Source organism: Streptomyces sp. NPDC004732, from assembly GCF_040609235.1.
In the GTDB taxonomy this organism is placed as follows: domain Bacteria; phylum Actinomycetota; class Actinomycetes; order Streptomycetales; family Streptomycetaceae; genus Streptomyces.
Genome location: NZ_JBEXJR010000007.1, coordinates 514,492 through 569,315 on the forward strand (window position 1 = coordinate 514,492; position 54,824 = coordinate 569,315).

Consider the following 54,824-nt stretch of genomic DNA (forward strand, 5'->3'; position numbering starts at 1 on the left):
GGAAGACGACCTTTCGCCCGAACAGGTCACCGAACTTGCCGACGAGGACCGTGGCGACGGTCTCCGCGAGCAGATACGACGTGACGACCCACGACATGTGCTCGGCCCCGCCCAGATCCGACACGATCGTCGGCAGCGCGGTGCCGACGATGGTCTGGTCGAGGGCGGCGAGCAGCATGCCCAGCATGATCGTCACGAAGACGACGTTCCGTCGCCGCCGGTCGAGAACGGGCGGCGCCTGGGCCTCGGCGGGAGCGGGCACGGCCGCGGCCGACTGATCGGTGGTGGTCACACGGCCACCCTCACACCGGGGCGGGGGGTGTGCATGTGGGGTGAGGCCGGTTCGGTGACGGCGGGGGTGGGCAGTGCCTCCATTTCCACCCCGGGGCGCCTCCTCCTACCCGCTCGCCCCACCCCGCAGCCGCGGCGCGTGAGTGGCCGCGTCCACCGCGATCCCCTCCCGCTCGAGGACCTCGGCCAACGCCTCCGCCCACGTCACCAGTTCGCCGACCCCCATCCCGTACGGCCGCTCCTGCCTGGCCCGCGCGCTCCAGTCGGCAACGGCCCCGGCCCCGCGCAACAGCAGCCGCGCCCCGCCCGTGGTGTTGCCGCGGGCCGAATGCGTGAGCCCGACGGCAAGCTGCGCGAGCCCCTTCCACAGGCCGCGCTCCTCCTCGGGCCCCGACTTCCACGCGTCCTCGAAGACCTCGTGCGCGTGGAAGGGCTGCCCGGCGTCGAGCAGCGCCTGCGCCTCGCGCACGGACTCCTCGGGCGTACGCACGACACCCTCCGGCTGCCGCGGCACCCCGTCGGAGCCGTAGGGCAACGGCCGCCCGAGCCCGTCACGGGGCCGCTGGTTGCGGGCCCGTCCTTCCTCGTCACGATCGCGCTCGCGGCCACTGTCGTCCGGTCCAGGTGCAGAGCTCATACGGCGATTGTCGCGCGTCCCTGACGGCGGTCACCGCAGGACGGAGCACCCTTCGGTGTGGGGTAGAGTTCTACCTGTGATCACGCGGAACACACACCGCAACGAACACACCGGGACGTGGCGCAGCTTGGTAGCGCACTTGACTGGGGGTCAAGGGGTCGCAGGTTCAAATCCTGTCGTCCCGACGGAAACGTCGCAGGTAGGGGCCATCTTCGGATGGCCCCTATTTCGTGTTTGGGAGCGATTCTGGGAGCGGGAAGCTGCTCCCTGTGCTCCCAGGGAGCATTTCCGCTGACTGGTCTGGTGTATGAGGCAAGGGGCCCCGCCATTCGCCCCGTTGTCCGAATACTCGTCAAGGGCTGTGCTCCCACTCGACCCCTTGATGGCTTTCACCGACCCTATGTCTGTGTGAACTCCATGTCTTGGTGCACACATCATCCAGAGGTTGAACGCTGGGGTCGGATGTCCTGGTGCCGCGTGGTGCGGGCCGACCGTGTCGGGATCCGTGCAGCTCCAGCCAGTGGTCAGTGGTTCGCCTTCGCGGCCCTCCACGATGCCCGGCGTCGCAAAGCGGAGGGCACGTCCGCGAGCCAGTCGCGGGCGGAGGCTTCGGGGGACCTGGCACGCCGGGTGTCTCAGTCGGGACTGAGCGATCAAGTCGCTCAGCGTGCCATCGTGAGTGCGGCATCGATCATCCCGCTATCGAACGGATCCCCGCACAGGACCCAATTGTCGTGGTTGGTGTCGCGGCGTACCCGATCACGCCCGTCGACGTGGGGCGGGCTCTTCCATTCCTGATCGACGAGGTCGCAGGCTCGGGCGGTGGGGGGGGGAAGCGGGCAGGCGTCAGGCGGTGCGCGACATTCGCCCCCCAGACACGGCAGATTGCATTTTCCGACGAGTTCATCATCCGAGGGCTCATCCCCGTCGCGGCCGACCAGCGCGGCAGCAGACCACCCGCTTTAGACCGCGAGGCGTACAAGCAGTGCAACACCGTCGAACGGTGCATCAACTGCTCGAAGCAATGGCGCTGCCTGGCCACGCGATACGACAAGACCGCAATCATCTACCTCGCGTAAATCCACCTCGCCGGTGTCGCCCTTGACTTCGACGACGACATCGCTCTCTGAGCAGTGCAGACCACCTGTTCACGTCGGCGGCCGGGAATCGGCCTAGTCGCACCGCTGACGCGCGTTTACCGTGCGCCTATGGATGAGCTGCGCACACGCAAGTACGAGCGGTGGTTCCGTGCCGCAGACGTCGACGGCGACAGCGCGCCAACGCGGCAGGACGTCGTCACGATGAGCGAACGCTACGTCCAGGCCAGGGGCATCGCCCCAGACACTCCTCAGGCACGGCAGATGTACGAGATCATGCACGGGTTCTCGGAGTCCGTGATCGCCCCCGCCGACGCCGACAAGGACGACAGGGTGACCTTTCTTCGACCTCGCCGACGTCGACGGTGCGATCAGCCGCACCGAGTTCACACACATCTTCGGAAGCACCGGACGGGCCACCGACGACGAGTGCGCCGAGGTGTTCAACGCGCCCGACCTCGACGCTTCCGGATCCCTCTCGCGGGCCGAATATCACCAAGCCGTTTCCGAGTTCTTATACGGAGATGATCCCGGCGCGCCAGCCAACCACATCTTCGGCCGTCTCACATAAGGGAATTAAGCCGACTCCGTCACCTACATCGAAACCTGAGGCTCCGATGAAACCCAGGGAGCGGGAGCGTCGGCTCCAGGTTTCAAGTTCGGGCCGACCACCTTCAGCGCCCAGCATGTAGTCGCTATGCATCGGCCGGATACATCCACTACATGTGCCCGACCAGCAGAAACGCGGGAGGCAGGTCTGCGCCACGTATGCCGGCAGGACATGAGAGCCCTGACCAACCACCCCGTTCAAGGAGGCCACCATGGCGCAGAACAGCACCGAGCAGAAGTTCACCTTCCTGTTCACCTGGTTCGACCGCACTGGCGACGGCTACCTCACCCGCGACGACTTCCAGCAGATCGGCGAGGTGTTCGCCGCGGTGGCGCCGGACGAGAGCAACAAGCGCGCGCTGCGCGAGGCCTTCATGCTCTGGTGGGACGTCCTGGGCGAGGCCGGCGCCCCGGATGCTCAGGCCCGCATCGGGCGCCAACAGTTCATCACCGCCATGCGCTCCCACATCGCAGCCGATGCCAAGACCGTCGAACGTCTGGTGACGCCCATCATCGACGCCCTCATGCGCGCCCTGGACACGGACAAGAGCGGCATGCTCACCGCTGATGAGTACGTCCGCATGTACGAGGCCCTCGGTATCGACCCAGCCACCTCCAGCGCGGCCTTCCAGCGCCTCGACCGCAACGGCAGCGGCACCATCACCCACGACGAATTCCGCACCGCCATCGAAGAGTTCTACCTCAGCACCGACACCGAGGCACCCGGCAACTGGCTGCTCGGCTCGCCCCTACCGCGCAGCTGAGCGGTCCCGCTGAGCACCCCATCTTCGTGCCGCTGCGCCGCAGAGGGCACGGTGGGGCGGTAATGTCTCAGCGCACGCGCTGGCTTGTCAGAGGCGTCGGCGTGGTCGGCGCTCTCGCCTGGTCGGCCGCTGCCGGACTGACGCCCGACCAGGAAGCCATCCGGCAGACGCTCACCGGGTCGGCCCGGTTCGCGGAAGAGCTCTCCTCAACCCTCCTGGCCGCCCTGGGACTGCCCGGCGCAATCTAGCCTTCGCCAGCCAGGACCAGGAGGCACGTGAGGGGATTACGTGAACAGCCTTGACCAGCCGCAGTACGGCGCCCCATCCCGGAGCACTCGGGGGTGGGGCGCCGCCGGGTCTCACGCCGGTCCAAGTACCCGGCCTGAACTGCCGCTTCCATCGCGCTGTGCGGGTCGTCATCCGTCCGCCGGAACTCTTCCAACTTGCTGAACCCCACCACCACACTGGCGTACGCGGACCCGCGCTCCCGGCACGTCAGTACCTGATCAATGAATGCCTTAGCCGTATCCCGGACCCTCGGAGGGCCCTCAATAGATACGACGTCGTATTCCCAGCGCGCCTGGACCAACGCTTCCAGGTATGCCGCCGTAGCGGCGTCCAAGTCAGGCCCTGGCTGCATCACGTACCGGTGCAGCGCATCGACTAGGGCCCTCCCCGCAAGGGCGAACTCGGCGTAGACCGCGCGGGTCTGCTCTTGGGCCGCTGCCAGGGCGGCCTTTCCGCCGGCACGGGCGCCGAGGTCGCCGAGGGGAGCTGCCAGCAGGGCCCCGATCAGGGCCCGAGCGGAGCCGCGTACACGCAGATCGGCAGGCGGCGGCTCTGCCCGGCGAATGAGGGCCCCAGCGGCACCGTACTTCCGCATACGGCGTCGTACGGCCGTCAACGGCGCTTCGAACTCCGAGCCAGAATCCTGCACTTGACTGGGGGCAAGGGGTCGCAGGTTCAAATCCTGTCGTCCCGACTCGAAAGAGTCGTTGATCGAGGGGCCGTTTCAGAGCAATCTGAAACGGCCCCTCGATCGTTTCTGAGGACTACTCCGGTGAGCTGTCCCCTGAGCGGAGGTTCTCTCTCGAGGAGCACGACCTGACAGCCCTTCTGGCGAAAGGACCTCATGTCAGCCGTCGTAGTTGTCGGAGCGGGAATCGTCGGGGCCTCTGTGGCCTATCACTTGGCGCGTCGGGGTGTCTCGGTCACCTTGCTGGAGCAGGGGCCGGGGCCGGCCGTCGGGGTTACCGGGGACTCCTTTGCCTGGGTCAGTGGGGCGGGAGGGGAACGGCCCGGGGGAGCGGAAGACCTGCGTGCGTATGTGCTGGCGGACTGGCGGCGTCTGGAGGTCGAGCTGCCGCACGTCGCCGTCCGCCGGACCGGCTCGCTGAACTGGGGCGGCGGGCCGGAGCAGAAGGTGCAGCCTGCGCCCGGACAGTTCCGCGTCGGACGCAGTGACATCGCCGCCCTGGAACCCGCCCTGCGTAACCCTCCCGACCAGGCCATCCACATCCCCACCGACCTGGGTGTCGACGCAGCGGCAATGACCGGCGCACTCGTGGCCGCGGCCAGGGCCCACGGAGCCACCGTGCGGTATGGAACGGACGTCACCTCGTTGCAGATGTCCGGTGAACGGGTCGGGGGAGTGCTGTCCTCGACCGGGTTCCACGCCGCCCCAACTGTCGTGCTCACTGCGGGAACCGGCGTCCCCAAGCTCTGTGAGCCGTTGCCGGTCGACCTTCCCGTTGTTGCCTCTCCGGCCACCCTCGTGCGGGTCTCGGCACCTCCAGGACTGGTCAGAACCATCGTGGCCCGCCCTGATCTGGAGGTCCGGGAGGCGCGTGACGGCGAGTTGCTGCTGCCTCTGTCGCACGGTGCAGGCCGGGCCGCACCCGGTGAACAGGCCGCGTACGACGCGCTCCTGCGCCTGCGGGCGACCTTCCGTGGAAGTGATCAGTGCCGTCTGCTGGGCCATCGCACCGCCAGGCGCCCCATCCCCGTACACGGACCTCTTATCGGATACGCGACACAGGATCGATCCGTCTACGTCGCGGTGATGCACTCCGCCGTCGCGCTGGCGCCCACCGTCGGCAGGCTCGTGGCGGATGAACTCGTGACCGGCAGGCCGACGCCCGAACTTCGTCGTTGTCGGCCGCGTACCCACTGACCCCACGACCACAGGTCTTTACAGCGGTGACGGTGACTGCGACCGGGAATCGACCTGGCCGCATCGCAGATGCGGACTTACCTTGCGCCTATGAATGAGCTGCGCAAACGCAAGTACGAGCGATGGTTCCGCGCCGCGGACGTCGACGGCGACGGTGCGATAACGCGGCAGGACGTCGTCCTCATGAGCGAGCGCTACCTCCAGGCCAGGGGCATTCCCTCCGACTCCCCTCAGGGCATGCGCATGCAGGAGACCATGCGTGAGTTCTGGGAGTCCGTGATCGCCCCCGTCGACGCCGACAAGGACGACAGGGTGACCTCGGCGGAGCTGACGGAGGCGTTCGCTGCCACGTTTGTCCATCGGGCTCGGTACGCCGAGGAGCTCGCGCCGGTCGCCGACCGCTTCTTCGACCTCGCCGACGCCGACGGTGACGACGCGATCAGCCTCACCGAGTTCACGCACATCTTCGGAAGCACGGGACGGGCCGCCGACGAAGAGTGCGCCGAGGTGTTCAACGCGCTCGACCTGGACGCCTCAGGTGCTCTGTCGCGGACCGAGTATCACAAGGCCGCGTCCGAGTTCTTCTACGGAGACGATCCCGACTCTCCGGCCAACCACATCTTCGGCCGACTCGCATAAGACTGCTGCGGGGCTGCCGTGGGCCCTCAGGCTGCGGTGTTGAGGAGGTTGGTGCCTGCGGGCGTGGTGGTGTGCAGAGCGGTGTTGTGGTGCCGGGTGGTGTGCGAGAGACCGGCCGTGCGGAGAACGGTCGCGTGCTGGCTGGCGCTGGCCGGTGAGATGCCTGCGTGGCGGGCGAGTTCGGTGGTGGTGCAGCCAGGGTGCCGGGCGATGGTCCACAGCACCACGGCGCGGGTGTGGCCGAGGAGCGCGGTCAGGGAGTCGGGGACGGTGCTGAGGGCTCGTGCCGTGTCGGTGGACGGCAGGAAGAGGTCCGTGTCCCGCAGGGCGACGGGGTAGGTCAGCCACGGCTGGGGCTCGGCCGATTCGTCCAGCGCCGGGTACACCGCCCCGAAGACCGTGGGGATCAGGAGCAGGCCGCGGCCCGCGAGGTGGATGCCGCCCGTCATGCCGGAGGCCATGGTGAGTTCAAGGACGGGCGATCTCCACCGGATGTAGCGGGGGTTGAGGCCGGACAGGAGGGTGTCCAGGCCGCCGTGAGTGGCCTGGCGGGTGCGCAGTGCCTGGTCCGCGCGGCTGAGCGCATCGATGTGCTGCTGGTACGGGGCGATGACGTGCTTGTGGGCGTGCGCGACGGTGTCGGCCAGTTCCATGAGCAGCCGCCGGTCGCTGCCGAGCGACTGGGCCCAGGGCGGCAGGGGACGCTGGCCGCCGCGCCCGGTCCAGGTCTCCATGTCCTTGCGGACCCGGGTGGCGGGCGTGGACCGTACCCGCTCCTTCGCCTCCTCGATGCGCAGCGACTGCCTGCGCCAGGCCAAAACATGTCGACCCTCGATCACCTGCTGAGCCGCGGACGTCCGGCTTCTCTTCACCTGTCGGCGTACGGGGATTTCGCGGGGAGTGCCACGGTGATGCGGAGCCCGCCGTCGGGTCGCGGGGTGAGGGTGAGTGTGCCGTCGTGTGCCCGGGTGATGGTCTTGACGATGGCCAGGCCCAGCCCGACGCCCGCATGGTCGGTGTGGAGGCGCTCGGTGCCGCGCTGGAAGGGTTCGGTGAGGGTCGAGACCAGTTCAGGGGTCAGCCTTTCGCCCGTGTTCTCGACGGTCAGCACCACGGCATTGGGGTGGTTGTTGGTGCTCACCCACACGGTGCCCCGATCCGGCAGGTTGTGGACGATCGCGTTGTGCACGAGGTTCATGGTCAGTTGCAGGAGCAGCGGTTGTGAGCCGGTGGTCAGGGCGATGTCGCCGATGGTCTCGATGGTGGTGCCGTGCTTCTCCGCGAGCGGGAGCAGCGTTTCGGTGGCTTCCTCCGCGAGGAGGGACAGGTCGACGCGCTCGCGGGTGAAGGACCGCTGGTCGGCACGGCTGAGCAGGAGCAGCGCCTCGGTGAGGTCGATCGCCCGGGTGTTGACCGCGGTGAGGCGGTCGATGACTTCGCCGCTGTCGTGGTTCGGATCGGTGCGGGCGACGTCGAGCAGCGTCTTAGAGATCGCGAGCGGGGTGCGCAGTTCGTGTGAGGCGTTGGCCGCGAACCTCCGTTGCTCCGCGACGTGCGCTTCGAGCTGCGCCAGCATCGCGTCGAAGGTGTCGGCGAGTTCGCGGAATTCGTCCTGGCGGCCCGGGAGCCGGATGCGGTGCGAGAGGGATCCGGCCGCGGCCGTGCGGGTGGCGTGGGTGATGCGGTCCAGCGGGGCGAGCATGCGGCCCGCGAGGAGCCAACCCCCCAGGAGGCCGAACACCAGGAGGAACGCCATGACCACGGCCGCCATCGGGGCGAAACCCTGCACGAAGTCGGTGCCCGGAGACACTCTCCACGCACCCTCCTCGTTGGTCTGCAACCACCCCTCACGCAGCAGGAACACCCCCACGGCGGCGAGCAGCAGGCCACCGGCGACCATGAGGAACCCGGCGTAGCTCAGGGTGAGCTTGAGGCGGACGCTCAGCCCGTTCTCCCTGGGCACGGACCGCTCCGTCGGCATGGAGTGCTCCTCAGGCACGGTCCGCCGCCTCGTCCCCGGTCCGCGGCTGCGCCTCGATGCGGTAGCCGACGCCCGGCACGGTGGCGATGATCCACGGCTCGCCGAGCCGCTTGCGCAGGGCCGAGACGGTGATGCGTACGGCGTTGGTGAACGGGTCGGCGTTCTCGTCCCACGCGCGCTCCAGCAGCTCCTCGGCGCTGACGACACCGCCCTCCGCGGCGACGAGCACTTCGAGCACGGCGAACTGCTTCCTGGTCAGGGCGACGAAGCGGCCCTCCCGGTAGACCTCCCTGCGGAACGGGTCGAGGCGCAGACCGGCGATCTCGAGGACGGGGGGCCTGCTGTGGGCCCGCCTGCGGTTGAGTGCTCGGAGCCTGAGCGCCAGTTCCCGCAGCTCGAAGGGCTTCGTCAGGTAGTCGTCGGCTCCGAGCTCGAACCCGGAGGCCTTGTCGTCGAGACGGTCGGCGGCGGTGAGCATGAGGATCGGCATGCCGCTGCCTGAGGCGACGATGCGTTTGGCCACCTCGTCACCGGACGGCCCCGGAATGTCGCGGTCCAGGACGGCGATGTCGTACGTGTTGAAGCTGAGCAGCTCCAGCGCGGTGCCGCCGTCGCCCGCGATGTCGGCCGCGATCGCTTCCAGCCGCAGGCCGTCGCGGATGGCTTCTGCGAGATAGGGCTCGTCCTCGACGATCAAGACACGCATGTTCTTCAGAATACGAGCCGACACATATCGTCGACATATCGAAAACCGCATACGTGTCGGCAACATCCTGTTGCTTTGACTGGCGGTATGACTCGAACCCCAGCATCAGCACGAACGACCCCCCACCGGGTTCGCTGGCTGGTCATCGGCGGTCTGACGGCCGTCATAGCAATGATCACGGCGGGAGTCCTCGCCTTTCAGACGGCCAAGTCCTCGACCAGATCGTCCTTGTCCAGGCCTTCTCCGCCGATCATGCCGTCTCCGTCCCACTCGTCTTCCCCGGGCAAGGCCGACGGCGTCGTCCCCGACGGCGTGACGGTCTTCGACGACTCGATTCCGGCCGTGGCCAGACTCGATCCGGAGCTGCGCAAGGCCCTGCGCCGGGCAGCGACCGCCGCCGCGGCCGACGGAGTCGAATTCCACGTCAACAGCGGCTGGCGTTCCCCGAAATACCAGAGTCGGCTTCTCGCCGATGCGGTCTCCGAATACGGATCCGAGCGCGAGGCCGCCCGCTGGGTGGCCACCGCTTCGACATCTCCCCATGTGTCCGGCGACGCGGTCGACATCGGGGGCTCCGACGCGACGGCGTGGCTGTCCGGGCACGGGGCCGAGTACGGCCTGTGCCAGATCTACCGGAACGAACCATGGCACTACGAATTGAGCACCGATGCGACCGACGACCGAGGCTGCCCCCGCATGTACGCCGACCCCACACAGGACCCCAGGATGCAGCAGTGAGCGAGGACAGGCGATGACGCAGCTGGACACGGCGGAGATCGAGCGGAGCAGCCCCCCAGCTCCTGCGGCCGCGCCAGGACGGGCCGGGCGCGCCCGGCTGCAGCGGGCGATCCACGCCCTCTCCGGGCCGGGGCCGTGGAAGCGCGGCAAGGTGACCGCCGCGCTGGCGCTCCTGCTGGGGCTGCTCATGCTGTTGCACGCACAGATCACCGACCGCGGTGGCCTCGGCAGCCTGATGGAGACCTTCCTTCCGTGGTTCGGCCTGTTCGTCCCCGTGCTGCTCGCCGTCGCGCTGTGGCGTCGCTCCGCCACCGCGGTGGCCGCGCTGCTGCTGCCGGTCACGGTGTGGCTGAGCCTCTTCGGCGGGCTGCTCGTCGACAAGGCCCAGTCGGACGGTGACCTCACCGTGGCGAGCCACAACGTCGCCGCAGAGAACGCCGACCCTGTCGGTACCGCCCGCGACCTGGTGGACTCCGGTGCCGATGTGCTGGCGCTGGAGGAGATCTCGCAGCAGGCCATGGGGACGTACGAGAAGGAGCTGGCGAAGGCCTATCCGCACCACACGGTGCAGGGCACGGTCGGGCTGTGGAGCAAGCTGCCGCTGTCCGGCATCCGGCCGGTCGACACCGAGCAGGACGTCGGGCCGATGGGGGACGCCAAGCCGGCCGCGGAGAAGCTGGTCGGCAACCGTGCGCTGCGCGCCACGGTGACCACGGACCAGGGACCCCTCGCCGTGTACGTGGCCCACCTGGGGTCCGTACGGGTCACCCCGGAGGGGGGCTTCGGGACGGCCACGCGGGACCGGAACGCCCGGGCGCTCGGCGCGGCCCTCGCCGCCGAGCGGAACGAGCGGGTGGTGCTGCTCGGCGATCTGAACGGCGCCCTGGACGACCGCGCGCTCGACGGCATCACCTCGCAGCTGCGCTCGGCCCAGGACGAGGCCGGGAACGGCTTCGGCTTCACCTGGCCCGCGACGTTCCCGGTGGCGCGGATCGACCAGATCCTGGTCCGCGGCGTCGAACCGACGAGCGCGTGGCAGCTGCCGGAGACCGGCAGCGACCACCTGCCGGTGGCGGCCGGAATCAGCTGGTGAACACCAGTACACGGCGTCCACATATCGTCGGCGTATCGAAAACCGCATACGTGCCGACAACACCGCCCCGCCTTGACTGGCGGCATGTCCTACAGCGAACCAGCACGAGCAGCGGGCGTGCGCCCGACCGTCGAACCGATCAGCGCCGCGGAGCACTTGGCGTTCGTGCGGACCCAACGCTCGGTCAGCTTCCTGCAGACCCCGGCATGGGCCCACGTCAAGACCGAGTGGCGCAGCGAGTCGCTCGGCTGGTTCGACGGACGGCGCCTGGTCGGCGCCGGGCTCGTCCTGCACCGCCCGGTGCCGCGGTTCGACCGTTTCACGCTGGCCTACCTCGCCGAGGGCCCGGTCATCGACTGGACCGGCGATCTCGGCGCGTGGCTCGACCCGCTGGCGTCGTATCTCAAGTCGCGCGGCGCGTTCGCGATCCGGCTCGGGCCGTCGGTGTGCACGAACACCTGGAGCGCCGCGCAGGTCAAGGAGGGCATCGCCGACCCGGGCATCGAGCGGCTCACCGACCTGCCCAGCCAGTGGGACAACCCGGTCGGTGTCCATGTGACGGGGCGGCTCAGGGGCGGCGGCTGGCTGCCGCAGAGTCCGCAGGACGGCTTCGGGGTCGGTCACCCGCAGTTCAAATACGAGGTCCCGCTGGCGGGCAGGACCGAGGACGACCTGCTCAGGGGCATGAACCAGCTCTGGCGCCGCAACATCAAGAAGGCGGCCAAGGAGGGGGTCGAAGTCACGGTCGGCGAGGACCTGAAGGCGTTTCACGACCTCTACGTCCACACCGCCGGGCGTGACCGCTTCACACCCCGGCCGCTGCGCTACTTCGAGACCATGTTCGCGGCGCTGCGCGCGGAGGACCCCGAGCGGATCAAGCTCTATCTGGCCCACCACCAGGGCGACTTGGTCGCCGCCACCATCCTGGTCCGCGTCGGCGCCCATGCGGTGTACGCCTACGGTGCCTCCGCCACCGAGAAGCGTGAGGTGCGCGGCTCCAACGCCTGCCAGTGGGCGATGATCCGCGATTCCCTGGCGGCCGGTTGCGACGTCTACGACCTGCGCGGCATCACCCCGACCCTCGACGCCGACGACGCGCACGTGGGACTGATCCGGTTCAAGGTCGGCGCCGGGGGACAGGCCGTGCGGTACGTCGGCGAGTGGGACCTGCCGCTGCGGCCGATGGTCTACCGGGCCTTCGAGCTCTACATGCGGCGGCGCGGGCGCTGAGCTCCAAGGTGCCTTATCAGGCTGGTAGTTGGGCTGACTGCGGCTCGGTCGGCTACGTGAGCGCGGCGGCGACCTCGTCGAGACGTGCCCCGCGAGAGGCCTTGACGAGCACCACATCGTCGGCGGCGAGGCGGCCGCGCAGCCAGTCGACGGCCGCGTCGTTGTCGGCAAGTACCACCGCTCCCTCGCCCGCGCCGTCGGCGATCGGCCGGGCGGCCTCGCCGACTACGGCCACCACATCGGCCCGGGCGGCGGCATACGCCCCGACGGCACGGTGTTCGGCCGCACTGGCCTCGCCCAGTTCGAGCATCTCGCCGAGGACGGCGATCCGGCGCCCGCACTCGATCGCCGCGAGCGCGTCCAGGGCGGCGCGGGCGGAGTCGGGCCCGGCGTTGTAGGAGTCGTTGAGCAGCATCGCGCCACTGGTGAGGTCGCGCAGTTCCATGCGCCACTCCGACAGCGAGGCCGTGGCCAGCGCCGCCGCGGCGATGTCGAGGGGCACCCCCGCCGCAAGACCCGCGGCCGCGGCGGCCGACGCGTTGAGAGCCTGGTGGGCGCCGACGAGCGGTAGCGCGCAGGGAGTTGAGGCGTGGGTGGTCCGCAGTGTGCAGGTCGGGCGGCCGAGCCGGTCGAGGGTCAGGCCGAGCACCCGTACGTCGGCGTGTGCCGCCCGGCCGAAGGTGAGCACCGGACCGTCGGTGAGCGAGCGCATCGCGGCCACCCGGGGATCGTCGCCGTTGAGGACGGCGGTGCCACCGGGGGCCAGCCCTTGCACCAACTCCCCTTTGGTCGTGGCGATGGCGGCGCGCGACCCGAACTCGCCGAGGTGGGCCCGGCCGACGTTGAGGACGACGCCGATGTCGGGCGCGACCAGGCCGGTGAGCTGGGCGATGTCGCCGATGTGGCGGGCTCCCATTTCGAGGACCAGGAACCGGGTGGCCGCGTCGGCACGCAACATGGTGAGCGGCACGCCGAGCTCGTTGTTGAGCGAGCCGATGGTGGCGGTCGTCGGTGCGGCGCTCGAAACCACGGCGGCCAGCAGGTCCTTGGTGCCGGTCTTGCCCTGGGAGCCGGTCAGCCCGATGACGGTCAGCCCGTCGCGCAGCCGGGCGACGACGTGGGAGGCGAGCGCCTGCAGGCTGCTCCGGGGGTCCCTGACGACGACGGTGGGCAGCGGTGTGGGCCGGGTGCCGAGCACGGCCACCGCACCGGCACGGCTGGCCTGACCTGCATAGTCATGGCCGTCGTGGTGCTCGCCTGTGAAGGCGACGAAGAGGCCGCCCGGCACGGCCTGGCGTCCGTCGAGCACGGCCGGAGCGGTCACGGTCACGGTCGGCGCGGTCACTGAGCTGTCGCCCTCGACCTTGCCGCCGACGATTGCGGCGATCTCGCCGAGGCTGAGGGGGATCATGTTGTCTGCCTGGAGGTCATTGCCTCAGTCAAAGCGCCGCGGTGTATCGCCAACATATGGAAAACCACATACGTTCCGGCAACACCGTGGCGCCTTGACTGGAGGCATGACCTACAGTGATCCGTCCCGAATCACCATCTACGGGTGCGGCCCGGATGAAGCGGTCTTGTTCCGAGAGCTGGCGCCTTGCTTCGGCGTGACGCCGGTCATCACGGACGCGCCGGTATCCGAAGCCAATATTGCACTGGCCGCCGGAAACCGATGCATCAGCGTCGGCCACAAGACTCGCATCGCAAATGCCACTCTGCTTGCGCTCGGGCAAGCCGGTGTCACGTACATCTCCACGCGAAGCATCGGGTACAACCACATCGATGTGGAATACGCAGGTGACGTAGGCATTTCGGTCGGGAACGTCACCTATTCGCCGGACAGCGTGGCCGACTACACGCTGATGATGATGCTGATGGCGGTGCGGGATGCGAAATCCGTCCTCCGGCGCGCGGACCTCCACGACTACAGGCCGAGTGAAGCGCGCGGGAAAGAGCTGCGCGATCTCACGGTAGGGGTGATCGGGACAGGTCGCATCGGTGCAGCGGTCATCGGCAGACTGCGGGGCTTCGGCTGTCGCGTCCTCGCCCATGACAATCACCCCAAGGCCGTCGCTGAATACGTTCCGCTCGATGAACTGTTGCGGCAGAGCGACATGGTCACGCTCCACGCACCGCTCTCTGTGGATACGCACCATCTGCTGAATCGGGAGCGTTTGGAGCAGATGAAGCGTGGCGCGTACATCATCAATACCGGACGTGGTGCGCTGATTGATACAGAGGCGCTGGTGTCTGCCTTGGTGAGCGGCGCGTTGGGCGGTGCCGCATTGGACGTCCTCGAGGGGGAGGAGGGCGTCTTCTACGCCGACCGTCGCACCAGGCCCATTGAAAGCAAGGCGCTGTTGCGGCTGCAGGAGCTGCCGAATGTGGTCATCAGTCCGCACATCGCCTACTACACGGATCACGCATTGAGCGACACCGTCGAGAACTCCATCATCAACTGCTTGACATTCGAAAGTGGGGGCCAGCATGGATAAGCTGAAGGTCGGGATCGTGTTCGGGGGGCGTTCGGAAGAGCACCCGATATCCGTCAAGTCTGCGCAGGAGGTCGCAAGGAACCTCGATGCGGAGAAGTACGAACCGTTCTACATCGGTATCACGAGGGACGGCGCCTGGAACCTCTGTGACGGCCCGGACGCGGAGTGGGAGAGCGGGAACTGCCGTCCGGCTGTGCTGTCTCCGGACAGCAGCGTGCACGGACTCCTTGTCCAGGACTCGGACCAGGGACGATTCGAGACGATCCCGCTGGACGTCGTGCTGCCCGTCCTGCACGGCAAGCTCGGCGAGGACGGCGCGATGCAGGGCTTGCTGGAGCTCTCCGGCATTCCCTACGCGGGCTGCGATGTGCAGAGTTCCGCGCTGTGCATGGACAAGTCCCTTGCGTACGTCGTCGCCGGAAGTGCGGGCATTGCCACGCCGAAATTCTGGACCCTCACGGCGGGCGAGAGCATCGACCCCGGCCGGCTCACCTATCCGGTCTTCGTGAAACCGGCCCGCTCGGGGTCGTCCTTCGGCGTCACCAAGGTGTCCGGGGAAGCGGAACTGCCGGGCGCGGTGGAGAACGCAAGGCGGTACGACGCGAAGGTGCTGATCGAAGAGACTGTCGTCGGCAGCGAGATAGGCTGCGCCGTCCTCGGGAACGAACTGGACCTGATGGTGGGCGAAGTGGACCGGATCGCCCTCTCGCACGGGTTCTTCCGCATCCATCAGGAGGACCAGCCCGAAACCGGTTCCGACAACTCGACGGCCATCGTTCCCGCCGACATTCCGGCGGAGTCGCGCACTCTCATCCAGGAGACCGCCAAGGCCGTGTACCGCGCCTTGGGGTGCAGGGGGCTCGCGCGCGTGGACCTGTTCCTCAAACAGGACGGCACGGTAGTCCTCAACGAGGTCAACACGTTTCCCGGCATGACGTCGTACAGCCGTTACCCGAGGATGATGGCCGCCGCAGGGGTTCCGCTCGGTGAAGTGATAGACCGGGTGGTGTCGTTGGCGCTGACGGGGAAAATCCGGTGAAGGAGGACTTCGTCTTCGTCGACGAGCTGGCGTCCGGAATACGCTGGGACGCCAAGTACGCCACCTGGGACAACTTCACCGGAAAGCCGGTGGACGGGTATCTGGCCAACCGGATCGTCGGCACGAGGGCTCTGTGCACGGCCCTGGAACTGGCCCGGGAGAAGGCCGAATCCATGGGCTTCGGCCTGCTGCTCTGGGACGGCTACCGTCCGCAGCGCGCCGTCGACTGCTTCCTGCGCTGGTCGGAACAGCCGGAAGACGGCCTGACGAAGGCGCGGCACTATCCGAACATCGGCAGAACCGACATGTTCGAGATGGGATTCGTGGCCGTCAAGTCGGGCCACAGCCGGGGCAGCACGGTCGACCTGACGCTCTTTGAACTGGCCACGGGTGAGCTCGCTCCCATGGGCGGCGACCACGACCTGATGGATTCCATTTCGCATCATGGGGCGAAAGGGATCACGCAGGACGAGGCGAGGAACCGTCGGCACCTTCGGTCCGTCATGGAGACGTGCGGCTTCCGTGCATACGATTCCGAGTGGTGGCACTACACCCTCCGGAACGAGCCCTACCCGGACGCCTACTTCGACTTCCCCGTCGTGTGACTGGAGCGTAGGCAGCGGGTCTCCGCGGTGTGGCCGGAATTCAATCTTGACCGCGACCGGCCGAAGTCTATGGTCTGGACTAATCGGCAGCCGTGAACCTCCGGCCCCACCGCCCCACTGCTCCACCCGCGAAACCCGCGCAACCCGCTCCACGAGAGCACTTCACGCCGCGCACCCCCATGAAGCCCTGCCCGTGAAGGAGTACGCATGGACAAGAAGCGGAAGACAGCCGCAGCGATAGGGGCCGGGCTTGCGCCCATCCTCGCCCTCACGCTGCCGGTCGGCTCGGCCAGCGCGCACGGGTACGTCAACGCGCCCGCCAGCCGCCAGGCACAGTGCGCCGCACGCACCGTGCCCTGCGGCGACATCAAGTACGAACCGCAGAGCGTCGAGGGCCCCAAGGGGCTGCGCAGCTGCAGCGGCGGCAACTCCCGGTTCGCGGAACTGGACAACGACAGCAAGGGCTGGAAGGTCAGCGACGTCAGCAGGACGCAGACCTTCACCTGGACGTTCACCGCCCGGCACCGCACCGCGAACTACGAGTACTTCGTCGACGGCACCAAGGTGGCCACCGTCGACGGCCACAACCAGCAGCCCCCGGCGACCGTCTCGCACCAGGTCGACCTCGGCAACTCCACCGGCAGGCACAAGATCCTCGCGGTGTGGAACATCGGTGACACGTCCAACGCCTTCTACGCGTGCATCGACGTCAACATCCGCTGAGGAGACCGTAGTTTCAGAGTTTTAGACCGTGCTGAGCGGATGGGCCGCCGTGGCCGAGCGCGGCGGCCATGCGCGGGGCGCCAGGATGCCCAGGACGTAGGCGCGGGCGACGAGGGCCGGTCGGGTCGCCGCGCCCAGGACGTGCCGCAGACGGCTGAGGTGGTAGTCGACCGTCTGCCGGGACAGCTTCAGCGAAGTGGCGATGTCGCCGTTGCTGCTGCCCTCCGCCAACAGCGAGAGGATGCGGATCTGCGCGGCGGTCAGCGACGGATGGGCCTCATGGGCGAGGCTCTGGTGCGTGACGACGGCCCAGACGTGCCTGGCCCGTGAGGCGGAGTGCCCGATCGTCGTCAGGTGGAGCTGCGCGCGGCGCTGCAGCCCCTGTGCGTCCACGAGCACCGCGGATGTCTCCACCCGTCTCGTGCGGCGGGATATCAGGCCCTTCCAGCGGCGGTGCAGCCGGTCGAGGTCGGGCTCGGGCGCGAGCAGCGTGTGTGCGCGGCGGCCCACCAGGTCGTGCGGGCTGAGCTGGAACAGTTCGGCTGCCGCCGCGCTCGCCTCGATGACCCGCCCGTTCGCGGAGAGCAGCGCGCAGGGCAGGCCGCTGTGGTCACGCAGGGCCTGCAGGTTCTCCTCGGCCTCCTGCCACTGGACCGTGGCGCGCAGATGATCCGTGACGTCCACGTAGATCCCTGCGACGCAGGTGCGCGCGCTCTCCTGTACGGGGAAGCGGTGGCCCACCGCCCGGCCCGCGCTGCCGTCGTGGCGCCGGTAGCCGAGGGTGTGGCGCACCGGTGTGCCCCGGCTGAGTATCTCCTGGTCCAGGGCGCGGAACTGGTCGGCCTCGGCGGGTGCGTCGAGGTCCTCGATGTACTTGCCGACGATGCCTTCCGGGACCGTGCCGTAGAGGTGCGCGTAGGCGTGGTTGGCCCACAGGTAGCGTCCGGCGCTGTCCCGTATGAAGGCGGCGGCCGGAGCGAGGTCGACGAGGTCCGCGAAGGCCGCGTATCTGCCCTGGGTCGGGCCCTCTTCAGGGTGCTGGCTCTGGTCCACAGCGGTCTCCGTCCGTATACGACTGGCTGACGCGCAGTCACATTGCTCTGGATATCCCGTACACGCCTCGCACACGCCCCGTTCTCGGCCGAAGTGCCACAGACGGGGATCGGGCAGACTCAGGCATTTGCCTGAGTCGCGGGTGTCCACGGAGGCGCCGCGGACGTCCGGCGCCTGGTCCCCTTGAGTAAGCGGGTGAACACGCCCCGCTACGTGGACCGGAGGATTCCCCCGGGCTCGACACGGAGCAACCACGCGTCACGCACGCACCAACCGCGCATCCCGAACGCATACGGCGATCCGTATCAACGCGACGAATGGAGACGAACTTCAGTGAGCAAGGTGCTGTTAGTGCATGCCAAGGGTGGTCCGCCGCTCGGTCACGTCCTGTCCCGGACGGCCGCGAGGGCGGAAGTGCACCTGCTGGCGCTCAGCGCTCTGCCTCCCGCCGTGGCGGACCCCGCCCGGAGACTCTGCGCCTCGGTCGTCACACCCGACGACGTGACCGACGCCCCTGACGGCACGACCGGCGCGGTGTCTGACGACGCGCACCCCTCCGACCTGGTGTCCCTGATCGTCTCGCGGGCCGAGGCCGTCGGCGCCGACGCGGTGCTCACCTTCTCCGAGTACGCGGTCGTGGCCGTCGCCGAGGCGTGCCAGGCGCTCGGCCTCGCTGGCGCCGGTGACGCCGCCGCGCTCGCCCGCGACAAGCGGCTGATGCGGCGCACCTGGCTCCGGCACGGCCTGCCGCAGCCCGAGTTCCGCCCCGTCGCCACCGAGGCGGACCTGCACGCGGCGGCCCGCGAACTGCCGGGACCGCTGCTCCTCAAGGCGGCCTGGAGCGCCGGGTCCACCGCGCACCAGATCATCCGCTCCCCGCACGAGGCGTCGGCCGCCTGGGCCCGCTCCCGCGACGTGATGGCCGAATCGGCCCAGCTCGGATACGCGGAACTGCACGTGGCCGAAGCCGACGCGGACTTCGTGGTCGAGCAGATAGTCACCGGCACCGTCGCGGACTGGTTCGACGAGCCCGGCTGGGGCGACTACGTGAGCGTCGAGGGCGTCGTCGCGGACGGCACCTTCCACCCGGTCTGCCTCAGCGGCCGGATGCCCACGGTCGAGCCGTTCACCGAACGCGCGAGCATCACCCCCGCCCTCCTGGCCCAGGACGCCCAGGACCGCATCGTGGACCTGGCGCGTCGCGCGGTCGACGCCCTCGGCCTGCGCGACTGCGGGACCCACACCGAGATCAAGCTCGGTGCCGACGGCAGCATGTGGCTGATCGAGACGGCCGCCCGGTTCGGCGGAGCGATGACCGTGCCGCAGATCGAGGAGGTCTTCGGGCTCGACCTCGTCGGGATGCTCGTCGACCAGCTCATCGGACGCCCGGTCGAGTGGCCCGAGCAGGCCCTCACTCCCGAGCGGGCGCGCGGCGCGGCGGGCTCCCTCGTCGTCCTCGCGGTGGACGGCGACGGCGAGGCCTGGCACGACCGCAAGGTCTGGGACTTTCCCTCCGTGTCGGCGGACATCCCCCTCAGCCGGGGCAGCGAGCTCTCGGTGGTCGCGGAGAGTTCCCTCGCCGACGGCAGTGTCGTGCCGGTGTACGACCCGGCCGCGGGCGCCAACACCATGGCGGCCCTGTGCCTGCTCTCCGCCGCCACCCCGCGGACCGTGCTCCGCGACTTCGAGGCCCTGGTGGACGCCCTGCCCCAGGTGCTGCCCGCCGCCCGGCCCGAGGAGGTCCCGGCATGACCGCCCCCCTGCTCACCGGCCCCGCCGAACCGGCCACCGACCGCACGGTCATCGGCGAGAACCTCTCCCTGCCGCTCTTCCGCACCCTCTCCGGCGTCCTTGCGGGACACCCGTACCTCAAAGTCGTCGTCGACCGTGCCGAGAACACCTGGCACCTGCTCGACACCGCCGCACACCCCTTCCACGTCAACTACATCGCCACCCGCATCCTCGGCATGGACCTCACCGCGCTCGACGCGGACCTCGACGCGTTCAACGCCTCCGTCTACATGGATCCCGGGCGCCGCTTCCTGCTCGGCGTGCTCTCCCTGCACACCGACGAGGACGCCGAAGGCCGCGAACGCACCTTCCTCGTCCTGGAGACGACCGAAGCCGACACCATGCACGGCGAACTGCTCTCCTTCTTCTACGAGTTCGTGCGCGCCCGCGTCGACGGCAGGCTCCCGCTGCTGCTCAAGCCCGCCAACCACGGGCAGGAGGAGGAGCTCGCGGCGATCAACGAGCTGAGCGTGCCGCGCATCCTCAGCCACGAGCTCTTCGGCTCCCGGGCCCGCACACCGCTCAACCCCGGCGAGGCCACCGGCCGACTGCGGTTCTTCCGCACGCACGACGAGTACGCGGCGGCGGAGACCGGACTCGGCTGGGCGGACATCGTGGCCATGCCGTGCCTGCCGGACGACGTGCCCCGGGTGGCCGGATTCCTCAACACGGCGCCCATCACCCCGCTTTCCCACACCAACGTCCTCGCCTCGGGCTGGGGCATACCCAACGCGATCGTGCGCGACCTGGAACAGCTCGTCGAGAAGGACGGCCTGGACGGCGCGTGGGTCCGCTACCGGGTCCGCGAGGACGAGATATCCCTCGAACGCCTCGACCACGAACCGGCCCTGCGCGCCCCGGCCTGGCACCAGCAGCGCATACGGCTCGAACCGCCGCTGCTCGAAGAGGCCCCCGTGCTGGCCCTGCACCGGCTGCGCGGCACCGACCGCGACCGCTACGGCACCAAGGCGGCCCACCTCGGTGAGCTGCACCACGTGCTCGACAGTCGCACGGCCGACCTGACCGCGTTCTACGGACGGCCCCGCCCGCCGCGCGAGCACCTCTACGGGCACCTCGCGGCCCGCCTCGGCCTGAGCGCGTCCCACGCGGGAGCGCCCACCGAGAGCGAACTGCGCGCCAAGGCAGCCGAGTTCGTGGCCGACGCGGTGAGCGCCCCGAACGGCGTCGCGCTGCCCTTCGCGCTCCAGCAGCGCTTTCTGGCCTCGTCCACCGTTCTGCAACAGGGCATCGGCAAGCTCAAGATGGCACTCGAACTCGACGCCACCGACGTCCTGGACTCGCTCTGCCTGCAGCTCCAGCACCTGATCCGGCAGACACCCGTCCCCGAGTCGGTCATCCGCCAGCTCAGCCAGGCGTTTCCCGCCCCCGCCGGTTCGCGCGGGCGCCTGGTGGTGCGCTCCTCGTCCAACGCCGAGGACCTGCCGGGGTTCTCCGCGGCGGGTGTCTACGACTCCGTCACCACCGTCCACGGCACCGGCGAACTCCTGGACGCCGTACGCCAGGTGTGGGCCTCGCTGCTCTCGCCCCGCAGCGTGCGCCTGCGCCACCAGGTCGGCATCTCACTCGACGACACCTACATGGGCGTCATCATCCAGGAGTACGTGCCCGCCTCCCTCGGCGGCGTCCTGGTCACCTGCAACCCGACCCGCCGCGAGGACTTCCGCAACGTCTACCTCAACTGTTCCCCCGGCTCCCCGGAGCAGGTCGTCGACGGTTCGGTCCTGCCGCAGCAGTACCTGTACAACACCGTGGAAGGCGGCGGCCGCACCGTCGCCCTCGGCTCCTGGGGCGACGGTCTTTCCGCCGCGACCCGCGCGAGGCTCGCCGACCTGTCCCTGACCGGGCGGCTCCTGCAGTCCCACTTCAGCGCGAGCGACGTGGACCGGCCGCTGGACATCGAGTGGCTGATGACCGACCGGGGCGACTTCCGGCTGGTCCAGATCCGCCCGTACGCGCTGTGAGGGCCGCCTCCAGCAAGGCGGGCACCACCGGCCTCACGGACACCGCCCGCCGCATCATCCACCTCAACTACGGCTTCCAGCTGCTGTTCAACCTGCTGTGGTGGATGCCGGTGTTCTACGCCTATCAGAAGGCGGCCGGGCTCTCCGACGGGCAGATCTTCGGCATCCAGAGCATCTACTACGTGGCCTTCTGCCTGTTCGAGATCCCGACCGGGCTGATCGCCGACCGCATCGGCACCCGCAACTGCCTGCGGGCCGGAGCGGTGGTCATGACGGCGGCGAACCTGGCTCCGGTGGTCAGCGCCTCGTACACCGGCTTCCTCGTCCACTTCCTGGCCATCGCCGCGGGCCGTTCGCTCACCTCGGGAGCGGCCAGCGCCTATCTGTACGACGGTCTGCGCGCGGAGAAGTGCGGCGAGCACTATCTGAAGGCGGAGGGCACCGCACGGGCGCTCGGCCTGGTGGCGAAGGTCGTGTGCTGGCCGCTGGTCGGGCCTCTGATGGCAGTGGCGCACCCGACGCCGTACGTGCTCAGCGCCGCGAGCGCGGCGGGCTCCCTCGTGTGCGCCGTCGCACTGCCCCGCCTCGCCGGGGCGGACGGCGGATCGGAGAAGACGGACGCCGGGCGCGGGGGCGGCGCGTTCCTGCGGGACGCGGGCACCGCGCTGCGCTGTGTCGCCTCCTCACGGTGGCTGGCCCTGGTGATGGTGCAGGGCGTGGCGATCTTCACGCTCTCCCGGATCTGCCAGGTCAACCTCTTCCAGCCGATCCTGCTCGACCACGGCATCGCGGAGGCCTCGCACGGCGGTGTGATGGCGGCGATGACGGTGGCGGAGGCGGTGGCCTCGGCCCGCCCGCAGTGGCTGAGCCGCCGCCTGCCACCGGTCGCCTGGGTCTCGATCCTCAGCCTCGCGCTCGCGGGCACCCTGGCGGCCATGACGTTCGGCGGGCCGTGGGCCGTCGTCGTGCTGCTCTGCCTGTTCGCCGCCGCGACCGGCTTCGCGTACCCCATCCAGCGCAAGCTGGTGAACGACGCGGTGCCCGCGGACGCACCGCGCGCCACGCTGCTCTCGGTCGAGAGCATCGTGGACCGCGCGGTGTGTGCCCTGGCCGCGATCGCCGCGGGCGCCTATCTGGCCGCCGGGCGCCTGGACGCCCTGCTGTGGCACAGCGCGCTCGCGACCGCGGTGCTGATCGGGGTCTTCCAACTGCTGCTGCGCAGCGGGATGGTCAGGCGGGAGAGCGCAGGCCCAGGAGTTCCACCAGCCCCACCGGGAGGAACGCCGGTCGGTGCGGACGGCCGACCTGGTACGGCACGAAGCCGAGTGCGGAAGCAGCTCTGACCTCCTCGGCCGTCTCCGCCTGATAGACGACCCGGCAGTGGCCCGAACCCGCCTTCGCCCGCTGCCAGAGGGCGGGGGCCGGTTTGCGCTCCGCCTCGGTGCGCGGGGTGAGGACGCGGTCGCCGAAGTCCTGCCACGCGAAGGGTGCCGACCCCTGCCATGTGGAGTCGACCTCCTGCCGCAGCCTGGCGGCGCGCTCGGCGTCGGTCGCGCCCCAGGAGGACGGCACGTTGGTGATCAGGCCGACCGGGATGCCGCGTGCGCGCAGGGCACGCAGATAGGCGGCGGCGCCGGGCTGATAGCTGGTGCTGCCGTCGTCGGCGGTGTGCACGAGGGTCTCGCCCAGGTCGAAGTAGACGATGGGGCAGGCCCGTTCACGCGCGGCGGCCGCCGTACTCGTGGTTTCGCCCGCGTCCTTCGGCGCCGCCGCGTTCGCCGTGGGGCCCAGCGCGGTCGACACCAGGGCCGCGCTCAGCGCGAGGATCGCCCACGCGGAGCCCTTGGAGACGTATCTGTTCATGCGTCGTCGCCCTTTCCTTGCACACACTGGTCCACCGCGCACTACCCCGGCACACCACGTGTCACTCCCGTCTCGCCCGGGAGCGTTCGGGAATGCTGAGGGCCGTGGACGATCACAGTGACGCATCCGATCAGCCGGGAGTCATCGGCATCGCACTCGCCGCCGTCCTGACGGCGATACTCGCGCAGGGCTCCTGGCAGTGGTTCGCCACGTACGTGGGGGCGACGCTGCTCGCGGTGATCTTCTGCTTCTACCGTCTGCCGCGGTACGCGCCGGGCCTGCGGGCTGCGTACGCGCGGAACCTGGCGGCGTACTCACTGGTCGGCGGCCTGTGTCTGTCGATCGCGCTGGCTCCCATGCTGCAGCGCTGGGCCTGGCTCTTCCCGATGCCGGGGACGCGGGACAGGTGCGGGGCGCTCGGCGCCTACGAGCGGATCCGGACGGAGGCGGCGCTCGCGGACCTGGCAGGTCGCGACGGTGCCGCCCTGGCCGACGCGCAGGCGGTCCAGAGCCATGCAGCCGTCGCCGACTGCCTGTCTGCCACGACGACCCTGTGGCTGCCCGTCTACGCGGCCGGGGCGGCCGTGCTGGTGGGCTTCGCGGCGTGGTGCGTCGACCGTGCGCGGGGTTCGCGGACTGCACGGGCTTCGGCGTGAGGAAGCCGGGGCCGGGCACGCGAGGTGCCCGGCCCCGGCTCTCGGTCCGGATCAGGCGCCGGTGGGCCTGAGGCGGACGGGCAGGGTCTGGTGGCCGTTGCTGAGCAGGGAGCCGAGCGGCCTCAACTCCGAGACGGGTACGGCGAGTTCGAGCTGCGGGAAGCGGTCGAAGAGCAGGCTCAGGGCCGTGCTGACCTCCAGCCGGGCGAGCGGGGCGCCGAGGCAGAAGTGGACCCCGTGGCCGAAGGCGAGGTGCTCCTTGACCGTGCGGGTGATGTCGAAGTCGTCCGCGCTCTCACCGTGCCAGTCCGGGTGACGGTTGGCGGCCGCGTAGGACGCGAGGATCGCCTCTCCCTTGGGGATGATCTGACCGTCGGGCAGGGAGATGTCGTTCACCGCGTACCGCAGCGGCAGGTGCCTGACCGCCGGTTCGAAGCGCAGGGTCTCCTCGACGGCGTCGCTCCAGTCGACCTCGCCCGACCGGAGCAGCGCGAGCTGGTCGGGGTGGGAGAGCAGCTGGGTGATGCCCTGGTCGATGACGTTGACCGTGGTGTCGTACCCGGCGCTGATCATCAGCAGCAGGGTGTCGCGCAGCTCGTCCTCCGTCATCCCGCCCTCCTCGTCCTCGTCGCGCGAGGTGATGAGCAGGGAGGTCATGTCGTCGCCGGGCTCGGCGCGTTTGGACTTGATGAGCCGATGCAGGGCCTCGTACAGCGCCTTGGTGTTCGCCTCGGACTGCTCGGCGGTCAGGGTGGTGTCGAAGACGCCGTCGACGACCCGGCGGAACGCGTCCTGCTGCTCGGCCGGTACACCCATGAGCCGGCTGATGACCGCGATGGGCAGCGGGTACGCGAGGTGCTCCCGCAGGTCGACGGTCTCGCCGGGCGGGAGGGCGTCGAGGCGGTCCAGGATGCCGGTGACGACCGTGTCTATGCTCTCCTTCAGCGCGGTGATGCGGCGGGCGCTGAAGGCAGGGGCGACCATGCGCCGCAGACGCCGGTGATCGGCCCCGTAGGCGGTGAACATGTTCTCCACCGCGACCCACAGGGCCAGCGGCCACCGTTGGATCGTGTCAGTGAACTCCGGCCAATGGGCACGGGCGTCCTTGGAGACGTCCGGGCTGGTCAGCAGCTCCTTGAGCAGCTTGGGGTCGGAGACGGACCAGGCGGTCACGCCCAGGATGTCGACCCGGACCGCCTGGCCGTGCTCCCGCAACTGGCGGTGCTCGTCGTGTGCGCGGGCCCCGGTGGGGTCGAGGATGATCGGCTGCGTGGACAGGGCCATGGTGTGTCCCTTCAGACTGATGCGGAGGCGGGGAACAGGACGGGCAGTGCGGCCAGCGCCCGGTGGAAGGGTCCGGGGCGCCGGACCAGCTCCTCGGGGGCGGTGGCGAGGTCCATCTCGGGCAGCGCGTCGAGCAGATGGGTGATGGCCGTCTCGGCGATGAGATAGGCGTGCGGGCGCGCCGGGCAGGCGTGCGGCCCGGTGCTCCAGGACAGGTGGGCGCGGTTGCTCGCGGTGCGCTGGTCCCCGAGGGCGGGATCGTTGTTGCAGGCCGCCATCGAGATGACGACCGGCTGGTGCGCGGGCAGCAGGAACCCGTCGACGTCGACGGGGTGCGGCGGATAGCTGATGCAGTAGTTCGCCAGCGGCGGGTCGGTGTAGAGCACCGTGTCGAGCGCCTCGCGCACGGAGGAGCCTCCCGCGTGCAGGTCCCCGGAGAACTGGTCGTCCGTGAGGACCTTGAGGACGGTGTTGGCGATCAGGTTGGTGAGGGGCTCGATCCCGGCGCCGTAGAGCGTCACGAGCTGGTGGGCCATCTCGATGTCGTCGAGGGCCGCGTCGTGCGCGAGGAGCCGGGAGGTGATGTCGTTGCCGGGCTGCCGGTGGCGCAGGTCCACCAGGTCGGCGACCGCCTGGGACAGGATCTGGTTTCCGCTGGCGGCGTCCACCCCCTCGAAGATCTTGGCCATGCCGTCGGCGATGCGGCGGCCCATCTCGTCGGGGCAGCCGAGCAGGGCGCTCAGGACGCGGAAGGCGATGGGCCAGGCGTACTGGGTCAGCAGATCCGCGCCCTCGGCCTCGCGGAACTCGGCGATCGTCGCGTCGGCGACCTGCTCGACCAGCGTGCGCAGCTCGTGCTGGTCGATGCCGTTGATCGCGGAGCTGTTCGCCGAGCGGTAGCGGGTGTGCGCGGGACCCGACGAGCGCAGCGCGTTGGGGCGGTGCTCCATCATCGGGCGGACCGGGCAGGAGGCGGGGACGGACTGCTCCCACACCCGCGGGTCGGCCGGAAACCGCAGGGGATCGTTGAGGATGCGCCGGGCCTGCGCGTAGCCGATGACGAGGGTCGCGGGCACCCCGGGGACGAGGTCCACCGGGACGAACGGCCCGAACTCGTCCCGCATCCGTGCGTACGCGGTGTGCGGATCGGCCGCGAACTCGGCCTCGTGCAGGGCGATCCGGCGCTCGGGCGCCGTTTCGATCGTGGTCGGGCTGGTCACGGGCGGGGCTCCAAAACAGGTGCGTGCAACTCGGTCAGGTACTCGCAGAGGGTGATCAGGGCCAGCACGCTGGAGGTGCCGTCCCGCGCGTCACACGTCGTCAGCGGCGTGCGCGGGTCCAGGTCGAGGGCCTGACGGATCTCGTCCAGGTCGTAGTGCGGCGCCCCGTCGAACAGGTTGATCGCCACGGCGTACGGCGTGCCCTGCTCCTCGTGGAGGGCGAGGATCTCGAAGGAGGCCTCCAGATTGCGGGTGTCGACCAGGACCAGCGCGCCGAGTGCCCCCTCGGTCAGCCCCGCCCACATGGGGCGGAAACGGCCCTGGCCGGGCGTGCCGAACAGGTACAGCACGAGGGCGTCGCTGAGGTGCAGGCGCCCGAAGTCCATGCCGACCGTCGTGGTCGTCTTCCGCGGGGTGCGCTCCAGATCGTCCACCCCGGCACTGGCCTGAGTGATCCGTTCCTCCATGCGCAACGGCGGGATCTGGGAGGCGCTGCCCACGAACGTCGTCTTGCCGACGGCGAAGCTCCCGGAGATCACGATCTTCGCGGACCGGGTCACGCCGGGTGGCACATAGATGAGGCCGTCAGACGATGGCGCGGAGACCACGCAGTACCTCCTGGAGCAGATCGGTTTGTGGTTGGTCTTCCACCGCGGCGACGGGGCGGGTCAACAGGCCCTCGTCGATGAGGGAGGAGACGAGGATGCGTACCGTGGAAGGAGGGAACTCCAGGGCGGCCGCGATGTCCGCGACCGCCAGGCCCCCGCCCTGGGAGTGGGTGAACAGGCCCATCACCCGCCGGGCGTCCGCGCCCAGGCCTTCCTTGGAGCCGCTCGCGGCGAGCACCACGGTCTCCAGGCGCACATCCGGATCGGCGTGAATGCGCCCGTCGGTACGGACGTAGGGCCTGACCAGGTCCGGGTCCCGCCGCGGCCCGCTCACCTCGTCGGCAGGCCGAGCTCGGAAGGCTGCCGCGGCGCGACCTTCATCTCATGGCCCACCCGCTGGGCCAGCTCCAGCATGTGATGGGTGATCAGGCCGATGTCGGCATCGGGGCCGCTGGTCTGCACCGACAGCATGGTGTTGCCGCCCGCCTGGGTGATCAGCCCCACGTGGTTGGTGAGCTCGATCAGCGCCTGCCGGGTGCCCCCGCCGCCGGTCTCCTCGTCATAGGCCAGCGCGGCGGCGCGGACGGCCGCGGTGATCGCCGCGAACTTCTCCGCCTCGTCCTGTCCGATCCCGGCCGTCCGGGAGTGCAGCAGACCGTCGGAGCTCATCAGCACCGCGTGCTGGACGCCGTCGATGGACCCCAGCGCGCGGTCCAGCAGCCAGCCAAGTTCGTTGCCGGTGGTCACGGTCATGCTCCTTCTTGCGTGGTGGACGGGTCTTCGGTGCGCGCGCTGCGCGTGCCCTTCGCCCAGGCCGCGGCGATGGAGGGACGCCCCGGCGCGGGCGCTCCGGCCTCGGACGACGCCGGGCGCGGGCTCGCGGCAGCGGTCGTCCGCCGCCGGACGGCCAGCCCACTGGCGGTGGTGCGCCTGGGGGGCTCGGCGACGGGCGCGGGCGCGGGCGTGGGAGCGGGAGCAGGCGCGGGAGCAGGAGCGGAAACCGGCCTGGGCACGGGCGCGGGTGGGGCAGACGTGGTCAGCAGGCTCTTGGGGATGAACATGTACACGCGTGTGCCACCGAAGGGGTTCGGCGCCTCCAGGTCGATCCGGAACCCGTAGTCACCGGCGAGGGCAGCCGCCGCCCGCAAACCGGTCTGCGGATGCGCGCCGAGCTGATTGATGTCGTCGCGGCGGACACCCGTGAGGATCTCCCTGGCCCACGTCAACTGCTCCTCGTTCATGCGCAGACCGGCGTCGTCGACGATGACCGAGACCCCGTGGTGCCCCTCCTGGAAGGCGACGTGCACCCGGGCGGAGGACGGGGAGTAGCGCACCGCGTTGTCCAGGAGCACCGCCAGCGCATGGACGATGGGCCCGACCGCCCGGCTGGTCACCGTGACGCCCAGCTCCTGGTGCTCGACCCGCTCGTACTCCTCGATGCTGCCCATCGCGGCCCGCACCACATCGGTCATCGGGGTGGCGGGCCAGCGGCGCGACAGCTTGCCGCCGGAGAGGACCACGTAGTTCTGGGCGACGAGCAGCATCTGCTGCGTGGGGTGATCGATGCCGACCAACGTCTCGTACGCCTCATCACCCTCGTGTCGCCGCACGCCCTGGCTCACCCGCTGGCTGAGCTTCGAGGCCATGCCCACCATCGCCGAGGAGACGGCACGCACCGCGGCCCGGCTGGAGTCCTCGGCGCTCTGGCGCGCGCGGGAGGCCTCGCCCTGCGCACCCTCGCGCGCCTCGGCGATCTGGGCGCTCGTGCTGGTCTGCGCGTCGTACTGGACCTTGCGCACCGTGTGCGCCGCGGAATCGGCAAGCTCCGTCAGCCGCTGCGCCACTGAGGTGTTCACCAGGGCCTCGGGCAGTTCGATGTCCACGCCGTGGCCCGTGCCCAGCCGCTCCGCCTCGGTTCCCAGCCTGGGGATCACGCCTCCGGCGAGCTGCGCGAGCACGTGCTCGGTGGCGTGCTGCCGTCTGGCGATCTCCTCGGCCTGTCCGCGAAGGCGGCCGTTCTCGGCACGCTCGCCTCGGAACTGGTCCCAGAACCGCCAGGCCGCGCCGCCGGCGGCCAAGGCCAGAACCGAGGGCACCACGGTGGTGGCCTGTATGAGGTCTGTCATCACGTCCTCAAGGTGTCAAAGGGGGTGAGGCGGCCGTGTGCCGCCGATTGGACGGGGTGACTGCGGCCGGAGCGGGACGGGCCGTGGCCGACATCACGTCCGGGCCGATCACGGATGTCCTTGGGCTGTCGGGGGCGGCCAGGACCTGGGGAGGGCCGGGGCCGGAGGGTCGCCGGGTGGGGTGGAGCCGGCGCCAACTACGAGAGGAGCCGCATGGGTTGGCGTGCGCCTCTGGGAGCCGACCGGGCAGGCGGCGGGACGGGGGAGCCGAGCCGGTGGCCGAATCGAGACTTCGTCGGGGGTCCGACCTGTCTCACCGTACTCATCGATACGTCCTGGCTTCCCTAGGCTGCAGTGGGCTCTCTACGGCATCAGTTTTCAGCCAAATGGCTGTTAGAAACAGCCAGTTGGCTTCCGCTTGGCAACCGTATCTTGTCGTGTCCATCGCTCGGGGTCCAGATGACCTTGCGGACCCGCGGAGGCATTCGGGGTGGCTGGTCGGGGGCCCGTGATCCATCAGCGTCTAGGCTTCGAGACATGGAGCAGCGCGAGATCATGCAAAGAGTCGTCGGCATCCTGACCGAGGCGCTTGAGATGCGCCGACAGGCACGCGAGAACCCGGACGGCGAGATCGACAACAGCGGCGCGGTGGGCGCGATGCTCGAGGAGATGCTGCCGCCCATCGAGATCCCCGCGGACGCCACGCCGATCGAGGTCGCCGCGGTGGTGGGCCAGGAGCTGGGCCCCGTCATCGAACAGATCACGTCCGCCTTCGCCCTCTCCTTCGCGCAGCTCGCCGAAGTCCATGACGAGGGGCGTACGGACGTGACCTCCGCGGATGTGCTGCGTTCCATCGCGCTGCACTTCGAGAACGAGGAGCACGAGGACGGGGAGTAGGGGACGGGCAGTAGGGGGCGTGGGCGGTCGGCGCCTCTGACGCGTAAGGTGCTGTATCTGTAAGCACCTGTTACGTGTGGAGGTCGCGTGGATACCGGGATTGTGCGGGCGTGGGTCGACGGCTGGGTCATCTCGCGCGGGGCCGCGCCCCCGGTGGAGGAGCCCTGGGGGTTCACGGTCGATGTCGGCCTGCCCCAGCAAGTGACCCGGCACGTCCTGCCCGACGCCGACGAGGCGCTCGTCCGCAGGGTCCTGGAGAAGGCCACGGCTCCCGGCACCTGGCTCAAGCTGTTCACGCCCGCGGAGACCGTCGCCCCCTGGCTCACCCCCGGCTGGACCTTCGACGACCCCCACTTCCTGATGTCGACGACCCTGCGCCCGGCCACGGCGGACGTCCCCGTCGGCTACCAAGTGCGCACGTGGAGCCGGGGCGACGTCGCCCGCGTCCTCGTCCTGGCCGCCGACGGCGGCTTTGCCGCCCGCGGCCAGGCCGCAGGACCCACGCGCTCCGGCGCCGTCGTCTTCGACCAGATAGAGACGTCCCCCGCGCACCGTCGCCGGGGCCTGGGGCGCGCGGTCATGCACACCTTGGCGAACGAGGCGATCAGGGCGGGTGCCAGGACCGGGGTGCTCGGCGCGACGGTCGAGGGGCGCGGCCTGTACGAATCGCTCGGCTGGACCACGGAGGCACCGCTCACCAGCATCTGCCGCACGTCGTCCGGCGCCGAAACCGCTTGAGATGCGGCCGTACGTTGGGCAAGGTCTCCGCCCATGGAGTTCTTCTGCTACCACCGCGACCGGCCCAACTCCCTCTCCTTGCGCGAGAAGCTGGGGGAGGAGCACTGGTCGTACATGGACGGGTATGCCGAGGAGTTGATCGCCCGCGGCCCGACCTTCGCCGACGACGGTGAGACGCCCACCGGCAGCGTGCACATCGTCGACCTGCCGGACCCTGCCGCCGCCCGCGCGTTCGCCTTCGACGAGCCCAACTACCAGGCCGGTGCCTTTCGTGACGTGCTGCTGCGCCGGTGGCGCAACATGCTGGGGCGCACCATGTGGGAGTTCCCCGGCGGCAGGACCGGCGGCAACCGGTACCTGGTGATCGGCCTCGCCCCGGAGCCGTCCGCCGAACTCGCCGTGCCGCCCGACCAGGACGAGTTGGTCGCGTACGGGCCGCTGCTGTCCGACGACGGCGCCACCTGGCTGGGTACGGCGGTGCTGCTCCGGGCCCCGGACCCGGACACGGCACGCGCCGTCCTGTCCCCGGGCCGGTACGCCGACATCGAGGTCCACGACTGGGAGTTCGGCGGACGACGCTGATCCTGCGTCGGTTGGGGGGAGGGGGGCTCAACGCCCGTCGAACAGGGGCCGCAGCGCCGTCACCAGCCTCTCGTACTCGTCCGGCGTGTTGTAGATCTGCCCGCACACGCGGATGCCGCCGCCGCCCGGCCAGGGCCAGATCAGGACACGGAAGCCCAGGCGGGCGGCGATCTCCTCGCGCAGGGCCGCCGCCTCGGCCGGGGTGCGGGCCAGGCCGGACGGCAGCCGCAGCGCCCGCATGGCCAGCCGCTCGTCCGCGGGGAGCGGGGACAACCCCGGCAGCCCGGAGAGCAGTTCGGCGCCATAGGCCGCGAGGGCGCTGTTGTGGGCGCGGACGCGGTCGGGTCCGAGCGAGGCGATGAGGTCGAGGCCCTCGGGCGCGGCGAGCAGGCCCGTGTAGTCGGCGGTGGCCCGGTACTCGACGGCACGGGGGAAGCCGCGGTCGTCCTCCCAGGAGGGCACGGGCGCGGGCACCCGGCTCCGGTGTGCGGCGGCCACCGTGAGCAGGGCGCTGCCCGGCGGGGCGTACCCCCACTTGTGCAGATTGCCGAACCAGAAGTCGGGGGCCCCTGCGAGTGGGTCGGCGAGCATGCCGGGGGCGTGGGCGCCGTCCACCACGGTGGTCACCCCGCGCTCGGCGAGGTCGGCGAGGAGCGCGGGCGTGGCGATGGGCCGGGCGGTGGGCGAGCTGATCTGGTCGAGGAGCGCGACGCGGGTACGCGGGGTGAGCCCGGCGAGCACGGCTTTGCGCACCGCCTCCTCGTCGGGGAGCGTCGGGTCGAGGGGGACGGTGACGACGCGGGCCCGGCGGGCCGCGGCCGCGACGACCGTGCCGTAGCCGTGATCGGTGACCAGCACCTCGTCGTCGGGCGCAAGCCGCAGCGCGTCGAGCGCGAGCCCCGCGGCCTCGGTGGCGTTGGTGACGAGGGCCGCCCCCTCGGGATCGGTGCCGAGCCGGTCCGCGATCCGCCCACGGGCCTCGGCGAGCCGGTCGGGTACGCCGAGGAAGAAGGCGTCCGGATCCGCGGCGGCCTCCTCGGCCAGACACCGGTGGACCCGGGCGACGGGAACCGGGACGGCCCCGAAGGACCCGTGATTGAGATGGGCCACCTCGGCGCTGAGCCGGAACAGCTCGGAGCCGCCGAGGAAGGCGGCGGGCGCGATCACCGTGCCTCACGGGTGACGGCACGGCCGGGGGACACGTGTATGTGGAACCTGGTGTGTGTCATGCCACCGATCGTCTCAGCCTTCGGGTATGTCGCCGCGTCCCGTCCTGCCACCCGGTCACCCCGGACGGGTCCGGCGCACGCACTCCGCCACCACGTCCCGCAGGCTGCCCGTTCGATGCAGCAGGTCCCGCTGGACGCGCGCGCCGTTCCCGTGTTTCAGGAGGTCCTCCGTCGTTCCGCGCACCCGGCCGAGGTCACCGGTCTCCTCCAGGGCGTCCCGTACGTGGTCGACGAGTGACCGCACCACCTCGTCGACGGGGGCGGGGCGCAGGGTCGCCGAACGGAGCAGCGTGTCGTCCAGGCCGGATCTGGCCGCCTGCCATGCGGCGAGGCGCAGCGAGGCGACGCCGTGTGCCGGAGGCGGGCGGTCGGCCTGCCACTCGCGTGCGGCCGTTTCGACCAGGGCTCGCGCCAGGGTGGCGATCAGGACCGTCGACGTGGCCTCCAGACAGACGTCCGCCGCCCGGATCTCGACCGTGGGATAGCGGTGGGAGAGCCGGGCGTCGAAGTAGACCATGCCCCGGTCGCGCAGCACGCCGGTGGCGACCATCTCCGCCACCTGCTCCTCGTACCGGGCGGCGGAGCCGAAGATCTCGGTGGGGCCCGCCATCGGCCAGCGTCCCCACACCCTGCTGCGGTAGCTGCTGTACAGGCTGTCGTTCCCCTGCCAGAAGGGCGAGTTGGCGCTCAGCGCGACCAGGACCGGCAGCCAGGCCCGGATGCGGTCGATGACGGCCACGCCCTCCTCGTCCGAATCGACCGACACATGGACGTGGCAGCCGCACGTCAGCTGTTCCTGGGTGGTCAGCCCGAACTGCTCCTCCATCCACTGGAAGCGGCTGCCCGGATTCACCGAGGGGTTCACGGGCAGCGGCGAGGTGGCGAGGGCGGCTACCGCGGCGCCCACGTCGCCCGCGTGCCGCGCCGCGTCCCCGCGCCACCGGGCGACCTCCTCCGCGAGGTCGTCCATGCTCGTGCGCGGCTGCGTGGCGAACTCCAGCTGCTCGCCGTGGAGTTCCTTCTCGAACGTCTCTTCCTCGGGCTCGCGGTAGTCGTCGGGCTGCCGAGCCGATGGCTGTCGGCGCACCTCCGGGTCCCGCGCCGCCCGGGCCAGGACCGCCGAGGACAGAGCCCGGGGCTCGCCGCTCTCACGGTCGACCAGGAGGAGCTCCTCCTCCACTCCTACAGTGCGCAAGGAGACCGCCTCCCTGTCTCGTCGGGCTCGCTGTCCGGGGCTGCCATTCCCTTTACCCCCGTTACCCCCGCACTGCGCCCGCAGCCGTACGGTGGAGCGGCGGACCGCCGGAGGTTTCAGCGGGAACAGTTCGGCAAACCGATTATTTATGGTGCAAATCGGCTACACAATGATGACTGAACAGGCCGGTCCGCGCGCGCTCGTCGACGACCTGGTCGCGGCGGAGGCAGCGGGGTTCGACTTCTCGGTCACCTCCGACCACTTCTTTCCGTGGCTGGACGCGCAGGGGCACTCCCCGTACGCATGGAGCGTGCTCGGGGCGGCCGCGCAGGCGACCTCGCGGATCCCCCTCATGACGTACGTGACCTGCCCGACGGTCCGCTATCACCCCGCCGTGGTGGCGCAGAAGGCCGCGACGATGCAACTGCTCTCCGAGGGCCGCTTCCGGCTGGGGCTCGGCTCGGGCGAGAACCTCAACGAGCACATCGTCGGCGTCGGCTGGCCCTCCGCCCGCGTCCGCATCGACATGCTCGAAGAAGCGGTCGGCATCATCCGCGCGCTCTTCACCGGCGACAACGTGAACCACCAAGGAACCCACTTCGACGTGGCGAACGCCAAGCTGTGGGACGTGCCCGACGAGCTGCCGCCCATCGGCATCGCCGTCTCCGGCGAGCGCTCCTGCGCGCTGGCCGGACGCCACGCCGACCTCGTCATCGCCACCGAGCCCAAGGCCGGGCTGCTCGACTCCTTCGACCGGCACGGGGGCCGGGGCAAGCCCCGGGTGGGCCAGCTGCCCGTCTGCTACGACACCGACAAGGACGCCGCCGTCGCCCGCGCCCACGACCAGTTCCGTTGGTCGGTGGGTGGTTGGCCCGTCAATTCCGAGTTGCCTGGACCCTCGGGGTTCGCCGGTGCCACGCAGTTCGTCACTCCGCAGGACATCGCGCAACAGATCCCGTGCGGAGACGACGTCGAGGACTTCGTCGAAGCCGTACGTCCCTACGCAGACGCGGGCTTCACGGAGATCGCCCTCGTCCAGGTGGGCGGCGAGCACCAGCGCCCCTTCATCGACTGGGCCGAGAAGAAGCTCCTGCCCGCGCTGGGGGAGCTGTGACGCGCCGGACGGCCGGGGAGCACCCGGAATCGCCGCAACCCCCGTCCGCGGACCTCGTGCAGGTGGTCCTCGGCGAGTGCTCCCCGGCCGACGCGGACACCGTGTTCAACGTGCTGCGGGCACACTTCCCCTCCGACCGAGGGGCCGACGCGCCACGCCAGACGGGGGAGCCGTGGCCCGAGGTCTGGACCGGCGGTTTCCTCGCCGACCACAGTCCCGAGTCCGTGCCGGGCGTCCTGCTCGCGGGCTCGGTCACCGCGGACTTGCAGGGTGCCCCTGTCGCGGTGTCCCGTCTGCGCGCGGCCCTTGCGTCGGCCTTCGTCGTGACGGCCGCGGGCACGGCTTCGGGAGACCAGGAGGTCGAGGTGCAACTGCATCTGACCGGCGCCGACCGCGGGGCGCCGCCCGAGGACGCCTGAGCGGGACGTCCCGGTCGGGCGGCTGTGTGGGCGGCGTACCAGCTCTTGGCGTGGGCACGCCATAATTCCGGGATGACCGTCGTAGTCGTGGGCGCCGGACCTGCCGGGCTCACCCTTGCCAACATCCTTCGCGCCGCCTCCGTGGACTGTGTCGTCCTGGAGACGGAGAGCAGGGAGTTCATCGAACAGCGGCCCCGCGCGGGCTTCCTGGAGGAGTGGGCGGTGCGCGCCCTGGAGCGGCGCGGTCTCGCCGGGAGACTGCTCGAACGCGCGCAGGTGCACAGCGAGTGCGAGTTCCGCAGCGCCGGGCAGCGCCACCGGTTCCGCTACGGCGAGCTGTCGGGGCACCGCCACTTCGTCTACCCCCAGCCGCTGCTCGTGACGGACCTGGTGCGGGCCTACGCGGACCTCGCGGACGGCGACATCCGGTTCGGCGTACGCGACGTGGCGCTGCATGACATGGACACCGACCGGCCCTCGGTGTCGTACACCGACCCGGGCACGGGGGAGCGCGTGCGCATCGCCTGCACCGCAGTCGCGGGCTGCGACGGGGCGCGCGGCGTGACCCGGGCCCACCTGGGCGCGGAGCGGATCACCGTCGCCCGGCGCGACTACGGCATCGGCTGGCTGGCGCTGCTCGCCGAGGCGCCGCCGTCCTCGGACTGCGTCGTCTTCGGCCTCCACCCCCGCGGATTCGCCGCCCACATGGCCCGCGGCCCGCAGATCACCCGCTACTACCTCGAGTGCCCGCCCGGCGACGACCCGGCCAACTGGCCGCACGACCGCGTCTGGTCGGAACTGCACGCCAGGCTCGCGGCCGACGGGGCGCCGCCGCTCACCGAGGGACGCATCGTCGAAAGACGCGTCCTGGACATGCACAACTACGTGGTGGAGCCCATGTCCCACGGGCGGCTGTACCTCGCGGGCGACGCCGCCCACCTCACGGCACCCATCGCCGCCAAGGGCATGAACCTCGCTCTGCACGACGCGTTCCTGCTCGGCGACGCGCTCGTGGCGTACGCGCAGGACGGCGACGAGAGCGGGCTGCGCGGGTACTCGGCGGCGTGCCTGCCGCGGGTGTGGCAGTACCAGGAGTTCTCGCAGTGGTTCGCGGACGTGCTGCACGGCGCCTCGTCGGGCGACTCCTTCGAGGCGGGCACCGCGGACGCCCGGTTGCGCAGGCTCCTCGGCTCACCGACGGGCGCCGCCGCCTTCGCCGAGCTCTACATAGGGAAGAACGCCGACACCTGAGCGGGGCGGGGCGGGCCGGGTCAGATCGGTTCCCGAGTCAGTCCGCCGAGGTGTGCTTGTGCCGCGCCCACGCGGGCAGCACGAACCAGCACAGCAGGTACCAGGCGACGACACCGGCCACCAGCCAGGGCACCACGGTGTTGTCGGTGGCGACCCGCAGCACGAGGAGGAGCGCCGCCGTCAGGGTGCCGAGGAGGAGGACAAGACCGGCGAGGGTCAGCCGGGACGCCCACACCACCGCCTGCGGCTTGATCCTGCGCCCCGCGACGATGCGGTGGAACGACACGGGACCGATGAGGGCGCCCGTCGCCGTCGAGCCGAGGATCACCGTCACGATGTAGATGGTCCGGTCGGTGTCGTCGAGCTCGGCGAACCGGGGCGTGAAGACGACCGTCAGGAGGAAGCCGAACAGGATCTGCACACCGGTCTGCGCCACCCGCACTTCCTGGATCAGCTCGGCCCACTGCCGGTCGGCGCGCTCGCTCCCGGTCTCGCGGCGGTCGTTGTCGCGGATATCCGTGGCCTTGCGGTTCGAGGCGTCCACAGCATCGAGTCTGACCACGAACTGACGGGACGACAAACGGAAGCGCTGCCCGTGATTCGAGGCGTCGCGGGCGGGCACCCGGGACGCTGAGCGAACGTCGCACCCGACCCCCGTGGAGGCCCCTCGTGCTGCTGGCGCACCCCGTAGTCCTCGAAGACCTGCTGGCGCGCTACAAGACCCTGGCCCTGCTCAGGGCCGACCAGGGAAGTGCGGAGAGCCGCCAGGCGTACGAGGACGTCGCCTACGGCCTGTGCCTGGCGACCGGCACCAGCGATGTCGACGCGGCGGTCGTGGCGGCGGGGCACCGGCTGCCGGGCGCCAGGCCCCTGGACGACTCGCTGCTGTCGGCATGAGCTGCCCGGACCCCCGCGGGGCGCGGGGGTCCGGGCTTTCACTCCACGACTACGCGCCGTGCCAGACCGTCGTGGCGTTGCAGAACTCACGGATGCCGTGGCCCGACAACTCCCTGCCGTAGCCGGAGCGCTTGACGCCGCCGAAGGGAAGTCCGGGGTGCGAGGCGGTCATGCCGTTGAAGAACACGCCGCCCGCCTGGAGATCGCGTACGCACCGCTCGACGTCGGCGTCGTCGCGGGTCCACACATTGGAACTCAGGCCGAACGGCGTGTCGTTGGCCAGCTCCACGGCCTCGTCCAGATCCGCGACGCGGTACAGCGTGGCCACCGGGCCGAACGCCTCCTCGCGGTGGATCCGCATCTGCGGGGTGACGTCCGCGAGGACGGTGGGGGAGTAGTACCAGCCCCGCTCCTGCTCCTTGGGCCGCTGCCCGCCGCACAGCGCGGTGGCGCCGCCGCCCAGCGCGTCGTCGACCAGCTCCTCCAGGTCCGCGCGGCCCTGCTCGGTGGCGAGCGGACCCACATCGGTGTCCTCGCTCATCGGGTCGCCGACGGTCAGCTCGCGCATACCGGCGACGAACCGCTCGCGGAAGGCGTCGTAGACGTCGGCGTGCACGATGAAACGCTTGGCGGCGATGCAGGACTGACCGTTGTTCTGCACCCGGGCGGTCACCGCGGTCGTGGCGGCGCGCTCGACGTCGGCGCTCGGCAGCACGAGGAACGGGTCGCTGCCGCCCAGCTCCAGGACGGTCTTCTTGATCTCGTCGCCCGCGACGGACGCCACCGAGCGCCCGGCGGGCTCGCTGCCGGTGAGGGTCGCCGCGGCCACCCGCCGGTCGCGCAGGACGTCCTCGACGGCTCCCGAGCCGATCAGGAGCGTCTGGAAACAGCCCTCCTCGTAACCGGCGCGGGTGAACAGGTCCTGGAGGTAGAGGGCGGTCCTCGGCACGTTCGAGGCGTGCTTGAGCAGGGCGACGTTGCCCGCCATGAGGGCCGGGGCGGCGAAGCGGACGACCTGCCAGAGCGGGAAGTTCCACGGCATCACGGCCAGGACGACGCCGAGCGGGCGGTAGCGCACGATCGCCCGGGAAGCACCCGAGTCGCGCACGTCCTTCTGGGCCGGGTGCTCGTCCGCGAGCAGGGCCTCGGCGTGCTCCGCGTACCAGCGCATGGCCTTGACGCACTTCGCCGCCTCGGCCCTGGCGGCCTTCACCGGCTTGCCCATCTCGGTCGTCATGGTGCGGGCGATGTCCGCCGTGTCGTCCGCCAGCAGGTCGGCGGCGCGGTTCAGCAGGCGTGCGCGCTCGGCGAAGCCGCTGGTGCGGTGGCGGGCGTACGCCGATTCGGCCGTCGCCAGACGGCGCTGGATCTCGTCGGCCGGGAGCGCCTCGAAGGTTTCGAGGGTCTCGCCGGTGGCCGGGTCGACCGTGGCGATGGGCATGCGGTTCCTCCTTGGGCTCGGGCGGGGGTGCCTGGGCGTCGTAGGGCCTGTGTCGGAAGTCCCGCCTGCCCCGCCGGGCGAACGACGGGACTTCCGACACAGGCCCTAGCGGGACTCGGGAGGACGGCCGTGACGGCCGTGATGGTGGTGGTCGGGGTGCTCGTCGGGCTCCTCCCAGGAGTCCGCGCGGGGTTGGGGCTCCTGCGGTGGGGCGGGGCGGCGGGCGACCTGCCGCCTTCCGAACCAGAAGAGGAACAGAAGGACGGCGACGATCACCACGCCGACGATCAGCAGCAGTGACGTGGCTCCGCCGGCGGCGAGGGTCATGTCGTGCCTCCAGTGAGGCGCAGCCGTGCGGCCGCGCGCGATGCGTCCCCGGGATTTCCACCGTAGGCCGACGTGGCTGCGAGGGCATGCCGGAGTCGGCCGCCCGGCGCCTCGTGTGCGGTGGCCATGTGGACCTCCTTCCCGATGGGCGGGCGGGCGGCGGTTCGGCCTCGCGTCCGTGCGCGGGACCGAGCCGCGGTCGCGGACCGGGTGCCCAGGACGCCCGGGGGAAACACGTGGGGCCGGATCCTCAGGCCTCGGGCGTCACCGTCAGGACGACCTTGCCGCGGGGGTGGCCCCGCTCCAGATGGCGGACGGCCGCCGGGGCCCGGTCCAGGGGGTAGGTGCTGTCGACGACCGGAGTGATGTCGCCGCTTTCGATCAGGGACGTGAGGGTCAGCAGGTCCGCCCGGCGTACGACGGCGAGCAGGCCGAGGAGGTCGTGCCGGGTGAAGCGGGTCAGCAGTGCCATCCGCAGCTGGGTGCCGGTGTCGCCGAACCAGCGGCTGCCGCCCTCGCCGCCGATGTGCACGAGGGTGCCGCTCGGGGTGAGGGTGCGGCGCAGCAGGGGCAGGGGGCGGTTGCCTGCGGCGTCGAGGACGACGTCGTACCGGTGCGGGCCGTCGGTGATCTCCTGGCGGGTGTGGTCGAGGACCTCGGCGGCGCCGAGGGAACGCACGAACTCGACGGCACCGGTCCCGCAGACCCCGACGACCTCCGCGCCGTGGGCGACGGCGAGCTGGACGGCGAAGCTGCCCACTCCGCCCGAGGCGCCGATGACGAGGACCTTCTGGCCCGCCTGCAGGCCCGCTTTGGCGTGCAGGGCCTGCAGGGCGGTGACGGCGGACACCGGGACGGCCGCGGCCTGCGCGAAGGTCACGTTCTCGGGCTTCGGCGCGATCCAGTCGGCCTTGGCGCGCGCGTACTCGGCGAAGGAGCCCTCAAGGCGCCCGTAGACCGGGTCGCCGGGCGCGAAGTCCGTCACCTTGGCGCCGACCGCCTCGACGCGTCCGGCACCGTCCCAGCCCCGTACGGGATTCCTGGGCCTGCGCAGTCCGAAGACCGGGCGGACCATCAGGGGCAGTCCGCTCATCAGGTGCCACACGTCCGGGCCCACACCGGCGGCGTGCACGCGCACCACCACCTCGCCCTCGGCCGGAGAGGGGAGGCCGATGTCCCGTACGCGGAGTGTTTCCTCGGTGCCGTAGACGTCCTGCGCGATGGCCTTCACAGCGGATTCCCCCCGGTCGAGGTGAGCGCCTGCCCAGCATCCCGCCGACTCGCGCCGCTGCCTACGGTCGCGGCCGGGTTCTCGGCGGCCCGGGTGCTCAGAGACCGAGGTCGGTGAGGCCGGGGTGGTCCTCGGGGCGGCGGCCGAGCGGCCAGTGGTACAGGCGGTCGCTCTCGCTGATGGGCAGGTCGTTGATGCAGGCGTGGCGGGTGTGCATCAGGCCGTTCTCGTCGAACTCCCAGTTCTCGTTGCCGTACGAGCGGTACCAGTGCCCGGAGTCGTCGTGCCACTCGTAGGCGAAGCGCACCGCGATGCGGGGGCCGTCGTACGCCCACAGCTCCTTGATGAGCCGGTAGTCGAGCTCGCGGTCCCACTTGCGGGACAGGAGGCCGACGATGGCCTCGCGCCCGGTGACGAACTCCGCGCGGTTGCGCCAGCGGGAGTGCTCGCTGTAGGCGAGGGCCACCTTCCGCGGATCGCGGCTGTTCCAGCCGTCCTCGGCCAGGCGGACCTTCTCGATCGCGGTCTCCCGGGTGAAGGGCGGGACGGGGGGCCGGGTGGTGGTCGTGGTCATGGCTCGCTCCCTGCGGTACGGGGAGAACGATCGTTCTCCGTCGAGGAACGCCACCCTAGGAGAATGAACGTTCTCGCGCAACGATCCGGGAGTGCCAAAGCCCGGCGTGCGCCGGTGTACGGTGTGAGAACGTACGTTCTCGACCGACGGGGAGCCTTCATGGAGCACGCGGAAGCCCGGACGAGGCTCCTCGACGCCGCCGAAGCCCTCTTCTACGAACGCGGCATCCAGGCGGTCGGCATGGATCAGGTCCGCACCGCGTCGGGCGTCTCGCTCAAGCGGCTCTACCAGGTGTTCCCGTCGAAGTCGGAGCTCGTCCTCGCCTGCCTGGAGCGCCGCGACCGGCGCTGGCGCGGGCGGCTCGCCGCGTACGTGGACGAGGTGGAAGCGAGTGGGGCGCAGGGCGGCGAGGAGCGCGTCCTCGCGGTCTACGACTGGCTGTACGCATGGTTCTCCGAGCCGGACTTCAGGGGCTGCGCCTTCGTCAACTCCTTCGGCGAACTCGGCGCGGTGGACCCCGCCGTCGCCGACACCGTCCGGGCGCACAAGGCGGCCTTCCGCGACTACCTCGCGGGCCTCGTACGGACCGCGGGCGGGGCCGCGTCGGCCGTCGGCCCGTTGGTCCTGCTCGCGGAGGGGGCCATGACGGCCGCCGCGATCTCCGGCTCGCCCGAACCGGCGCGCCAGGCCCGGGGTGCCGCCGCCCAGTTGCTCGCCGTGGCGTAGGGGCCGTCCGCCGCTCGGTACGTCGTAGGCTCCGACCGTTCGACACGAGGAGGGGCGATGGCCAAGGCGTACCGCATGAACGCCGGGACGCGCATGATCAACCGGGTGTTCCACGCGATGACCCGGCGCGGGATCGGCAAGGCGTACCGGTACAACCTGTCCGTGCGCGGCAGGAAGTCCGGGCGGGTGTACTCCACGCCGGTCGACGTGATGTCGGCCGGTGGCGAGCGGTGGGTCGTCGCCGCCTACGGGGTGAGCGAGTGGGTGCGCAACGCGCGCGCGGCCGGGCAGCTCGGGCTCAGCCGGGGAGGCAGTTCGGAGACCGTGCGGGTGGTGGAGCTCGGACCGGCCGAGAGCGTGCCGGTGCTGCGCCAGTACTGGCGGGAAGTGCCCGTCACCCGGCCCTACTTCGACGTGACGGACGAGTCGACGGACGAGGAGTTCGCCGCCGAGGTGGCGCGGCATCCGGTGTTCCGGCTGGTGGCGCAGCGGGACTGACGGCGGCCCGAGCGCCGGGCGGGCCCGTGGGTGCGGGTCCGCCCGGCGGCGGGGTCGCGCCGCACTGGAGGGGTGCGGCGCTGGGAGATGGCCGTGGTGGCCGCGGTGGCCGTGTGGCCGGGGCGTCAGCAGCTCAGGTTGGCGCCCGGGGTGGTGCCCAGGATCTGGGTGAAGGCCTTGTAGCGGTCGATGCGGCTCTGGACCTGGTTGGGGTTGCCGCCGTTGCATTCCAGGGTGCCGTTGATGGCGCGGATGGTCTCGCCGAATCCGGCGCCGTTGACCATGGCGTTGTGCGGGGTCATGGTGCCGGGGCCGTTCTGGGTGTTCCAGTACCAGAGGCCCGTCTGCCAGGCGATGGCCGGGTTCTGCTCGACCAGGTACGGGTTGTTGAGGAGGTCGATGCCGAGCGCGTCGCCCGCGGCCTTGTAGTTGAAGTTCCAGCTGAGCTGGATCGGGCCGCGGCCGTAGTAGGCGGCCTGTCCCGCCGGACAGCCGTAGGGCTGGGTCTTGTCGCAGTAGTGCGGGTAGTTGCTCTGGTTCTGCTCGACCACGTACACCAGGCCACCGGTCTCGTGGCTGACGTTGGCGAGGAAGGCCGCGGCCTCCTGGCGCTTCACGGTGTCGCTGCCGGTGTTCGCGAAGGCCGGGTAGGACTTGAGCGCGTCCGTCAGGCCCTTGTACGTGTAGAACGAATTCCGGTTCGGGAACATCTGGTTGAACTGGGACTCGCTGACGACGAAGCCGGACGGGTCGGGGTCGCCCGGGCCCGTGCCGCCGCCGCAGGTGCCCTGGTCGGCCCAGACGTCGGAACGGCCGGGGGCCTCGTTCTGGGTCCACCACTTGGCGGTCCAGTTGTGCCCGTTGTGCGAGGCGGACTTGCCGCCCGTGTAGACGGACGATGAGTTCCACGGTGCGGCGCACTCGGCGGCGGACGCCGAGGTGGCGGCCGGGCCGAGGACGATCATCGCGCCGAGTGCGGCGAGTGCGGCCGCGAAGCTGGTGATGCGTCTGATCATGCCAACTCTCCTTAGGGGCGGCGTGGTGTGCGGGGGCCGCGCCGCCGATGGGGGTGTCGCGACTCAAGCGAAAATGGTCTGAACCTGTCAAGGTCTAGACCAAATTCGGCAGGTAAAACCTTCAACGGAGGATGCTGACGCAGGTGTCGATGCGCGCACTGCAAAATATGGCGCGATGCATGCAACTAGTGAATTACGCCAGGTGGGTCAGGGGTGGGGGGGGGTGAGGGGGCGGGCAGGATCAGCTCTGCACGGCCGCCTGCCCCGTGGAGCCGCGCACCACCAGTTCCGGCTCGAAGAGCAGCTCATCCGTCGGTACCGCGCTGCCCGCGATCTGCAGGGTGAGCATCTCGACGGCGGCGCGGCCCATGGCCTCGATCGGCTGGCGCACGGTGGTCAGCGGGGGCTCGGTGCAGTTCATGAACGCCGAGTCGTCGTAGCCGACCACCGACACGTCGTCCGGGACGGTGAGCCCGCGTCGGCGTGCGGCGCGCACCGCGCCGAGGGCGAGGGGGTCGCTGGCGCAGATGACACCGGTGACGCCCTCGTCGAGCAGCGTCGACGCCGCGGCCTGACCGCCTTCGAGCGAGAACATCGCCCGCGCGACGTGCGCTTCGGGCAGCTCGCCGCCGGAGCGGCTCGCCAGTGCTCGGGCGGCCGCCAGCTTGCGCCGTGAGGGCATGTGGTCGGCGGGGCCGAGTACCAGGCCGATGCGGCGGTGGCCGAGCGAGGAGAGGTGTCGCCACGCCTGCTCGACCGCGACCGCGTCGTCGCAGGACACGGCGGGGAACCCGAGCCGCTCGTAGGCCGCATTGACGAGCACCACCGGGATCCGGGGAGCCGCCAGGCGCTTGTAGTGCTCGTGCTCCGCGTCCGCCTGTGCGTACAGGCCCCCGGCGAACACGACGCCGGAGACCTGCTGTTGCAGGAGCAGTTCCACATAGTCGGCCTCGGAGACGCCGCCCTTGGTCTGGGTGCACAGGAGCGGGGTCAGGCCCTGCTGGGCCAGTGCTCCGCCGATGACCTCGGCGAAGGCGGGGAAGATCGGGTTCTGCAGCTCGGGCAGGACCAGGCCGACCAGGCGGGCCCGTTCGCCGCGCAGCTGCGTCGGGCGTTCGTAGCCCAGTACGTCGAGGGCGGAGAGCACGGACTGGCGGGTCGCCTCGGAGACGCCGGGCTTGTTGTTGAGCACCCGGCTGACCGTGGCCTCGCTGACCCCCACCTTCTGCGCCACTTGAGCAAGTCGTCGCGTCATGCGCGCAAGATTAGGGCAGGGATTGCGTACTGCTTGCGTGAATCGGTGAATCCGGCGGAATGCCGGGGCCTTCCGTCCGCTCCCCGGGGCTTGGCGTCCGCTCACCTCGTTTGACAGCCAAAAACATGGGATGTTCCCATGTCTGTGAAACATGGGATGTTCCCATGGCTGGCGTCTTCGCTCGGAAAACAGCCGGAGATCAGGGGCGCCCTCAGGAGAGAAGGTGCCGACCGATGCCGCTGCGCAGCGCCGCCCGGACCAACCTCGTCGACCTCGTCATCGCCCAGATGGAGAGCCTCATCAGTGACGGCGAGTGGAAGGTCGGCGAGAAGATCCCGGCCGAGCCGCTGCTCGTGGAGCAGCTCGCCGTGGGCCGCAACACCGTCAGGGAAGCGGTCCGCGCACTCGTGCACACCGGCATGCTGGAGCCTCGCCAGGGCGACGGCACCTATGTGCGCGCGGACAGCGACTTCGGCGCGGCCGTGCAGCGCAGGCTGCGCCGTGCGGGCGTCCTGGAGGCGTACGAAGTCCGTGCCTCCCTGGAGCGGGACGCCGCCCGCCATGCCGCGGAGCGCCGTACCGACGAGGACCTCGTGACGCTGCGGGCCGCGCTCGTCGAGCGCAGCCTGGCGTGGGAGAGCGGGAACACGGCGGCGTTCGTCGACGCGGACATGGCCTTCCACCGCACGGTCGCCGACGCGGCGCACAACAGCGTCCTGGCCGAGCTGTACGGATACCTCAGCGACGCCCTGCGCTCCACGGTCCAGTCCGTCATCGGCGCACCCGTCCCGGACTCCGTGCGCCACCAGCTCGAAGGCCATGAGGCGATCGTCGACGCCATCGAGGCGCGGGACGCCGACGCCGCGGAGGCCGCGGTGCTCGCCCACCTCAACGAGGGCATGGCCGCACTCCGCGAGCAGCCACACACCGGCCCCGAAGCCGGGCACGACAGGAACGAATCAGGAGCAGCACATGAGTGAGGCAGCACCGGCGACCGCCGAGGCCGCACCCGAAAGCACCACCGAGGCGCCGCCGGACCCGGCCCCCGCCCCGCCCCCGGCGGCCGGACGCCACGCGCTCCACCTCGCCATCGGCGTCGTGCTGCTCGCCCTCAACCTGCGCCCCGCCCTCGTCGCCGTCTCCCCGCTCGCCGACACCATCCGCGACGACAGCGGCATGTCGGCCGCCGCGACCAGCCTGCTCACCGCGCTCCCGCTGCTCTGCTTCGGCCTGCTCGCACCCGTCGCGCCGCGGCTCGGCCGCCGCCTCGGCATGGAGCGGTCGCTGCTCGGCACCATGGTGCTGATCTGCGCGGGCACGGCCCTGCGCCTGCTCGACTCGGTCGTCGCGCTCTTCGCGGGCACCGTCGTCATCGGCGCGGGCATAGCCGTCGCCAACGTCCTGCTGCCGGGCCTCATCAAGCGCGACTTCCCCGCCAAGGCCGGTCTGATGACGGGCCTCTACTCGATGTCGCTGTTCGGCGGGGCGGCCCTCGCCGCCGGTGTCACGCTGCCCGTGCAGCAGTCCAGCGGCATGAACTGGCGTACCACCCTGGCGTGTTGGGGCGCGCTCGCGGTCGTCGCGCTGCTCGTGTGGCTGCCGCAGATCCGGTCGCGCACCCGGGTCGGCGAGGCGGCGGCACGGCAGGCCGCCCACCCGGTACGCGGACTGTGGCGCTCCCCGCTGGCCTGGCAGGTCACCGCGTACATGGGCCTGCAGTCCCTCAACTACTACGCGGCCGCCGCCTGGCTGCCGACCGTGTTCCAGGACGCGGGCATGGCCCCTGGCGACGCGGGCTGGATGCTCTCCTTCTCCTCGCTGCTCGGCATCGCGGGCTCCTTCCTCGCTCCGGTGATCGTCGGCCGCAGGCTGCGTTCGGGCACCCTGGCCGCGCTCGGCGCCGTCCTCTGCGCGCTCGGCTTCGCGGGGCTGCTCGCCGCGCCGGTCGGCGGCGCCTATCTGTGGATGACGCTGCTCGGCCTCGGCCAGGGCGCGGCCATCAGCCTGGCGCTGCTGTTCATCGTGCAACGGGCCCCCGACGCCCGGCACGTGGCGCAGCTCTCCAGCATGTCCCAGTGCTTCGGCTACATCCTCGCGGCCACCGGCCCCACCCTCCTCGGCGCCGTCCACGACGCCTCGCACAGCTGGACCGTGCCGCTCGTCCTGCTGCTCGTGCTGCTTGTCCCGCAGGTCGTGGCCGGACTGGGCGCCGCACGGGACCGCCATGTGGCGGGCATCGGCTGACGTCAGGTCGGGCAGGATGCACCCGGTGCGGTTCTCCACGGCCCACCGTGTCGGATCGAGAAGGGTGCAACGATGAAGGATTCGGCCCCCGGGCAGCTCGTGATCTCACGGGCGACGCTCGACGACTGGCGAGTGGTGACGGGCTGGGCGGCGGACGAAGGCTGGAACCCCGGCCTCGCCGACGCCCCCTCGTTCCACGCGCAGGACCCCGACGGATTCTTCCTGGGCCGCCTCGACGGCGAACCGGCCTCCGCGATCTCCGTGGTCAACTACGGGGACGACTACGCCTTTCTCGGCCACTACCTGGTCCGCCCCGACCTGCGGGGCCGCGGCCTCGGCCTCGCCACCTGGCAGGCGGGCCTCGCACATGCCGGGAGCCGGGTCGTCGGCCTGGACGGTGTACCGGCCCAGCAGGACAACTACCGCCGCTCCGGCTTTGAGTGGCGGCACGGGACGCTGCGCTACATCGGCCCGCTGCCCGCGGTCGACGTCCCCGACCGGTACGTGCGCCCCGTCGAGGCGGCGGGCCTGCGGGCACTCATGGCGTACGACAGCGCATGCCTGCCCGCGGACCGGCCCCGCTTCCTGGAGTCCTGGCTCGCCGGACCGGGCCACCGCGCGCTCGCCCGCATCGTCGACGGCCGCCTGACCGGGTACGGAGTGATCCGCCGGGGCCGCGACGCCCTCCGTGTCGGGCCGCTCTTCGCGGACACCCGCGCCGACGCCGAGGCGCTCCTCGACGCGCTGGCGGCCGAGGCGGAAGGGGCGCCCGTCGCGATGGACGTGCCCGAGTCCAATCCCGAGGCCGTGGCGCTCGCCGAGGCCCGCGGCATGAAGCCCACCTTCGACACGGCCCGCATGTACACGGGCCCCATCAGGGACTTCGCCGCGGAACGGGTCTTCGGCACCACTTCGCTCGAACTCGGCTAGCCGCGACACGGACGGGCGAAGAGGCGGATGGGCGCACGGAAAAGGCTTGACCTCAAGTTTAGTTGAGGTTCTAACGTTCTCCGTATGAGTATGGAAACGACCGCATGGACGCAGATGTACAGCGTCATGCACGCCCAGCAGGACCGACGCCCCTTCGCCCGGGCCACATTGCGCCGCATCGGCACCTTCGCGCGGCCCCACCGACGACGCATCTGGCAGTTCGTGCTGCTGAGCATCGTCACCGCACTGCTCGCCGTGGCAACACCCGTCCTGGCAGGCAATGTCGTGACCGCCATCGTATCGGGCTCCGACTCCTCGACCGTGGTGCGCTACGCCTTGGTCATCGCCGCGATCGCCCTCGCGGAGGCCGGTATCGGACTGCTGAGCCGCTGGCTGTCGGCGAACCTCGGCGAAGGCCTCATCCTCGATCTGCGCACCGCGGTCTTCGACCACGTCCAGCGCATGCCCGTCGCCTTCTTCACCCGTACCCGCACGGGCGCGCTGGTCAGCCGTCTCAACAACGACGTGGTCGGCGCGCAACGGGCGTTCAGCAACACGCTGTCCGGCGTCGTCGGGAACGTCGTCACGCTGCTCCTGACCCTCGTCGTCATGCTGACGCTCTCCTGGCAGATCACCCTGCTCGCGCTGGTGCTGCTGCCCGTCTTCGTCGTCCCCGCACGCCGGATGGGCACGCGGATGGCCAAGCTCCAGCGTGAGGCGGCCCACCACAACGCCGCCATGGGCACGCGGATGACGGAGCGCTTCTCGGCGCCCGGCGCCACCCTCATCAAGCTCTTCGGCCGACCAGGTGCCGAGTCCGCGGAGTTCGCCGCACGCGCCCACCGGGTGCGGGACATCGGCGTACGCACCGCCATGGCGCAGTCCGCCTTCATCACCGCCCTCACCCTGGTGTCGGCCCTCGCGCTGGCGCTCGTCTACGGCCTCGGGGGGTACTTCGCACTGGAAGGGTCGCTGAAGCCGGGCGCCGTCGTCTCGCTCGCACTGCTCCTCACCCGGCTCTACGCGCCGCTGACCTCCCTGGCCGGTGCGCGGGTCGAGGTGATGAGCGCGCTCGTCAGCTTCGAGCGGGTCTTCGAGGTCCTCGACCTGAAGCCCCTCATCGAGGAGAAGAAGGCCGCGGTGCCGGTGCCCGAAGGGCCCGTCGCCATCGAGTTCGACAACGTCCGGTTCGGCTACCCGGCCGCCGACAAGGTCTCCCTCGCCTCCCTCGAAGAGGTCGCCTCGCTCGACACCCGCGGCGGCGAGGAGGTCCTGCACGGACTCTCCTTCCGCGCCGAGCCCGGACAGACCGTCGCACTCGTCGGCTCCTCCGGAGCGGGCAAGTCGACCATCGCGCAGCTCCTGCCGCGCCTGTACGACACCGACGAGGGAGCCGTGCGCATCGGGGGCGTCGACGTGCGTGACCTGTCCGCCGAGTCCATGCGGGCCACGCTGGGCATGGTCACGCAGGACGGCCACCTCTTCCACGAGTCCGTCCGCGACAACCTGCTCCTCGCCCGGCCCGGCGCGAGCGAGGACGAGCTGTGGGACGTACTGCGGCGGGCCCGCCTCGAAGACCTCGTACGCTCCCTGCCCGACGGCCTGGACACGGTCGTCGGCGAGCGCGGCTACCGCCTCTCCGGCGGTGAGCGCCAGCGGATGACCATCGCGCGGCTGCTCCTCGCGGGACAGCGGGTCGTCATCCTCGACGAGGCGACGGCACACCTCGACAACACCTCCGAGGCCGCGGTCCAGGAAGCCCTGGCGGAGGCGCTCGAAGGCCGTACCGCCGTGGTGATCGCCCACCGGCTCTCCACGGTGCGGTCCGCCGACCAGATCCTCGTCGTCGAGGCCGGACAGATCATCGAACGCGGAACGCACGACGAGCTGCTCGACCTGGACGGACGGTACGCGGAGCTGTACCGGACGCAGTTCGCCAAGGGCAGCGGCCCCGTGGACCCGACGGACGTGGTGGAGGCGGCCTGAACGATCACCCGTGTCCATTCGTCCACCAGGAGTTCATCGGTTCCCCACCATCCGCCCGCCCTCCCGTGAGAGAAACCCTCCATGTGCGATGACGAGCTGATACCACCGAGCGCCGACCTGACCGAGGAACAGTGGCTGAGGGCCGACCCGACGCTGACCGAAGGGCCGGTGGGGGAGCGGGTCAGGGAGATGCGGGCACCGCGGCGCCGGACCGTGCTGGGCGGCGTGGTGGCGGGGGCGGCGGCGCTGACCGTGCTGCAGGGCGGCACGCAGCCCGCGGCGGCCGCCGCCCGCACCGGCAAGTTCCCCCTGCCGACCGGACCGAACCGCTCCGGCGAGTACGCGGTGCTCCTCACCGGCGACGCCGGTACGGGCGACGAAGCACAGCACGCGGTGGCCGCCGCGGCCCGCGAGGTGTGCCGCGCCGAGGGCATCGGCCTCGCGGTCGGCCTCGGCGACAACATCTACGAGAACGGCCCCGAGTCCGCCGACGACTCGGAGTTCCGCACCAAGTTCGAGGACCCCAACTCCGGCCTGGACATGCCGTGGCTGATGGTCCTCGGCAACCACGACTGCTCGGGACTGATCCCGGGCAGCGGCGGCGACCCGTCGCGCGGCGACCGCGAGGTCACCTACGCGCAGGGCTCGCGCCGCTGGTACATGCCGAGCCGCTACTACAACGTCGCCCTGCCCGCCCAGGCCGCGGCGGAGAGCGACCCGGTGGTCGAGTTCTTCGCGATCGACACCAACCCCGTCTCCTCGTACGTCGCGCAACTCGACCCGCACTACTGGTGGAACGGCCCGTACATGCGCGAGCAGCGCAACTGGCTGGACAGCGCCCTCAAGGCGTCGCGGGCCCGCTGGAAGATCGTGCTCGGCCACCACCCGTACCTCAACAACGGCAAGCACGGCAGCGCCGGTTCGTACGACGGCTTCGTCATCGGCAACTACACCAGCGGCATCCACCTCAAGGAGTTGTACGAGGAGGTGGTGTGCGGGCAGGCCGACCTGATCCTGTCCGGGCATGACCACACGCTGCAGATCCTGGAGCCCACCGCCCGCACCGGCGGCACCCGCCAGATCGTGTGCGGCGCCGCGGGCAAGGCCGGAGACGGCAAGGCCCACTTCGGCCACCCGTCGACCTGGCAGAACTTCTCCGAGCACGGCTTCATGGTGCTGAAGGTGTCCGAGCGGGCGATGACGGTCGAGGCGTACACGGTCGACGTCGCCACGCGCAAGGCCCGCCTGGCGCATCGCACGCGTACGGCTGCGCCGCTCAGCAGGGTGTGAGCGGGGCGAGCGGAGCCGGGACCATCAGGCGCGGTCCCGGCTCCGGCGCGGCTCGTCACCCGGCGCGCAGCTCCAGGGCCACCTTCTCCCATTCCTGGAACACGGCCACACTGCCGAACATGGCCTGGATGGACGAGGTGATCTTGCGGCTGGGCTTGCGCAGCTGCTGACTGGCCGAGCTGAACAGCTCGATCACCGGACCGATTTCCTGCACACCGGCCGCGGCGCCCCGCACCACTTCGGCCATCTCGATCACCTGGTCGAACAGCCCTCCCACCTCGTCGGGCCACTCGTCACGAGGAGTGTCCCGCGCCCAGCGCATGAAGGCTCCCAGAGCGTCGGTGGTGACAGCCATCCGCTCGGCGACCCGGTTGGCCGCCTTCTCCAGGTCATCGGCGGGGCCTGCGATGGCCTTGGCGAACCGGTTGATGACGGCCAGGCGGGCACTCATCGGAGCCCCCTGTTGCTGGACGCGCAGCATGTCCTCACCGATCAGCTCGGCCATGGCGGCGAGGTCCAGGAACGCGGCCTCCACCCCCGCCATGTCGTCTGTGATCGCCTCCATTTCCGTCTCGGCCGCGACGGCCAGGTCGAGCAATCCCGGGCGGCCCGGCTCCTGGGTGTCCGAAGCCGCTCCGCCGCTGTCGGCGGTGTCCGGCGTGTGGGACAGCAGGACCTGCGCGGGCAGCATCAGAGGAACGGCTCCGGAGAGGGCCCCCGAGAGCGCTGCCGCAAGTTCCTGACGGGCATCGGCCGCTCCCATTGGCAGGGCCGCGAACTCGATGGTCGGGAGTGCCGGGGAGCCGAAGGGCAGACTGCCGGCCGCACCGAGCTGTACGGCGCACCGGCCGATGGCGTGCCGGATGCCGAGCCCGTAGGCGACCTCGGGACTGCCCCCGGTGAGGTCGGCCACGACGATGTCCTCCTCGATGAGGTGGCGGATCAATTCTTCGGACAGACGGTCGGCGCCTGCCACCTGGTCGGCCCGAATCAGAGTCAGGCCGAACTGCCCGCAGACGGGCCGCACGATCTCCTCGTAGAACAGGTCGGCCTGCTGGGTGGTGTCGGTGGGTGCGAGCGCGAAGCACGTGGGCATGGTGGATCTCCCTTGCAGAGTGCAGGAATGGAGGGGCAGGGGGGGCGAGCGGACCCTAGGCCTGGCGGATCTCGTTCGCCGGTCAGTCGAAGAGCGTCAGCGCCACGCCGTCCTTGAGGTCGTCGTCGTAGACCGGCCGCTCCTCGATGCCGAGCGCTTGCATGAGGTTCACGGTCAGGACCCGGTGACGATGGCCGACGCGGACGGTCTCGCAGGGGAAGGCCCCGTTGCTCACCAGCCGGTAGGCGGTGCCCATGCACATCCCGAACGCCCTGGCGGCGGTCCTGAGGTCCACGCTGACCGGGAGGTCGAAGATCTCCCTGAACGTCAGAGGCGTCTGGTCACGCTCGTTCATGCGCGCCTCCCGGTGTTCCGCAGGGACAGCGCTCCGACCCGACGCCCCCGCCGGAGCCGACCGGTGTCGGTCACCGTGTCCGACAGGTCCCACTCACGCGCCAGGGCCCCGACCCGTACGCCCTCGACCCGGTCTGCCGGAACGGAGACGCGGAGCGGCGCGGACAGGCCGTCGGGCCGTTCGGGACCGGCGAAGTCCGCCTGCCAGAGCCCACCCGGACCGTGGCGCGGAGCCGCGACGACCTCCACGTTCTCGACGGAGACCTCGGCCAGTGCCCGACGTGCCGTGTTCCAGGCGTGGGTGCACGCGGTGCGCAGCAGCACGGAGCCCGGTTCGGCCTCCTCCGGTCCGATCTCCCGCAGTGTTTCGAGGAAGGCCGTGACGGTGTCCGCCTCGACGTCGTCACGGTCGGCACCGAATCGGCGTGCGATCCTGAACACGGTCCGCCGCAGCCCGGGCAGGGCCAGCCACACAGCGGCCAGCGGCCAGCCGTTCCGGTCCGCGTCGTGGCGGGCCAGCGCGACCACCTGGTGCCAGAGCGCGCTCCGGGTCTCGGTGGCACGGGAGCGGTCGTACAGCATCGGGCGCGCCCTGTGGAGGGGGAGCAGGGCGGGCGGTCCGCCGGCCGGGCCGACGGACGTCAGGCCGGGTGCCAAGTCCTCGTCCGCAAAAGCGAGTTCGATGGCACCGAACAGTCCGGATCGAGTGGTCGCCACCATCGTCATCCTCCTGAACATTCGTGAATGCCGGGCTGCTTGTTGCCGTGCCACACGGCGAGGGAGCGCAGGGCGAGATCCTTGCCCGGCAGGGTGTCGCCGCCGCGTTCGATCGACATGAGCAGGCGCAGCACACCGTGCTGCCGGGACTCGACGAGGTGTACGAACAGCTCCTCCACGGAGGATTCCGGCCGTTGCCGCTCCTTGGACCAGCAGGCCCAGGCCAGGAGTTCGTCCCGCATCGAGGGGTAGGACGCGGCCTCGTTGAGCGCCTGCCACACGAGCTCGATGACGACCGATGCCATGTCCTGGCGGGCGAGCAGATGGTCGGCGAACCAGTCGGTGTCACAGGCGACCAGGGCCGGGAACGTGAGGGTGGCCGTCTGCCCCGCGACGCCCTCCGAGCGGGCCCAGGTGAGGAGATGACGCACGATCACCGTTCGCGCCGCGGCGTCGCCTGCCGCGAATCGCTGTCTCAGCGTCTCCGCGACGATCGAGGCCACCGCCGCGTCGGCTGCTTCCTCGCCCCGCGCGTCGACCGCACGGTGGAGTCGGCTCAGTGCGAACTCGGGCCCGGCTCCGCCCATGTCCGACCGGCAGGCGTACGCCACAGCGGTGCGCAGTGCCGGATCCCGCGCCTGGCTCCAGTCCAGGAGGACCTTGCCCGCCCGCGAGCCGATGACCGGGTCCTGTACCGCCGTGCCCAGGGACAGCGCCGCGATCTTGACGGCCGACCGGCGGTTCGACAGTGCGAGCCGTCGTACGAGCCCGAAGGTCCGGCCACCGGTCCGGCGTCCGAGCGCGGCTACGGCCCGACCGGCATGCTCGATCTCCTCCTCGTCCGCACCGGCCCGGCCGAGCCAGTCGTGCAGCAGAGGAAGCAGGTCGGCGCGGTCCCGGCACACGGCATCCCATACGGCCTCGCTCACGGCCGGCCACAGGAAGGCGACGGATCCCGCCCCGCTGCCCTCCTCGCACGGTGCGGCGTGCGCGCCGATGCTGCGCAGAGACCCAGGCCGCCCGAGGCCGTGACCCGGATGGCCCACCGGGTTGGGGAAGGTCTGAGCGGGGTGGTCCGGTTCCGTCGGCGCCGGTCCGGCCGAGGTGAGCAGGTCCGCTGCCCGGTCGACCACCGTGGCACGGTCCAGCCCGCCGTAGACGCAGACCGAGAACAGTTGGGCCAGCAGTTCCGGGTCGCCTTCCGCCCGCACCAGCAGCCGCGCGGCCTCGGCCTGGGCCAGGCAGCTCAGCACTTCGGCACGGCCTCCCGGGATGCCTCCCGGCCGGGCCACGGTCCGGGCCGCTTCCGCCGCGTGGGCGGGAGACAGCCCGGCGGGCAGCAGCTCGGGGAGGAACTCCGGCCCGAGCGGTTCCAACAGGCGTTCACGTTCGCGCCCGTCCGGGCATAGGTCGG

General features: G+C 70.7%; 56 protein-coding genes, 1 tRNA gene and 1 pseudogene (2 of these 58 only partly in view). 31 read left to right on the forward strand and 27 right to left on the reverse strand.

Annotated elements, in window-relative coordinates; genetic code table 11:
* Together ABZV77_RS23360 and ABZV77_RS23365 are read right to left on the reverse strand one after the other, a co-directional pair.
* Positions 1 to 292, reverse strand: the beginning of a protein-coding gene (locus ABZV77_RS23360) for an MDR family MFS transporter (RefSeq protein ID WP_356259966.1). Its footprint begins 1,799 nt before the window's first position; 292 of the gene's 2,091 nt are visible here — the first part of the coding sequence; its start codon is at positions 290 to 292; its stop codon lies beyond the left edge, outside the window.
* Positions 293 to 397: 105 nt separating this feature from the next.
* Positions 398 to 928, reverse strand: a complete 531-nt coding sequence (locus ABZV77_RS23365; RefSeq protein WP_356259969.1) for a DUF309 domain-containing protein — start codon at positions 926 to 928, stop codon at positions 398 to 400.
* A 111-nt stretch (positions 929 to 1,039) separates the two neighbouring features.
* On the opposite strand from ABZV77_RS23365, the gene ABZV77_RS23370 reads away from it, so the two are divergent.
* The 6 genes and pseudogenes from ABZV77_RS23370 (at position 1,040) to ABZV77_RS23395 (ending at position 6,210) form a co-directional block, all read left to right on the forward strand.
* Positions 1,040 to 1,113, forward strand: a tRNA-Pro gene (locus ABZV77_RS23370).
* A gap of 759 nt (positions 1,114 to 1,872) precedes the next feature.
* Positions 1,873 to 2,004 (forward strand): annotated as a pseudogene (locus ABZV77_RS23375) (IS5/IS1182 family transposase); the annotation flags it as partial.
* 842 nt (positions 2,005 to 2,846) lie between these two features.
* Positions 2,847 to 3,398: an EF-hand domain-containing protein gene (locus ABZV77_RS23380; RefSeq protein ID WP_356259972.1), complete on the forward strand. Its 552-nt coding sequence runs from the start codon at positions 2,847 to 2,849 to the stop codon at positions 3,396 to 3,398.
* 62 nt (positions 3,399 to 3,460) lie between these two features.
* Positions 3,461 to 3,646: a hypothetical protein gene (locus tag ABZV77_RS23385; protein ID WP_356259975.1), complete on the forward strand. Its 186-nt coding sequence runs from the start codon at positions 3,461 to 3,463 to the stop codon at positions 3,644 to 3,646.
* An 884-nt stretch (positions 3,647 to 4,530) separates the two neighbouring features.
* Positions 4,531 to 5,571 carry an FAD-dependent oxidoreductase gene (locus ABZV77_RS23390; protein ID WP_356259978.1) on the forward strand — a complete coding sequence of 347 codons (1,041 nt, stop codon included), beginning with the start codon at positions 4,531 to 4,533 and terminating at the stop codon, positions 5,569 to 5,571.
* Positions 5,572 to 5,661: 90 nt separating this feature from the next.
* A complete protein-coding gene (locus ABZV77_RS23395; protein WP_356259981.1) occupies positions 5,662 to 6,210 on the forward strand; it encodes an EF-hand domain-containing protein in 549 nt (182 codons plus the stop codon).
* Between the two features lie 26 nt (positions 6,211 to 6,236).
* Here ABZV77_RS23395 and ABZV77_RS23400 read toward each other — a convergent pair whose 3' ends face one another.
* The 3 genes from ABZV77_RS23400 to ABZV77_RS23410 are packed head-to-tail and all read right to left on the reverse strand — an operon-like array spanning position 6,237 to position 8,897.
* Complete coding sequence (locus ABZV77_RS23400) at positions 6,237 to 7,028, reverse strand: winged helix-turn-helix domain-containing protein (RefSeq protein WP_356259983.1); 792 nt, start codon at positions 7,026 to 7,028, stop codon at positions 6,237 to 6,239.
* Positions 7,029 to 7,078: 50 nt separating this feature from the next.
* A complete protein-coding gene (locus ABZV77_RS23405) occupies positions 7,079 to 8,191 on the reverse strand; it encodes a HAMP domain-containing sensor histidine kinase (RefSeq protein ID WP_356259986.1) in 1,113 nt (370 codons plus the stop codon).
* 10 nt (positions 8,192 to 8,201) lie between these two features.
* The gene (locus ABZV77_RS23410) at positions 8,202 to 8,897 is read right to left on the reverse strand and encodes a response regulator transcription factor (protein ID WP_356259989.1); all 696 of its coding nucleotides are present in this window, start codon (positions 8,895 to 8,897) and stop codon (positions 8,202 to 8,204) included.
* Between the two features lie 87 nt (positions 8,898 to 8,984).
* Between ABZV77_RS23410 and ABZV77_RS23415 the strand changes: the two genes are divergently transcribed.
* The 3 genes from ABZV77_RS23415 (at position 8,985) to ABZV77_RS23425 (ending at position 11,958) form a co-directional block, all read left to right on the forward strand.
* On the forward strand, positions 8,985 to 9,635 hold the full coding sequence (locus tag ABZV77_RS23415; RefSeq protein WP_356259992.1) for a M15 family metallopeptidase: 651 nt from the start codon (positions 8,985 to 8,987) through the stop codon (positions 9,633 to 9,635).
* A 13-nt stretch (positions 9,636 to 9,648) separates the two neighbouring features.
* Complete coding sequence (locus tag ABZV77_RS23420; RefSeq protein WP_356259995.1) at positions 9,649 to 10,728, forward strand: endonuclease/exonuclease/phosphatase family protein; 1,080 nt, start codon at positions 9,649 to 9,651, stop codon at positions 10,726 to 10,728.
* A gap of 84 nt (positions 10,729 to 10,812) precedes the next feature.
* Complete coding sequence (locus ABZV77_RS23425; RefSeq protein ID WP_356259998.1) at positions 10,813 to 11,958, forward strand: peptidoglycan bridge formation glycyltransferase FemA/FemB family protein; 1,146 nt, start codon at positions 10,813 to 10,815, stop codon at positions 11,956 to 11,958.
* Positions 11,959 to 12,010: 52 nt separating this feature from the next.
* Here ABZV77_RS23425 and murF read toward each other — a convergent pair whose 3' ends face one another.
* Positions 12,011 to 13,369 carry a UDP-N-acetylmuramoyl-tripeptide--D-alanyl-D-alanine ligase gene (murF, locus tag ABZV77_RS23430; RefSeq protein ID WP_356260001.1) on the reverse strand — a complete coding sequence of 453 codons (1,359 nt, stop codon included), beginning with the start codon at positions 13,367 to 13,369 and terminating at the stop codon, positions 12,011 to 12,013.
* A 106-nt stretch (positions 13,370 to 13,475) separates the two neighbouring features.
* Here murF and ABZV77_RS23435 point away from each other — a divergent pair, with 106 nt between their 5' ends.
* The 4 genes from ABZV77_RS23435 (at position 13,476) to ABZV77_RS23450 (ending at position 16,820) form a co-directional block, all read left to right on the forward strand.
* Entirely contained in the window at positions 13,476 to 14,453 is a 978-nt protein-coding gene (locus tag ABZV77_RS23435; protein WP_356260004.1) for a D-isomer specific 2-hydroxyacid dehydrogenase family protein, read from the forward strand.
* On the forward strand, positions 14,446 to 15,492 hold the full coding sequence (vanA-Sc, locus tag ABZV77_RS23440) for a D-alanine--(R)-lactate ligase VanA-Sc (RefSeq protein ID WP_356260007.1): 1,047 nt from the start codon (positions 14,446 to 14,448) through the stop codon (positions 15,490 to 15,492). The genes ABZV77_RS23435 and vanA-Sc overlap by 8 nt, the downstream gene beginning before the upstream one ends.
* The gene (gene vanX, locus ABZV77_RS23445; RefSeq protein WP_356260009.1) at positions 15,489 to 16,097 is read left to right on the forward strand and encodes a D-Ala-D-Ala dipeptidase VanX; all 609 of its coding nucleotides are present in this window, start codon (positions 15,489 to 15,491) and stop codon (positions 16,095 to 16,097) included. The genes vanA-Sc and vanX overlap by 4 nt, the downstream gene beginning before the upstream one ends.
* Before the next feature lie 207 nt (positions 16,098 to 16,304).
* Positions 16,305 to 16,820 carry a lytic polysaccharide monooxygenase auxiliary activity family 9 protein gene (locus tag ABZV77_RS23450; RefSeq protein ID WP_356260012.1) on the forward strand — a complete coding sequence of 172 codons (516 nt, stop codon included), beginning with the start codon at positions 16,305 to 16,307 and terminating at the stop codon, positions 16,818 to 16,820.
* 21 nt (positions 16,821 to 16,841) lie between these two features.
* Here the strand turns inward: ABZV77_RS23450 and ABZV77_RS23455 are convergent, their stop codons facing one another.
* Positions 16,842 to 17,873 carry a PAS domain S-box protein gene (locus ABZV77_RS23455; protein ID WP_356260015.1) on the reverse strand — a complete coding sequence of 344 codons (1,032 nt, stop codon included), beginning with the start codon at positions 17,871 to 17,873 and terminating at the stop codon, positions 16,842 to 16,844.
* Between the two features lie 333 nt (positions 17,874 to 18,206).
* Here ABZV77_RS23455 and ABZV77_RS23460 point away from each other — a divergent pair, with 333 nt between their 5' ends.
* From ABZV77_RS23460 to ABZV77_RS23470, 3 genes are read left to right on the forward strand one after another with little or no spacing between them, the layout of a single operon-like run.
* Positions 18,207 to 19,625: an ATP-grasp domain-containing protein gene (locus ABZV77_RS23460; RefSeq protein ID WP_356260018.1), complete on the forward strand. Its 1,419-nt coding sequence runs from the start codon at positions 18,207 to 18,209 to the stop codon at positions 19,623 to 19,625.
* A complete protein-coding gene (locus ABZV77_RS23465) occupies positions 19,622 to 21,646 on the forward strand; it encodes a PEP/pyruvate-binding domain-containing protein (protein WP_356260021.1) in 2,025 nt (674 codons plus the stop codon). Before ABZV77_RS23460 ends, ABZV77_RS23465 begins: the two co-directional genes overlap by 4 nt.
* On the forward strand, positions 21,643 to 22,989 hold the full coding sequence (locus ABZV77_RS23470) for an MFS transporter (protein WP_356260024.1): 1,347 nt from the start codon (positions 21,643 to 21,645) through the stop codon (positions 22,987 to 22,989). Before ABZV77_RS23465 ends, ABZV77_RS23470 begins: the two co-directional genes overlap by 4 nt.
* Here ABZV77_RS23470 and ABZV77_RS23475 read toward each other — a convergent pair.
* A complete protein-coding gene (locus tag ABZV77_RS23475) occupies positions 22,877 to 23,509 on the reverse strand; it encodes a hypothetical protein (protein WP_356260027.1) in 633 nt (210 codons plus the stop codon). The genes ABZV77_RS23470 and ABZV77_RS23475 overlap by 113 nt on opposite strands.
* 104 nt (positions 23,510 to 23,613) lie before the next feature.
* On the opposite strand from ABZV77_RS23475, the gene ABZV77_RS23480 reads away from it, so the two are divergent.
* A complete protein-coding gene (locus tag ABZV77_RS23480) occupies positions 23,614 to 24,165 on the forward strand; it encodes a hypothetical protein (RefSeq protein WP_356260029.1) in 552 nt (183 codons plus the stop codon).
* A 51-nt stretch (positions 24,166 to 24,216) separates the two neighbouring features.
* Here the strand turns inward: ABZV77_RS23480 and ABZV77_RS23485 are convergent, their stop codons facing one another.
* Genes ABZV77_RS23485 through ABZV77_RS23510 form a run of 6 tightly spaced genes read right to left on the reverse strand, consistent with a single transcriptional unit; the run spans position 24,217 to position 29,403 of the window.
* Entirely contained in the window at positions 24,217 to 25,449 is a 1,233-nt protein-coding gene (locus ABZV77_RS23485) for a cytochrome P450 (RefSeq protein ID WP_356260032.1), read from the reverse strand.
* A gap of 11 nt (positions 25,450 to 25,460) precedes the next feature.
* Positions 25,461 to 26,669 carry a cytochrome P450 gene (locus ABZV77_RS23490; protein ID WP_356260034.1) on the reverse strand — a complete coding sequence of 403 codons (1,209 nt, stop codon included), beginning with the start codon at positions 26,667 to 26,669 and terminating at the stop codon, positions 25,461 to 25,463.
* On the reverse strand, positions 26,666 to 27,277 hold the full coding sequence (locus ABZV77_RS23495; RefSeq protein WP_356260037.1) for an ATP/GTP-binding protein: 612 nt from the start codon (positions 27,275 to 27,277) through the stop codon (positions 26,666 to 26,668). Before ABZV77_RS23495 ends, ABZV77_RS23490 begins: the two co-directional genes overlap by 4 nt.
* Positions 27,255 to 27,611 (reverse strand): DUF742 domain-containing protein, encoded by a 357-nt coding sequence (locus ABZV77_RS23500; RefSeq protein ID WP_356260040.1) that lies wholly within the window; start codon positions 27,609 to 27,611, stop codon positions 27,255 to 27,257. Before ABZV77_RS23500 ends, ABZV77_RS23495 begins: the two co-directional genes overlap by 23 nt.
* A complete protein-coding gene (locus ABZV77_RS23505; RefSeq protein ID WP_356260043.1) occupies positions 27,608 to 28,030 on the reverse strand; it encodes a roadblock/LC7 domain-containing protein in 423 nt (140 codons plus the stop codon). Before ABZV77_RS23505 ends, ABZV77_RS23500 begins: the two co-directional genes overlap by 4 nt.
* Complete coding sequence (locus ABZV77_RS23510) at positions 28,027 to 29,403, reverse strand: ATP-binding protein (protein WP_356260045.1); 1,377 nt, start codon at positions 29,401 to 29,403, stop codon at positions 28,027 to 28,029. Before ABZV77_RS23510 ends, ABZV77_RS23505 begins: the two co-directional genes overlap by 4 nt.
* 537 nt (positions 29,404 to 29,940) lie before the next feature.
* Between ABZV77_RS23510 and ABZV77_RS23515 the strand changes: the two genes are divergently transcribed.
* The 3 genes from ABZV77_RS23515 (at position 29,941) to ABZV77_RS23525 (ending at position 31,620) form a co-directional block, all read left to right on the forward strand.
* Positions 29,941 to 30,300 (forward strand): hypothetical protein, encoded by a 360-nt coding sequence (locus ABZV77_RS23515; protein ID WP_356260048.1) that lies wholly within the window; start codon positions 29,941 to 29,943, stop codon positions 30,298 to 30,300.
* An 87-nt stretch (positions 30,301 to 30,387) separates the two neighbouring features.
* On the forward strand, positions 30,388 to 31,038 hold the full coding sequence (locus ABZV77_RS23520; RefSeq protein ID WP_356260050.1) for a GNAT family N-acetyltransferase: 651 nt from the start codon (positions 30,388 to 30,390) through the stop codon (positions 31,036 to 31,038).
* 33 nt (positions 31,039 to 31,071) lie between these two features.
* Complete coding sequence (locus ABZV77_RS23525; RefSeq protein ID WP_356260053.1) at positions 31,072 to 31,620, forward strand: YciI family protein; 549 nt, start codon at positions 31,072 to 31,074, stop codon at positions 31,618 to 31,620.
* 27 nt (positions 31,621 to 31,647) lie between these two features.
* On the opposite strand, the gene ABZV77_RS23530 is transcribed toward ABZV77_RS23525, so the two are convergent.
* On the reverse strand, positions 31,648 to 32,787 hold the full coding sequence (locus ABZV77_RS23530) for an aminotransferase class V-fold PLP-dependent enzyme (protein ID WP_356260056.1): 1,140 nt from the start codon (positions 32,785 to 32,787) through the stop codon (positions 31,648 to 31,650).
* Between the two features lie 117 nt (positions 32,788 to 32,904).
* Entirely contained in the window at positions 32,905 to 34,044 is a 1,140-nt protein-coding gene (locus ABZV77_RS23535; protein ID WP_356260059.1) for a glutamate--cysteine ligase, read from the reverse strand.
* A 148-nt stretch (positions 34,045 to 34,192) separates the two neighbouring features.
* Between ABZV77_RS23535 and ABZV77_RS23540 the strand changes: the two genes are divergently transcribed.
* From ABZV77_RS23540 to ABZV77_RS23550, 3 genes are all read left to right on the forward strand, one after another.
* Positions 34,193 to 35,158, forward strand: a complete 966-nt coding sequence (locus ABZV77_RS23540) for an LLM class F420-dependent oxidoreductase (RefSeq protein ID WP_356260061.1) — start codon at positions 34,193 to 34,195, stop codon at positions 35,156 to 35,158.
* Positions 35,155 to 35,577 carry a hypothetical protein gene (locus tag ABZV77_RS23545; protein ID WP_356260064.1) on the forward strand — a complete coding sequence of 141 codons (423 nt, stop codon included), beginning with the start codon at positions 35,155 to 35,157 and terminating at the stop codon, positions 35,575 to 35,577. The genes ABZV77_RS23540 and ABZV77_RS23545 overlap by 4 nt, the downstream gene beginning before the upstream one ends.
* A gap of 72 nt (positions 35,578 to 35,649) precedes the next feature.
* Positions 35,650 to 36,828: a 4-hydroxybenzoate 3-monooxygenase gene (locus ABZV77_RS23550; protein ID WP_356260066.1), complete on the forward strand. Its 1,179-nt coding sequence runs from the start codon at positions 35,650 to 35,652 to the stop codon at positions 36,826 to 36,828.
* Between the two features lie 37 nt (positions 36,829 to 36,865).
* Here ABZV77_RS23550 and ABZV77_RS23555 read toward each other — a convergent pair whose 3' ends face one another.
* The gene (locus ABZV77_RS23555; protein WP_356260069.1) at positions 36,866 to 37,372 is read right to left on the reverse strand and encodes a DUF6328 family protein; all 507 of its coding nucleotides are present in this window, start codon (positions 37,370 to 37,372) and stop codon (positions 36,866 to 36,868) included.
* A 125-nt stretch (positions 37,373 to 37,497) separates the two neighbouring features.
* Between ABZV77_RS23555 and ABZV77_RS23560 the strand changes: the two genes are divergently transcribed.
* Complete coding sequence (locus tag ABZV77_RS23560) at positions 37,498 to 37,725, forward strand: DUF5133 domain-containing protein (protein ID WP_356260072.1); 228 nt, start codon at positions 37,498 to 37,500, stop codon at positions 37,723 to 37,725.
* 49 nt (positions 37,726 to 37,774) lie between these two features.
* Here the strand turns inward: ABZV77_RS23560 and ABZV77_RS23565 are convergent, their stop codons facing one another.
* The 4 genes from ABZV77_RS23565 to ABZV77_RS23580 form a co-directional block, all read right to left on the reverse strand.
* Complete coding sequence (locus ABZV77_RS23565; RefSeq protein WP_356260075.1) at positions 37,775 to 39,166, reverse strand: NADP-dependent succinic semialdehyde dehydrogenase; 1,392 nt, start codon at positions 39,164 to 39,166, stop codon at positions 37,775 to 37,777.
* A gap of 105 nt (positions 39,167 to 39,271) precedes the next feature.
* A complete protein-coding gene (locus ABZV77_RS23570) occupies positions 39,272 to 39,493 on the reverse strand; it encodes a DUF6479 family protein (protein ID WP_356260077.1) in 222 nt (73 codons plus the stop codon).
* A gap of 250 nt (positions 39,494 to 39,743) precedes the next feature.
* Positions 39,744 to 40,724, reverse strand: a complete 981-nt coding sequence (locus ABZV77_RS23575; protein WP_356260080.1) for an NAD(P)-dependent alcohol dehydrogenase — start codon at positions 40,722 to 40,724, stop codon at positions 39,744 to 39,746.
* Between the two features lie 97 nt (positions 40,725 to 40,821).
* Positions 40,822 to 41,298, reverse strand: coding sequence for a nuclear transport factor 2 family protein (locus tag ABZV77_RS23580; RefSeq protein WP_356260082.1), 477 nt, complete (start codon positions 41,296 to 41,298; stop codon positions 40,822 to 40,824).
* 159 nt (positions 41,299 to 41,457) lie between these two features.
* Here ABZV77_RS23580 and ABZV77_RS23585 point away from each other — a divergent pair, with 159 nt between their 5' ends.
* Entirely contained in the window at positions 41,458 to 42,024 is a 567-nt protein-coding gene (locus ABZV77_RS23585) for a TetR/AcrR family transcriptional regulator (protein ID WP_356260084.1), read from the forward strand.
* A 57-nt stretch (positions 42,025 to 42,081) separates the two neighbouring features.
* Positions 42,082 to 42,522: a nitroreductase/quinone reductase family protein gene (locus ABZV77_RS23590; RefSeq protein ID WP_356260087.1), complete on the forward strand. Its 441-nt coding sequence runs from the start codon at positions 42,082 to 42,084 to the stop codon at positions 42,520 to 42,522.
* Positions 42,523 to 42,647: 125 nt separating this feature from the next.
* On the opposite strand, the gene ABZV77_RS23595 is transcribed toward ABZV77_RS23590, so the two are convergent.
* Together ABZV77_RS23595 and ABZV77_RS23600 are read right to left on the reverse strand one after the other, a co-directional pair.
* Positions 42,648 to 43,538, reverse strand: a complete 891-nt coding sequence (locus ABZV77_RS23595; RefSeq protein ID WP_356260089.1) for a glycoside hydrolase family 19 protein — start codon at positions 43,536 to 43,538, stop codon at positions 42,648 to 42,650.
* A gap of 241 nt (positions 43,539 to 43,779) precedes the next feature.
* Positions 43,780 to 44,793 carry a LacI family DNA-binding transcriptional regulator gene (locus ABZV77_RS23600; RefSeq protein WP_356260092.1) on the reverse strand — a complete coding sequence of 338 codons (1,014 nt, stop codon included), beginning with the start codon at positions 44,791 to 44,793 and terminating at the stop codon, positions 43,780 to 43,782.
* Positions 44,794 to 45,026: 233 nt separating this feature from the next.
* On the opposite strand from ABZV77_RS23600, the gene ABZV77_RS23605 reads away from it, so the two are divergent.
* The 5 genes from ABZV77_RS23605 (at position 45,027) to ABZV77_RS23625 (ending at position 51,243) form a co-directional block, all read left to right on the forward strand.
* A complete protein-coding gene (locus ABZV77_RS23605; RefSeq protein WP_356260095.1) occupies positions 45,027 to 45,773 on the forward strand; it encodes a FadR/GntR family transcriptional regulator in 747 nt (248 codons plus the stop codon).
* Positions 45,766 to 47,037: an MFS transporter gene (locus ABZV77_RS23610; RefSeq protein ID WP_356260098.1), complete on the forward strand. Its 1,272-nt coding sequence runs from the start codon at positions 45,766 to 45,768 to the stop codon at positions 47,035 to 47,037. The genes ABZV77_RS23605 and ABZV77_RS23610 overlap by 8 nt, the downstream gene beginning before the upstream one ends.
* A gap of 72 nt (positions 47,038 to 47,109) precedes the next feature.
* Complete coding sequence (locus ABZV77_RS23615; protein ID WP_356260101.1) at positions 47,110 to 47,967, forward strand: GNAT family N-acetyltransferase; 858 nt, start codon at positions 47,110 to 47,112, stop codon at positions 47,965 to 47,967.
* A gap of 84 nt (positions 47,968 to 48,051) precedes the next feature.
* Positions 48,052 to 49,953 carry an ABC transporter ATP-binding protein gene (locus tag ABZV77_RS23620; RefSeq protein WP_356260104.1) on the forward strand — a complete coding sequence of 634 codons (1,902 nt, stop codon included), beginning with the start codon at positions 48,052 to 48,054 and terminating at the stop codon, positions 49,951 to 49,953.
* 81 nt (positions 49,954 to 50,034) lie between these two features.
* Positions 50,035 to 51,243 carry a metallophosphoesterase gene (locus ABZV77_RS23625; RefSeq protein ID WP_356260107.1) on the forward strand — a complete coding sequence of 403 codons (1,209 nt, stop codon included), beginning with the start codon at positions 50,035 to 50,037 and terminating at the stop codon, positions 51,241 to 51,243.
* Positions 51,244 to 51,298: 55 nt separating this feature from the next.
* Here the strand turns inward: ABZV77_RS23625 and ABZV77_RS23630 are convergent, their stop codons facing one another.
* The 4 genes from ABZV77_RS23630 to ABZV77_RS23645 form a co-directional block, all read right to left on the reverse strand.
* Complete coding sequence (locus tag ABZV77_RS23630; RefSeq protein WP_356260110.1) at positions 51,299 to 52,339, reverse strand: hypothetical protein; 1,041 nt, start codon at positions 52,337 to 52,339, stop codon at positions 51,299 to 51,301.
* An 82-nt stretch (positions 52,340 to 52,421) separates the two neighbouring features.
* Positions 52,422 to 52,694, reverse strand: coding sequence for a DNA-binding protein (locus ABZV77_RS23635; protein WP_356260113.1), 273 nt, complete (start codon positions 52,692 to 52,694; stop codon positions 52,422 to 52,424).
* On the reverse strand, positions 52,691 to 53,413 hold the full coding sequence (locus ABZV77_RS23640) for a PqqD family protein (RefSeq protein ID WP_356260115.1): 723 nt from the start codon (positions 53,411 to 53,413) through the stop codon (positions 52,691 to 52,693). Before ABZV77_RS23640 ends, ABZV77_RS23635 begins: the two co-directional genes overlap by 4 nt.
* 2 nt (positions 53,414 to 53,415) lie before the next feature.
* Positions 53,416 to 54,824, reverse strand: the 3' portion of a protein-coding gene (locus ABZV77_RS23645) for a hypothetical protein (protein WP_356260118.1). The gene runs 625 nt beyond the window's last position; the window shows 1,409 of its 2,034 coding nt (coding positions 626–2,034); the start codon falls outside the window, past its right edge; its stop codon occupies positions 53,416 to 53,418.

Bases quoted from the DNA above. Each gene is read 5' to 3' on its own strand.
- ABZV77_RS23365 (WP_356259969.1), bottom strand. From the start codon at position 928: ATGAGCTCTGCACCTGGACCGGACGACAGTGGCCGCGAGCGCGATCGT.
- ABZV77_RS23380 (WP_356259972.1), top strand. From the start codon at position 2,847: ATGGCGCAGAACAGCACCGAGCAGAAGTTCACCTTCCTGTTCACCTGG.
- ABZV77_RS23385 (WP_356259975.1), top strand. From the start codon at position 3,461: ATGTCTCAGCGCACGCGCTGGCTTGTCAGAGGCGTCGGCGTGGTCGGC.
- ABZV77_RS23390 (WP_356259978.1), top strand. From the start codon at position 4,531: ATGTCAGCCGTCGTAGTTGTCGGAGCGGGAATCGTCGGGGCCTCTGTG.
- ABZV77_RS23395 (WP_356259981.1), top strand. From the start codon at position 5,662: ATGAATGAGCTGCGCAAACGCAAGTACGAGCGATGGTTCCGCGCCGCG.
- ABZV77_RS23405 (WP_356259986.1), bottom strand. From the start codon at position 8,191: ATGCCGACGGAGCGGTCCGTGCCCAGGGAGAACGGGCTGAGCGTCCGC.
- ABZV77_RS23410 (WP_356259989.1), bottom strand. From the start codon at position 8,897: ATGCGTGTCTTGATCGTCGAGGACGAGCCCTATCTCGCAGAAGCCATC.
- ABZV77_RS23415 (WP_356259992.1), top strand. From the start codon at position 8,985: ATGACTCGAACCCCAGCATCAGCACGAACGACCCCCCACCGGGTTCGC.
- ABZV77_RS23420 (WP_356259995.1), top strand. From the start codon at position 9,649: ATGACGCAGCTGGACACGGCGGAGATCGAGCGGAGCAGCCCCCCAGCT.
- ABZV77_RS23425 (WP_356259998.1), top strand. From the start codon at position 10,813: ATGTCCTACAGCGAACCAGCACGAGCAGCGGGCGTGCGCCCGACCGTC.
- murF (WP_356260001.1), bottom strand. From the start codon at position 13,369: ATGATCCCCCTCAGCCTCGGCGAGATCGCCGCAATCGTCGGCGGCAAG.
- ABZV77_RS23435 (WP_356260004.1), top strand. From the start codon at position 13,476: ATGACCTACAGTGATCCGTCCCGAATCACCATCTACGGGTGCGGCCCG.
- vanA-Sc (WP_356260007.1), top strand. From the start codon at position 14,446: ATGGATAAGCTGAAGGTCGGGATCGTGTTCGGGGGGCGTTCGGAAGAG.
- ABZV77_RS23450 (WP_356260012.1), top strand. From the start codon at position 16,305: ATGGACAAGAAGCGGAAGACAGCCGCAGCGATAGGGGCCGGGCTTGCG.
- ABZV77_RS23465 (WP_356260021.1), top strand. From the start codon at position 19,622: ATGACCGCCCCCCTGCTCACCGGCCCCGCCGAACCGGCCACCGACCGC.
- ABZV77_RS23475 (WP_356260027.1), bottom strand. From the start codon at position 23,509: ATGAACAGATACGTCTCCAAGGGCTCCGCGTGGGCGATCCTCGCGCTG.
- ABZV77_RS23485 (WP_356260032.1), bottom strand. From the start codon at position 25,449: ATGGCCCTGTCCACGCAGCCGATCATCCTCGACCCCACCGGGGCCCGC.
- ABZV77_RS23505 (WP_356260043.1), bottom strand. From the start codon at position 28,030: ATGACCGTGACCACCGGCAACGAACTTGGCTGGCTGCTGGACCGCGCG.
- ABZV77_RS23510 (WP_356260045.1), bottom strand. From the start codon at position 29,403: ATGACAGACCTCATACAGGCCACCACCGTGGTGCCCTCGGTTCTGGCC.
- ABZV77_RS23515 (WP_356260048.1), top strand. From the start codon at position 29,941: ATGGAGCAGCGCGAGATCATGCAAAGAGTCGTCGGCATCCTGACCGAG.
- ABZV77_RS23525 (WP_356260053.1), top strand. From the start codon at position 31,072: ATGGAGTTCTTCTGCTACCACCGCGACCGGCCCAACTCCCTCTCCTTG.
- ABZV77_RS23540 (WP_356260061.1), top strand. From the start codon at position 34,193: ATGGTGCAAATCGGCTACACAATGATGACTGAACAGGCCGGTCCGCGC.
- ABZV77_RS23550 (WP_356260066.1), top strand. From the start codon at position 35,650: ATGACCGTCGTAGTCGTGGGCGCCGGACCTGCCGGGCTCACCCTTGCC.
- ABZV77_RS23565 (WP_356260075.1), bottom strand. From the start codon at position 39,166: ATGCCCATCGCCACGGTCGACCCGGCCACCGGCGAGACCCTCGAAACC.
- ABZV77_RS23570 (WP_356260077.1), bottom strand. From the start codon at position 39,493: ATGACCCTCGCCGCCGGCGGAGCCACGTCACTGCTGCTGATCGTCGGC.
- ABZV77_RS23580 (WP_356260082.1), bottom strand. From the start codon at position 41,298: ATGACCACGACCACCACCCGGCCCCCCGTCCCGCCCTTCACCCGGGAG.
- ABZV77_RS23585 (WP_356260084.1), top strand. From the start codon at position 41,458: ATGGAGCACGCGGAAGCCCGGACGAGGCTCCTCGACGCCGCCGAAGCC.
- ABZV77_RS23590 (WP_356260087.1), top strand. From the start codon at position 42,082: ATGGCCAAGGCGTACCGCATGAACGCCGGGACGCGCATGATCAACCGG.
- ABZV77_RS23595 (WP_356260089.1), bottom strand. From the start codon at position 43,538: ATGATCAGACGCATCACCAGCTTCGCGGCCGCACTCGCCGCACTCGGC.
- ABZV77_RS23600 (WP_356260092.1), bottom strand. From the start codon at position 44,793: ATGACGCGACGACTTGCTCAAGTGGCGCAGAAGGTGGGGGTCAGCGAG.
- ABZV77_RS23605 (WP_356260095.1), top strand. From the start codon at position 45,027: ATGCCGCTGCGCAGCGCCGCCCGGACCAACCTCGTCGACCTCGTCATC.
- ABZV77_RS23610 (WP_356260098.1), top strand. From the start codon at position 45,766: ATGAGTGAGGCAGCACCGGCGACCGCCGAGGCCGCACCCGAAAGCACC.
- ABZV77_RS23615 (WP_356260101.1), top strand. From the start codon at position 47,110: ATGAAGGATTCGGCCCCCGGGCAGCTCGTGATCTCACGGGCGACGCTC.
- ABZV77_RS23620 (WP_356260104.1), top strand. From the start codon at position 48,052: ATGAGTATGGAAACGACCGCATGGACGCAGATGTACAGCGTCATGCAC.
- ABZV77_RS23625 (WP_356260107.1), top strand. From the start codon at position 50,035: ATGTGCGATGACGAGCTGATACCACCGAGCGCCGACCTGACCGAGGAA.
- ABZV77_RS23630 (WP_356260110.1), bottom strand. From the start codon at position 52,339: ATGCCCACGTGCTTCGCGCTCGCACCCACCGACACCACCCAGCAGGCC.
- ABZV77_RS23635 (WP_356260113.1), bottom strand. From the start codon at position 52,694: ATGAACGAGCGTGACCAGACGCCTCTGACGTTCAGGGAGATCTTCGAC.
- ABZV77_RS23640 (WP_356260115.1), bottom strand. From the start codon at position 53,413: ATGGTGGCGACCACTCGATCCGGACTGTTCGGTGCCATCGAACTCGCT.